Genomic DNA, 54,688 nt, shown 5'->3' on the forward strand with positions numbered 1-54,688 from the left:
CGCCATTGGCCTCCTCGAAGCGGCCGATCCGCCGGGCGACCGCGCCGGTGAACGCGCCCTTCTCGTGGCCGAACAGCTCGGATTCGAGCAGGGCCTCCGGAATCGCCGCGCAATTGACCGAGACGAAGGGCTTGCCGGCCCGGTGGGATTTCAGGTGGACGTGGCGGGCCAGCACCTCCTTGCCGGTGCCGCTCTCGCCGGTGATCAGCACCGAGGCCTCCGAGGGGGCGACCTGCTCGGCGAGCTTGACCACCCGCTCCATCGACGGGTCGCGCCAGACGAATGCGGCGCGGTCGGAGGCGACCGCCTCCAGCACCGCGGCGATCAGCTCGGGATCGGGCGGGAGCGGGATGTACTCCTTGGCGCCGGCCCGGATCGCCGCGACCGCGGTCTGCGCGTCGGCCGAGACCCCGCAGGCCACGACCGGGGTGCGGATGCGCTCGGCCTCAAGCGCGTCCACCAGCTCGCGCACCGCCAGCGACACGTCGATCATGATCAGATCGGCGCCCTTGGCGCGCAGGACGTTGAGGCCCTGCGGGATCGCATCCGCCTGCGTGACGGAGGCGCCGCGCCGCATCGCGATCTTGGAAGCGGTGATCAGCTCGCCGTTGAGCCGCCCGATCATCAGGAGCCGCATGGTTCGTCCCTCTCAAATGTCATGGCGTGAGGTGCAAGCCGCCTCGCGAGGCGGCGGTCTCCCGCGCAAAGTCCCAAAAAAATCACTCGCCCTTGACGATCTCGGTCATTGTCACGCCGAGCCGGTCCTCGACGAGGACGACCTCGCCGCGGGCAACGAGCCGGTTGTTGACGAACACGTCGATCGCCTCGCCGACCTTGCGGTCGAGTTCGAGCACGGCGCCGGGGGCGAGCCGGAGCAGGTCGCCGATCGGCATCCGGGAGGAGCCGAGCACCGCCGAGACCATCACGGGCACGTCGAACAGCTGCTCAAGGTCGGCGGCCGTCTTCGGGGTGGTGGGCGTGTCGCGGATCGAGCCCGCGGCGTAGTCGGGATCGGTGTCGCCGAGCTGGGGCAGGCTGAAATCGTCGGACATCCGGGCTCCTTAGGCGGTCGGGGGCAGGCCGAGGGCGTCGGCGACGGCGGCCTCGATGCGGGCGCGCTCGCGGACGATGCCGCCGTCGGCCCATTCGATGCGGGCATCGCCCGCCTGCATGTCGGGATCGCCCAGCACCACGAGACGGCCCTCGTAGCCGCGCTCGCGGGCGAGCTTCTTGACCAGGGCCTCGGCGTCCTCGACGAGGCCGTCATGCACGCGCACCACGAGATGGGGCACGCCGCGCAGGTGCTGGAGCGCCGTGCGGGCGGCCTCGCCGATGCTGGCGAGCGGGGCGGCGTCGAGGGCGTCGCCGGCGACCTTCCGGGCGATCAGGACCGCCACCTCGACCGCCTGCGCCTCGCGCTCGGCATCGTGCGCGTCGGCCCGGGCGAGGAGGGCGGCGGCGGCCTGGGACAGGTGGCTCAGCGCGTCCGCGAGCCGGCCCTGGATCTGGGCCTCGGCCTGGATCAGGCCCTCCTGCACGCCCCGGGCATGCGCTTCCACCTCCGCGTGGGTGGCCGCCTCGGCGGCGCGCTGGGCCGCCGCGCTCGGGCGTGGGCTGCGGAAGTCGGTCTCGAACAGGAACGGCTTCGCGGTCCGGGGCGACGAGGCGTTCAATAGACCAGCTCCTCCTCGGCGCTGTTCTTGGCGATCATGATCTCGCCCTTCTCGGCGAGGTCCTTGGCGATCTCGGTCATCTTCGTTTGCGCCTCATCGACCTCCTTGAGGCGGACCGGGCCCAGCGAGGCCATCTCGTCCGTGAGGTTCTTGGCGGCCCGGGTCGACATCTGCCTCATGAAGAAGGCCCGGGTCGGCTCGTTGGCGCCCTTGAGCGCCAGGCACAGGGTCGCGCCGTCGATCCGCTGCATCAGGGTCTGGACGCTGCCCGGATCGAGCTTGAGCAGATCCTCGAAGGTGAACATCAACTCGCGGATGCGCTTGGCCGCGCCGCGATTGGCCTGGTCGAGGGCGGCCAGGAACCGGCCTTCGGTCTGGCGGTCGAAGGCGTTGAACACGTCCGCCATCATCTCATGGGCGTCGCGGCGCTGCGTCTGGGCGATGGTCGAGACGAACTCGACCCGCAGGGTCTCCTCGATGTGGCGCAGGGCCTCCTTCTGCACCGTCTCCATGCGGAGCATCCGGTTCAGGACGTCGATGGCGAATTCCTCGGGGAGGATGGTGAGCACCTTGGCGGCGTAGTCGGCCCGCACCCGGGACAGCACCACCGCCACGGTCTGCGGGTACTCGTTGCGCAGGAACGAGGCCAGGATCTCCGGATCGACCTGGGCGATCGAGGCCCAGACGCGCTTGCCCGAGGCGCCCTTGATCTCGGCCATGATCAGGGAGACCTGATCGCTGGGGAAGATCTTCAGGAGCAGCGCCTCGGTGCGCTCGAAGTTCGACGAGATGCCGCCGCTGTTGCTGAGCTTCGTCACGAACTCGATGATCAGCCGCTCGACGGTGGCGACCTCCAGCGTGCCGAGCTGGACCATCGCGTGGCTGACCTTCTTGACCTCATCCTCCTCCAGCATCTGCCAGATCGGCGCGCCCTCGGCCTCGCCGAGCATGAGCAGGAGCGCGGCCGCGCGCTGCGCGCCGGGCATCGCCGCGAAGGCGTCGCCGCCCTCGGCCGTCAGGGAATTCGCCAGTCCTGCCGCCATCGTTCGTCCCCGATCCTCGACGCGCTACTCTTCCTGGATCCAACCGCGCAGCACCTCGACGGTCTCGGCCGGGCTGGCCCGGACCATGTCGACGACGCGCTGCACGGTGTCGGCCTGGATCTGGCCGTTGATCTTGGCGAACTCCATCAGCCGGGCGGTCGGGCTGTCGCGCTCGATCATCGTGACCGTGGCGCCCGCGGCCGCCGCGGCGGCGGCCTCGGCGAGGGTCGCGGGGGCGGCCAGGGCCGGCGGGGCCGGGACGGGCGCCAGCACCTGCCGCACCAGCGGCCGCACCACCGTGAGGAGGACGATCAGGGTCAGCAGCGCCAGCACGGAGAGCTCGGCCATGCGCAGCACGTCCTCCTTGGTCGGCGCCAGCAGCGACTGGATCAGGCTCGGCTCGCTGAATTCCGGCACGCTCGGCGGCTCGGCAAAGCGGAGGTTCACGACCTCGATCTGGTCGCCCCGGGCCTTGTCGAACCCAACCGCGCTGCGGACCAGGGCGGTGATCCGCTCGATCTCGGCCGGGGGCCGCGGGGTGTAGGTCTGCTTGCCGTCCGGGGCGGTGGCGTAGATCCCGTCGACCACAACGGCCACCGACAGGCGCTTGACCCGGCCGCCTTCCGCGATCTCGGTCTTGGTGACCTTCGAGATCTCGTAGTTGGTGGTCTCCTCGTTCTTGTTGGTCGCGTCCTTCGGGGCCGGGGGCTTGTCGCCGCCATTGGCGCCGGGCAGCTCGTTGCCGACTGTGACCTGGCCGTCGGCATTGCCGGTGACCGCCGATTCGGTCCGGGTCTGGGCCGAGCGCACGACCTTGCTCTCCGGGTCGAAGGTCTCGGAGCGGCTCTCGATCCGGTTGAGGTCCAGCTCGGCATTGACCTGCACCCGCGCCCGGCCCGGACCGACGATGCCGGCCACCACATCCTCGATCTGGCCGCGCAGGCGCCGCTCCATACCGAGCTGCCGGTCCTCGAGGGCGCTGGCGGCGTTGGAATCGGCGTCCTTGGCACCGTCGGCCAGCAGCCGGCCGCGCTCGTCGACGATCGAGACCCGCTCGGGCTTCAGGCCCTCCACGGCGGAGGCCGCGAGGTGCCGGATCGCCCGCACCTGCCCGGCATCGAGATCGCCCATCAGCTTCAGCACGATGGCGGCGCTCGGGGTCTCCCGGTCGCGCTCGAACAGGCGCCGCTCGGGCAGGACCAGGTGGACGCGGGCCGCCTGGACCCGGCCGATCGCCCGGATCGAGCGGGAAAGCTCCCCTTCCAGGGCGCGCAGGTGGTTCACGTTCTGCACGAAGTTGGTGGACGAGAACGCGTCGCCCTTGTCGAAGATCTCGTAGCCGACGCCGGCCTGGACCGGCAGGCCCTTGCCGGCGAGGTCCATGCGCAGGCGGGCGAGGTCGGCCCGGGGCGCCATGATGGTCTGGCCGGTATCGCCCTTCGATTCGTAGCGGATGCCGCGGCTGTCGAGCTCGCGGATCACGGCGGCCGAATCCTGCATCGACAGGTCGGAGAACAGCACGCCCATGTCGGGGCGCGAGACCCGCAGGATGATGAAGGCGAAAAAGCCGATGAGGGTCAGCGTCACCGCCGCCATGGCGGCGATCCGGGCCGGTCCGAGCTTCGTGACGAGATCGAGAACCGGCTTCACGGGAGGGTCGCTGCACTCTGACGCTGGCGGCGCCCGACGGCCCGCCCGGCAGAAATTGCCCAGCCCATGGTTAGCGGGGCGTTAATGCCGGGCACCGTAGCGACGCGAAAGATGGGCCCTGGAACGAGACGAAGCCGCATCCGGGAGGCGGACGCGGCTTCGGACGGCTTTTGTCGGGGAGATCGGGCCGCGCGACGCGTGAACCCGGCTCCCGACGGCTCAATGCCGGTAATGCTGGATCCGGGTCGTCCGCAGCCCGGCCAGGCCGTGCTGGTCGATCGAGAACTGCCAGCTCAGGAATTCCTCGGTGGTCAAGGTGTAGCGCTTGCACGCCTCCTCGAGACTGAGGAGGCCACCGCGCACGGCGGCAACGACCTCCGCCTTGCGCCGGATCACCCACCGGCGGGTGCTCGGCGGCGGAAGATCCGCGATGGTCAGAGGACTGCCGTCGGGCCCGATCACGTATTTGACTCTCGGGCGGCTGGGTTCGGTCATGATACGCTCTACACTCGACTGACCTGTCGAGCGTTGAAGGTACTTGCGCCCGCTTAAGAGATGTTGAAGCGGATCACTCGGATATGATTCGTCAGGTGCCACTTGTGGACAACCCTATGCTTTGGACGCTGCTGAGCGGGACTTTCTGAGAGCCGATCATCAGGACCGGCGCCGCGCCGCTGAGGTCCACCGAGTCCACCGTGCCGTTGAGCTGGGTGTCCACGGTGACGTTCGTTCCGGTCGCGTCCGAGGCCGAGACCTTGATCGCGTAGGTGCCGTCCGGCGCGGTCAGGCCCGCCGAAGTCTTGCCGTTCCAAGAATAGGTCTGGCTGCCGGCTGTGAGCGACGTGGTCTGTGTCGCCACGACGTTGTTCTTGGAATCGAGGATCGTCACCACCGCCTTGGAGGCCGCCCGGGCCGGCGTCAGCGTCCAGGAGGCCGAGCCGTTGGAGAGCTGCGAGCTGCTGCCATCGGCCGTGATGCTCTTGCCGATATAGCTCGTGGCGGAGGCCGAACTCGCCGATTTCGACGCGGTCAGGATGCTGTCGAGGCGATCATTGGACTTGAGCTGCTGCTCGACGCCCGCGAACTGGACCAACTGCTGCGTGAACTGGTTGGTGTCCATCGGGTCGAGAGGGTTCTGGTTCTTGAGCTGCGTGGTCAGCAGCGTCAGGAACTGCGTGAAGTTACCGGCGATCTCGCTGGCATTGCCGCTGACGCTCGACGCTGTGGATGACGTGTTGGTAACGCTGGATATGCCGGAGGTCATGCGGCTCGCTCCCGTGGCGCGTCGGGGCGGACAGCCGGGACGCGGGATGTTTCGATGTGGTCGCGCATCGCGCTAGATCCGGATGTCGAGGCCGCCGTAGCCGCGCAGCCAGCGCGTCGGGGCGGTCTCCTGGGGTGCCTCGGCCCGATCCTGCGCCCAGGCCGCCTGGCCGCCCCGGGGCGGCTCGCCCTGGCCGCCGCCGGCGCCGCCCTGGGCGTTGCCGTCGCTGCGCAGCGACAGGTTGAGCCCGCCCGCGGACGGATCGAGCCCGGCCTGCGACAGGGCCTGCTGCAACTGGTTGGCATCGCGCTGGAGCATGGCCAGCGTCTCGGGCCGTTCGACCACGAGATGGGTCGTCACCGTGCCGCGGGCCTTGTCGATCTCGAGCTTGACGTCGATCCGCCCGAGCTCGGCCGGATCGAGCCGGATCTGGAACTCGCTCGATCCTGCGAGCGAGCGCAGCCCGATGGTCATCGGCACCTGGCCGATCGGCACTGCCGGATTCACGGGGGCCTGCGCCGGGGTCGGGGTGGGCGCGGCGGCCTGCGTCGCGGCGGTCGTCGTCCCGGCTGCCTGCGGGGCGGCGAGGGCGGACAGGTCCGGATTGCCATGGGGCAGGGACGGGGCCGGCGCCTGAAGGCCCCCGGCCGCGCCCTGGCCGGTCCCCTGGCCGGCATCCGCCAGGGCGGCCAGAAAGTCCTGACCGGCGGACGCACCCGAGACCGCCTCTGGCGCCGCCGGATCGGCCGCACCGGCCTTCACGGCCTCCACCGGGCTGGCGCCCTGGCCCGAAGCCCGCAGCGTCGTGGGCGCCGCGCCCATCTTGGTCCCGGCGCCGGCGAGGCCCGGCTTGGTGCCGGCTGAACCCACACCGGCTGTGGCGGTGTCGGCCTGCGCCGTCGCTGACCCCGCCGAACCGGTCACGCCCAGATCCCCGCCCTCTCCACCGGCCGCAGCGCCGCCGGCCAGGACGGGAGCACCCTTGACCAGCTCGGCCAGCAGGGCCTGCAGCGTTCCCGGCACGGCCGGGCTTGTCGCCTGAGGTGCTGTCTGGGGCGGCACCTCGCTCGGCACCGCTTCGACCTGCGCGGTCTCGGTGGCGGCGGAATCCCCCGCTGTTGTGTCGGTCTTGGCAGAATCGGCGGCCGATGCGGCGTTCGGTGCGGGGGCGCCGGCCGCGTCGGAGGCCGGCTGTGCCGTCGGATTTGTGCCCCGGGTAGCCGCGGCAGAGGCGGAATCCGATGCTTTCGCCGGAGCCTGCGCATCGGTGCGGGTCATCGACGCGCCCGCCGACGTCGCGCTCTGAGCCTGCCCGTGGGGCTCAGGCGGCTTGGTAGAATCGCGGGCGACCGCCCGAGCGGCGGCGCGGGCCTTCGCGGTATCGGTGGCATCCCGCGCGCGTTCCGCGGCGGTGCGGGCCGCGTCGGCCTGGCTGCGCTGGGTTTCGTCTCGGGCGCGGGTCGCTGCCGCGTCGTCCCGGGCTCGGGCCGCGCTCAAAGCCGCGCCGAAGCGATCCTGCGACGAGTCGCCGGCCCGGGCGGCAACGCCCGCCGCATCCCAGCCTGATCGCGTGGTCGACGCCGTGCGGGCGGACGGAATCCACCCGGTGACATCCAACCGATCCGCTGCACCGCTCGCCATACTGGGCTCCTCTCGATGGGAGTTGAGCAAGGGCCAGGCCATTGGGGTGATCGAGTAAAGAGCTGATGAAGAAGAGTTTTTATCGCGTCGCTCTCGATTGCACGGGCTCGCCCGGGGCCGAAGCTGCCGCACGCCCGGCAGCATTTGCCGGGTGAAGGTCACACAATTGCTGGGTAAGGGCAGGCCACAGAGGCACCCGCGGCTCCCTCCCCCCTCTGCGGGGAAGGGCAGGGCGCGTGTCATACCCGCACCGAGCACGCGCAAACCGCCTCGCCGCCCGTCAAAAACCCCGCCCTGGAAAGCCGACCCGACTCCCGCTATAGACGGGCCGTGCAGCCGAGACGCCTTTCAGCCGGCGGCGGCGGACCCCTGCGATGAACGCCCTCGACCTTCCCAAGCCAGCCCACGAGACGCGCGTCGTCGTCGCCATGTCGGGCGGCGTCGATTCCTCCGTGGTCGCGGGGCTCCTGAAGCGGCAGGGCTTCGACGTGGTCGGCGTCACGCTCCAGCTCTACGACCACGGCGCCGCGACCCATCGCAAGGGCGCGTGCTGCGCCGGCCAGGACATCAACGACGCGCGGGCCGCGGCCGAGCATCTCGGCATCCCGCATTACGTCCTCGATTACGAGGACCGGTTCCGCGACGCCGTCATCGAGAAATTCGCCGAGAGCTACCTCGCCGGCGAGACGCCGATCCCCTGCGTCGAGTGCAATCGCACGGTGAAGTTCCGCGACCTCCTGGGTCTCGCCCGGGACCTCGACGCCGACGCCCTCGCCACCGGCCATTACGTGGCGAGCCGCGCCCTGCCGGGGGGCGGCCGGGCGCTGCACCGCGCCCTCGATCCGGCCCGGGACCAGAGCTATTTTCTGTACGCGACGACGGCCGAGCAGCTCGCCTTCCTGCGCTTTCCCCTGGGCGAGATGTCGAAGACCGAGACCCGGGCGCTGGCAAAGGATCTCGGCCTGTCGCTGGCCGAGAAGCCGGACAGCCAGGACATCTGCTTCGTGCCGCAGGGCCGCTATAGCGACGTGATCGCCCGCCTGCGGCCGGATGCGGCCCGGCCGGGCGAGATCGTCGACCTCTCGGGCCAGGTCCTCGGCCGCCACGAGGGCATCGTCCATTACACGGTCGGCCAGCGCCGGGGCCTCGGCCTGTCGGGCTCCGAGCCGCTCTACGTGGTGCGCCTGGAGCCGGACACCGCCCGGGTGGTGGTCGGCCCGCGCACGGCGCTGGCGACGACCCGGATCCGCCTCTCGGACCTGAACTGGCTGGGCGAGGAGCGGCCCGAGTCGGTGCGGGACCTGCCCGTGGCGGTCCGCGTCCGCTCGACCCGGCCGCCCCGGCCGGCGACGCTCACCATCGGGCCGGACGGCGCCGCCGAGGTGGTGCTGGCCGAGCCCGAGGACGGCGTGTCCCCAGGCCAGGCCTGCGCGATCTACGGCGACGACGGCCCCCGGGCCCGGGTGCTCGGCGGCGGCACCATCCGCAGGGTCGATGCGTTGTCGGCCCGGCCCCGCGAAGCCGCCTGATTTCAACCTCTGGATAGTCTGAACGATGCTGAGCGAGCCGCAGATGGCCGGGCCGAGTACGGCCCTGATGCGTAAGGCCTATGCCCGCTGGGCCCCCGTCTACGACGTGGTCTACGACAAGCTCACCGAGCCCGCGGCCCGCGCCGCCGTGGAGGCCGCGGCCGAGCACGGCCCGCGGATCCTGGAGGCCGGCGTCGGCACCGGGCTGGCGCTCGGCTACTACCCGAAGGCCAGCTTCGTCTGCGGGGTCGACCTCTCCGAGGACATGCTGAAGCGCGCCCGCGCCAAGGTGAAGCGCCGGAACCTGGCGCACGTGAAGGGCCTCCAGGTGATGGATGTCTGTCACCTCGGCTACGCCGATGCGAGCTTCGACGCGGTGGTGGCGCAGTTCCTGATCACCCTGGTGCCCGACCCCGAGGCGGCGATGTCCGAGTTCCTACGGGTGGTCCGGCCGGGCGGCGGCATCGTGCTCGCCAACCATTTCGGCCAGAGCGACGGCCCGCTCGCCCGGGTCGAGGAGGTCGTGGCGCCGCTCTGCACCAAGATCGGCTGGTCGTCAGACTTCAAGGCGACCCGGATCGAGGCCTGGGCCCGGCGCAACGGCGTCGAGGTTCTGGGCCTGAAGCCGACCTTCCCGGGCGGCTTCTTCAAGATCCTGCGGATGCGCAAGCCCGGGTGAGCGCGGCCGGATCCGCCCCCGTCCCCGAGGGCCTCTGGAAGCGGGTGCGGCGCTGGCTGCCGCTGGTGCTGCTCCTGTGCATCTCGGCCATCGTGCTGGTCTCGGGCGTCGCGCAGCTCCTGAGCCTCGACCGGCTGCTCGCCTCGCGGGCCTGGCTGCACGGTTTCGTCGAGGCCGGCTATGGCCGCGCCTTGGTGGCGGCCTACCTGGTCTATGTCGCGGCCGTCGTCGTCTCGGTGCCGGCCACGCTGATCCTGACCATGATCTGCGGCTTCCTGTTCGGGATCGTGCCGGGGGCGCTGACGGCGGTCTGCGCCGCCACCACCGGGGCGGCGATCGTGTTCGCCATCGGCAAGGGGCCGGGCGCCGACCTGCTGCGCCGGCTGGGTGGGACGCGGCTCGCGGCGTTCACGGACGGGTTCCGGCGCGACGCCTTCGGCTACATCGCGGTGATGCGGCTGCTGCCGCTGTTCCCGTTCTGGATGACCAACCTCGCCCCCGCCGCCTGCGGGGTGAAGATGCGGATCTTCGTGCTGGCGACCTTCCTGGGCCTCCTGCCGGGCGCTCTGGTCTACGCCACCACCGGCGCTGGGATCGACGACGTGGTCGCCGCCCACGAAACCGCCAAGGCCGCCTGCCTGGCCTCGGGCGCGCCGGGTTGCGACGACGCCCTGAGCCTGCGCGCGCTGATCACCCCCAAGATGGTGGCCGGGCTGGCGATGCTGGCGCTGTTCGCGCTGGGGAGCGTGTTTCTGAGCCGGCGCTTCCGCCGGGCCTGATCGGCCAGCGGATCCTTGTCGGCCATCATCCCCCCAGGAACAGGCCGGTTCTCCTTTAGAAACCCATCCAGTCACGCTGGATCGGGCGCAGTCGGGACAAGCCGTCGCGACACGCACTTACGGCTATTCGGCCCCGAGCCCGAGGCTCGAACGCCGTCCAGGGCGGCTCATTCCCCACCCTCCTCTCCCCCCAGCGACCATTCCAGCACCCGCGCCAGGTGGTCGTAAGCCCCGTACTGGCTGGCATATTGCGGGTAGGGGCGGGCTGTGTAGGCGGCCTCGCCGGTGAGGAAGCGGGCGATCAGACCTTTCAGGCGGGTGGCGTGCTCGGTCACGATCGCGTCGACGCTGCGCTCCTCGCCGCGCGGGGGTTTCACCGGGGCCGGGACGAACGGTTTTCTCCCGCCCGAGGCGTGGACGTAGAGCAGATCTGGCGTCGTCTTCACTAGCGGCAGGCCGTCGAAGGCGCCGTGCATCAGCATCGCCGCCTCCAGGGTGAGCTGCGGCGAGAATCCCGAAAAAATCATCTTGGCCGAGGGCGGCGTGCCGGTCTTGTAATCGACGATGCAGGCGCTGCCGTCTGGGCGCAGCTCGATCCGGTCGGCCCGGGCGCGCAGGGTGAAGCTCTCGCGGCCCAGGGGGATCACCCAGCGCCCGGACACCTCGGGGTGGATCCGCTTCAAAACCGGCCGGCGCTCCGCCTCCCAGGCGAGATAGGCCGCGGCCATGCGCTCGTAGCGCGGCCACCACTCGGCGTAGAGCTCCGGATAGGTGTCGGCGATCTCGCCGAAGGCGTTGGTGGCGATGGCGAAGAGGTGCTCCTCCGGCCGCCGGGGCAGGCCCTCCGGATGGAGTCGGGCGAATTCCGCGAAGATGTCGTGGACGAGCGAGCCGCGGGTGGCGACGCTCGGCACCGCGGCCAGCGGTTCCAGGGGATCGAGCCCGAGCACGTGGCGGGCGAAGATGCTGTAGGGGTCGCGCACCAGCGTCTCGATCTCGGTGACGCTGAGCGAACGCGGGAACAGGGCCGGGTCCGGCTTCGGCGCCGGGCGCTTCAGCCGCTTCTCCGGCGGGGCGGTGTCGAGGCGGGCGGCGAGGCCGGTGAAGCGCCGTCCGGCCACCAGCACCGCCTCCCAGCGGGCATCGCCGGACAGCGCGCGCAGGCGTTGGATCAGGCGCGACGGCACGGTCGGCGAGCCCTCGCGCTTGAGCGCCCGGGTGATCACCGCATCGCGGCAGCCCAGCGCCTGCACGAAGTCGTGCGCCATCTGGCCGATGCGCCGCTCGGGCGGGTTAAGGCCGACCCGCTCGCGCATCGGCCGGTTGAGGAAGGCGTCGGTTAGGGTCCGCACCGGCCAGACGCCCTCGTCGAGGCCGCCGAGCACCACCCGGTCGACCGAGAGCAGGCGCGCCTCCAGCAGGCCGAGGATGCGCAGGCGTGGATGCGGCGCCTCGCCGGAGCAGCCAACCAGGCGCTCCCGGGCGAGCGAGGTGAAGAAGGTCGCGTAATCGTCGAACCGCCCCGGCATCAGGCCGGGCTCGGCCATCTCCAGATCGTCGAACAGGGCGTCGAGGCAGGACAGGGAGCCGTCCTCGACCTCCTCGGACGCATCCTCCGGGCCGGCGATCAGCCAGTCGCAGGCGGCGCGGTGCCGGGCGGCGGTGGCGACGAGATCGCAATCGCCGGCCCCTTCGGGCCCCGGGAATTCCGCGAAAACTTGATCCAGCCGTTTGAGCAGATCTTCCGCGAGGTCCCAGTCGATGTCCTTCAGGCGGCGCTTGGCCCGGGGGCGGCGCTCCGGCGGGCCGACGCGCTCGGCCGCCAGCGCATTCCGCAGCCCCAAGAAACCCGGGGCCGGGACGGGGCCGCGCAGCAGCCCGATCTCCAGGGCGGCGGCGCCGCGCACCACGTCGGACCGGGGCAGGCCGAGGCGGACCATCGGGTGCGAGAGCAGCGCGATCAGCCGGGCCGGGATCGCGTCGGCCTGGTTGCGGGCGAGGTCGGCGGCTAGCTCCGCGGTGAGCCGGGCGAGGCGCCCAGCCGGGCTTCCGGCGAGCGCCAGCCCGGCCGAATCCTCGGCGACGATGCCCCAGCGCAGCAATTCCACCGCGACCCGGCCGGCGAGCCCACGATCCGGGGTGACCAGGGCCGCGGTGGCACCGGGCACCTGAAGGGTCTCGCGCAGGGCGAGCGCCGCAACCAGGGCCTCCTCGCGCTCGTCGGCGGCCTCGGCCAGCGAGAGCCCATCGAGGCCGCGCTCGGCGATCGCGTCCCGCATGTCCGGGTCGAGATCGGCCCAGGCATCGGTGGTGTCGGCCGGGCGCAGGGCCTGCGACAGCAGCATGGACCGGGCGATCTGGCCGGCATCGGGATCGCCCAAAGCCACGACATCCGCCCGCGACAGGGCGAGATTGTCCGGCCCGAGCAGCCGGTGCAGCACCGCCTGGGGATGCCCATGGGCGATCACCCGCGAGAACCCCTCGCCGGTGTCGATGCCGGACCAGCCGGCCTCGTCGAGGTCGAGATCGAGCCCGGGCAGGACCACGGCGCCCCGGGGCAGCTTCGCCACGGCCGCGATCAGCCGCGCGGTGGCGGGCACGGAGCCTAGCGAGCCGGCGACGATCACGGGATCCGTCGGCGCCGTCCGCGCCAAGCGCTGGCCCTCGGCGAGCACGAGGCCCCGGGCGCGGGCGACCGGATCGGACAGGCCGCGCTCGGCCAGGAGCTTGGGCCAGTTCTCGGCGGCGATCTTCACGAAATCCAGGGTCAGGCCGAAATAGCGCGAATACTCGGCCTCCACGGCGGCGCCGATCTCCGACCAGGGCAGGCCCTCGACGGTGAGCGCATCCATCAGCCGTTCGAGATCGCCCGCGAGCCCGACCGCGTCGGCCGGCGAGGACGGCACCAGGAACGGCACCTCGGCATCCAGCGGCAGCAGGGTCCGGTCCACGGTCTGCGCCCAGGCCTGGACCAGGCGCGCGAGGATCAGCCGCCGCTCCAGGGGCGGCATCGGCGTGCTGAGCGGATCGTTGTCCTCGAGCAGCGGCTCGGAGGCGAGGTCGAGCTCCGCCTCGTCGGCCTCGCCCAGGGGAATCATCCGGGGCAGGAGGGCGGCGTAGCCCGGCGCGCCCCGCTCATGCGCTCTCTGGCCGAGCCGGTCGGCCAGGATCGCGCCGAGCGCCCGCGCCGCCCGGCGGGTCGGCAGATAGATCGTCACCGCGGCGAGCGCCAGCGGATCCTCCGCCACCGGCCCGACCAGCCGGCCGGCCAGCAGCGCCTCGGCGAGCGCCGGCAGGAACGGGACGCCCCGGGTGATGGTGAAGACGGCCTGCCGCTCTGACATGGGGCGCCTTGTACGCGCGCGCGGCGGGCCGGGACAGGGGACTGCGACGACGGCGAGCGGCGACCCGCACCGTCATTGCGAGCGCAGCGAAGCAACCCATCGCGGCGCGATGTCCGAACGTGGCGTTTCCCTGGGTTGCTTCGCTGCGCTCGCAATGACGGGAGGAAACGGACGTCTACGCCCGCCGCGCCGCCGCTGCGGCGCCATACCCGGCCCGCCGCCCGAAGACGACGCCGGAGGTCAGGCCCGAGCCGCCGGGATAGCCGTTGAAGAACACGCCGCCGACCATCTCGCCGCAGGCGTAGAGGCCGGGGATCTCGCTGCCGTCCTCGCGCTTCACGCCGCCGCCCTCTCCGACCTCGACGCCGCCATACGTGAAGGTGATGCCGCCGGTGACCGGGTAGGCCTTGAACGGCCCGGTCTCGATCGCCTGGGCCCAGTTCGACTTCGGCAGGGGGAGCCCCTTGGTGCCCCGGCCGTCCTTCACGGTGGGATCGAACGGCACGGTGTCGTCCACGGCCGCGTTGAAATCCGCGATGGTGCGCTTGGCCGCCGCCCGGTCGATGCCGTCGAGCTTGTCCAGGAGCCCGTCGAGCGTGTCGGCCTCGACGAAATGGGCGTCGTGGAACCGGTACTCGCTGTAGAGCAGGTGATCGACCTTGACGTCGAAGATCTGCCAGGCGACGTGGCCGGGCTGCTCCATGATCGAGCGGCCGAACTGGGCGTAGGTGTAATTGCGGAAATTCTTGCCCTCGTCGACGAAGCGCTCGCCGTTGGCGTTGAGCATCAATCCCAAAAAGTAGCAGATCTTGCGGTAGTGCTTGCGCTCGCCGTGGGGCAGGTCGAGATTGCCGTAATCGGGGGTGTGCAGGTCCATCGGCGTGGCGTGGCAGCCGCCGTAGAAGCCGTGCGGCTTGGCGCCGAGCGCCAGCGCCATCTCCAGCCCGTCGCCGCGGTTGTGCGGCGTGCCGCGCACCCGGGCCTTGTCCCAGCCCGCGCCGATGAAGCGGGTGCGCAGTTCGGGGTTCGACTCGAAGCCGCCGCAAGCCAGGATCACGGCCTTGGCGCGGAACGCGCCCTGGGGCGTCTCCACGCCGACGACGCGGCCTGCCTCGACGATCAGCCCGGTGGCCGGGCAGCCGTAGCGGATCTCGCCCCCTGCCTTGGTGAAGGCCTCCAGCTCGGCCCGGGCGAGGCCGAAACCCTCGTCGTGGGTGGCCAACGTCAGGCCGCCCCAGAACACGAAGCGGCCGTCCTTCTCAAAGGATTGCCGTGCATAGATCGGCTCGAACTTCACGCCTTGGGTCGAGAGCCAGCGCAGGGCCGCGCCGCTCTCGTCGATCAGGATGCGCTGCTCGCGCGAGAGCGGCCGTCCGTCGTTGAAGCCGAGCAGGTCGGACTCGAAGGTCTGGGCCGTGTAGGCGCCGAAATCGGTGCGCGGCAGGCGCGGATCCTCCGGGTCGGCGAGCAGGGGGATCAGGTCGTCGTTGCCCTGGTAGACGAACCGCATGGCGCCGGCCGTGTAGGCGGTGTTGCCGCCGGCGAGATCCGGCTCGGCCTTCTCGATCATGAGCACCGAGGCGCCGCGCTCCAGGGCGGCGAGGCCCGCACTCATGGCGGCGTTGCCGGAGCCGACCACCACGACGTCCCACGCTGTCTCGTGCCGATCCTGCATCGCCGCCTCCGTCTTCGCGCTCGTTTCAATAATTGTATACGCTCGCATGCAATCGGTGACAAGTGTTCCGGGCGGCGGCGTTTCACGCTATGGCCGCGATCGAGGAGAGCCGGACATGAAGGCGAGCGAGTCGGAGCGCTCCAACGGGGCCGCCGCCTATGAGCGGCTGTTGCGGGCGATCGAGGAGGGGGAGCTCGCCCCCGGCAGCCGCCTGCGCGAGGCTGAGCTGGCCGAGCGGTTCGCGATCAGCCGCACGCCGGTGCGCGAGGCCCTGGGACGCCTGGAGGCGCAGGGCCTCGTCGCGCATGAGCCGCACCGGGGCGCCAGCGTGGCGCAGCTCGATTACGGGCAGGTCAGCGAGCTCTACGACATGCGCGAGGTTCTGGAGGGCACGGCGGCCCGGCTCGCCGCCATTCACGCCAGCGCGGTGGAGACCGAGATCCTGGAGGAGATGATCGCCCGCGACCGGACCCTGACCGGCGACGCGGCGGCGCTCGCGCGCAACAACCGTCTGTTCCACCGGCAGATCCACGCGGCGGCGCGCAACCGCTTCCTGCAGGGCACCCTGGAGACGATGCGCCTGTCGCTGGTGCTGCTGCCCGGCGCGACGACGCTCTCGGCTCCGGAACGGGCCGGCGAATCCCTCGACGAGCACGCCGCCATCATCGCGGCGATCCGCGCCCATGACGGCGACGGCGCCGAGGAGGCGGCGCGCGCCCATATCCGCGCCGCCTTCAAGGCGCGGATCCGGATCTGGCAGGGGGTGTAGCCCCCGCGCTCAGGCGTGGGCCGGAACCCGCGCGTCCCGCGGGCCGCCGCGGAACAGGGCGAGCGTCGCGATGATGCCGCAGGCGGCGGCCGCCATCAGCCAGTAGCTCGGCGAGGCCCGATCGCCGGTCTGGTCGATCAGGTAGGTCGAGACCATCGGGGTGGCGGTGCCGAACAGGGCCGTGGCGAGGCTGTAGGCCAGGGAGAAGCCGCTGGCCCGCACATGCGCCGGTACGACTTCCGACAGCGAGACGATCATCGCGCCGTTGTAGACCCCGAAGAAGAACGACAACCACAGCTCGACACCGAGCATCTTGCCGAAGGTCGGATCGGCCACGAGCCAGTGCAGGGCCGGGTAGGTGGTCAGCAGCGACAGGACCGAGATCGTCAGCAGCACCGGCTTGCGCCCCACCGCGTCCGAGATCGCGCCGCCCACGGGCAGCCAGATGAAGTTGGTGACCGCCACGCACAGGGTCACAATCAAGCTGTCGGTCTCGGTGAGCTTGAGGACGTTCTTGCCGAAGGTCGGGGTGTAGACGGTGATCATGTAAAAGGTCACCGTGGTCATGGTCGACAGCATCATGCCGAGCAGCACGATCCGCCAATTGGCGGCCACCGTGGTGAGGATCTCACGCGTGCTCGGGTGATGCGTCCGCCGGGCGAATTCCTGGGTCTCCTGCAAGGAGCGCCGGATGAAGAAGATGAACGGCACAATCAGGCAGCCGATGAAGAACGGGATCCGCCAGCCGAAATCGCCGATCTGCTGCTTGGTCAGGTAGGCGTTGAGCCCGTAGCCGATCACGGCCGCGGCCATGATCGCCACCTGCTGGCTGGCCGACTGGAACGCCGTGTAGAAACCCTTCCGGCCGGGGGTGGCGATCTCGAACAGGTAGATCGAGACGCCGCCAATCTCGACGCCGGCAGAGAAACCCTGGAGCAGGCGCCCGGCCAGCACGATCAGGGGCGCGGCGATGCCGATCGTCCCGTAGCTCGGGCAGAAGGCGATCAGCACCGTGCCGCTCGCCATGATCGCCAGGGTGACGATCAGCCCCTTCCGGCGCCCGATCCGGTCGATATAGGCGCCGAGCACGATCGCCCCGAGGGGCCGCATCAGCGCGCCGAGCCAGAAGGTCCCGAAGGTCAGGAGCAGCTCGGTGGTCTCGTTGCCCGAGGGGAAGAACGCCCGCGAGATGTAGCTGGCGTAGAACCCGAACAGGAAGAAGTCGAACATCTCCAGGAAGTTGCCGCTCGTCGAGCGGAGGATCGCCCCGATCCTGGATTGCAGGTTCGCCTCGACGGCCCCCGGATCACCGGCCATGGCGCAACACTCCCGGTTTCGCGCTCATGCGCCGATCCATTTCATCGCGATGATCGTCCCGGTCACCGTCAGGGCGCCGCCGATCCGCGTGGCGATCTGGGCGAACGGCATCAGGGCCATGCGGTTGGCGGCGGTGAGGATCGCCACGTCGCCGGTGCCGCCCTGGCCGCTGTGGCAGGCGTTCACGATCGCGGTCTCGATCGGGTACATCCCGAGCGCGCGGCCGACGAAGAAGCCGCTGATCATCAGCGTCGAGACGGTCGTCACGATGGTGATCAGGTTCACCAGGGTGAAGGCCGCCATCAGCTCGTTCCAGGGGGTCAGCGCCACCCCGATGGCGAAGAGCAGCGGGTAGGTCATTGAGACCTGGACGAACTTGTAGACCACGAAGCCGCCAGCCTGGAGGTGGGGCGACACGGCGCTGCCGAGCTTGGCGAACACCGCCAGGAACAGCATCGCCACCGGCGCCGGCAGGCCGACGAGGTGGTGGGCGATGACCCCGAGCAGGTAGAGGGTGATGGCCGTGAGCCCGGCCGCGCCGATCGTGGCGGCGTCGATCTGGCCCCGCGCCGCCTCGGAGCGCGCCTGCGCGTCGCTCGATTCCATGCCCTCGTGGCCGGGCTGGAGCCGGCCCTCGCCGGTGAGGTGCGGATAGCGCTTGCCGACGGCGTTGAGGGTGCCGGAGAAGATGATCGCGGTGAGCGAGCCGAGCATCACCGGCGGCAGCACCTGGGCGAAGACCACGCCCTGCTGCTGGCCGAGGATCGCCGCGTAGCCGATCGAGAGCGGGATCGCGCCCTCGCCGACGCCGCCGGCCATGATCGGCACGACGATGAAGAAGAAGGTCTTGTAGGGCCCGAGGCCCAGCGCCGTGCCGACCAGGGTGCCGACGATGGCCGCCGCCACCGAGCCGACGGCCAGCGGCGCGAAGATCTTGAGGAAGCCCTTGACCAGGACGTCGCGATCCATGCCGAGGATAGAGCCGACGATGATCGTGGCGATGTAGATGTAGAGGAAGTTGGTGAACTTCGTGAAATCGAAGATCGCCTTCTCCATCTGCGGCGGGATCAGCTTGTAATAGACCAGCGCCGAGGGGATGAAGGTCGCGAAGATCGCCCCCGCGCCGATGTTGCGCAGGATCGGGAGCCGCTTGCCGATCTCGGCGCAGGTGAACCCGCCCATCACCAGGACGGCGATCATGGTCGGGCCGTCCGGCTTGACCTCGCCCTCCTGGACCAGGACCACCAGCAGGATCGCCACGATGACGTAGAGCGGCAGCGGGATGATGCCGATCTTCATGTCGACTAGGCGCCACCAGCCCTCGGGCCAGAACCTGCCGGCGCGGCGCTCGACGATGGGCGTTTCGACGGGGGCCGGGACGGGGCTGGTCGAGGCGGTACTGGTCATCGGCTTCCTCCGGACTTCCGACCACGCGCGGGTCGTTCCGGCCTTCGCCGCGCGGCCCCGGCCGCCCCGACGGTCGCGACCTGGGCCGCGCGGTCGGCGGAGATAAAGTCGCTTCCGGCGTACCAGCGCCCGCGGAGGGCGGCAACGCGAACCGCGGAACAAAGCGCGCAACCTGTATTGGGGACAGGGATTAAAGCGGCTTCTCAGTCTCGGCGCGTGGACGCGCGACGCGAAACGGCCCGGCACAGGGCCGGGCCGAGGGGATCGTGCTGCACGGGGGCCGGCGCCGGGCATGAAGCCCCGGCTCCGGCCTGTCGGATCAGAAGTCGCGCTGCACGCGGAACCGGACGTGCGTCGTCGAATCCTGCGTCGCGGTGCGCGGCACGAAGGTGCCGGCGTTGATGGCGGCGATGCTCGCATAGGCGGTCGGGCTCTTGTCGCCATCGATCACCCGGCCGTTCTTGACGCCGATCTGGGTGTAGAACGCCTCGACGCCGATATCGAGATCGCTCACCGGCGACCAGATGAGGCTGCCGCCGACCGCTATCTGGTAGGTGTCGCGCAGCGCCTCGCTCAACTGGTAGAACCGGGTGCCGGGCACGCCGACGGAGTTGTTGCTGAACGAAGTGGCACCGTTCGAACTCAACAGGCCAAAGACCGCGCCCTGAGCGAGCCGAGCACTTCGGGAGAAGTCCAACTCACCGTAGGAGCCGAAGAAGGCCGAGCGCCATTCCGGCGACCAGTAATGCAGATATGACGCGACCGCCGAGAAGCCAGTTGAGGTCTGGAGCTGACCGGTGAACGGATTGATCGACGCATCGGCGAAGGGCTGATTGAATTTCTGGCCATCCCAGCCGTTATTCGCCTGCGCGTAGCAGCCGGCGATCATGCAGTAGCCGATATAGGTCTGCGCGCCGTTGCCGTAGGCACCCTGTAGGTAGAGGGTATCGCCCGGGGCAATGGACGGAAGGTTGAACTTCACGCCACCCTGCACGGCCCAGCCCTGGACCGAGTTGGTGTGCGGGATCCCGGTGAGCACGCCGAGGGTCCCCGCCGGAGTGCCTGCGCCCACGTTGCCGACGTTGATCTCGTGCGTGGCGGCCGAGAGCTGAGCCGAGCCCCAGGCCTGATCGACGCGCAGGGCGCCGACGAAGTCGGGCAGCCGCGAGCGCTGGATATTGTCGACGTAGCCGAAGCGGGACGGCAGGCCGTTGGCATAACCAACAAAAACAGGGCCGACCGCAGGGCTGCCTACCGGCGAGAAGACCGGCGAGCGGGTGAAGACCGGGTCTTCGACCGACAGGGTCGTCGAGAAGCCGTTGCCGAAGGTCGCCGTGTAGGCGAACAGGTTGGTCGACGAGTTGTCCGAGCCGGAGGTGGCGCCGTAGAACTCGAAATCGTGGGCGTAGAAGTCGTAGAACGACGACGCGCGGCCGGCGGTCAGGCCAGCGAACTGGATGAACGCCTTGTCGACGTTCACGTACTGCTCCGCGCGGCCCCGCTCATCGACGCCAGTGGCAGCATAGGCCTGGCCGATGCGCAGCATCGTGCCCGAATGGATGGTGCCGGTGCGGGAGGCGGCGTCGAGGCGCACGAAGGCGCGCAGGGTGCCGTAGGCGGTCTGCGTGCGGGCATCGAGATTGAAGCGCGCCAGCCCCCGAAACCCCGACGTGTCGCCGCCATTGCCGGCCTGGCGGCTGTAGGCGGTCTGGTAGGCCCCTTCGAACCGGGCGCGACCCGAGATGCGCAGGCAGGTATCGGTGCCGGGAATGTAGAAGAAGCCGGCGCCGAAGGCTGAGCAGACGCGGACATACTCGATCGGCGCCGCCTTCTTGACCGGCAGGTCGGCGGCCTGGGCAGCTCCGACCGCGGCGAATGCGGTGACGGATCCGAGTAAGAAACGATTCAATAAACTCATCAAGACCCCCAGATATTCGAAGCCGACAACGGAAACGCTTCCCGGCCTGCCCTGCCGAACGTGGGTATTGATTGTATTTTATTTGGTGTAGAAGATTTATCCGGGGATTTGTGCCCGCAATCCATCTTTCTCCGAACATCCTGCGATCAAGATCTTGAGCGATCAACGGTGATTCAATGAGTCGTCTTCGCATTTACGATCTTGTTGCTGTTCTGCAACGTCGCAAATGTTCGTTATTTTCGTTTATAAGCTTGAGTATTTGCAGAATGATCACTGAATTTGCCATCGCTGGCGGCGTTGTCATTGCCCTGATACACATCAGAGGCGTCAGGTCTTCTGATCGTAATGGGTTGGTGGGTGACGCGGCCGCCCTGCAGAACGGGTGGCCGCCAAGCCGTCACCAGTCAGCTCCATCGCCAGCTCTTTCATGGTGGGCGTCGATCGGGCCGCCATCCTGACGGGGCGGCAGCCCCGCAGGGTTCTCGTCGGCGAATCGCAACAGCCCCCGATCGCCGCCACCCGCAGGCCTATGCCGAGGCGCGGTGCCCGTGACGGAAGAAGGCCCGGCACTGAGCCGGTACCGGGACCAAGCCCCGGCACCGATAGGTCGGATCAGAAGTCGCGCTGGACGCGGAGGCGGATCTGCGAGACCGAGTCCTGCGTCGCGGTGCGCGGCACGAAGGTGCCGGCATTGATGGCGGCGACGTTGGTGTAGGCGGTCGGGCTCTTGTCCGAGTCGATGACCCGGCCGCTCTTCACGCCGACCTGGGTGTAGAAGCCTTCGACGCCGATATCGAGATCTCTGACCGGCGACCAGATCAGGCTCGCCCCGACCACGTACTGGTAGCTGTCGCGCAGCGCCTGGCTCAGCCGGTAGAACCGGGTTCCCGGCACGCCCACGGCATTGGCGCCGAACGCGACGGCGCCGTTCGGGCTCACGAGGCTGTAGGCCGCGCCCTGGGCCAGACGAGCGCCAGCCGAGAAGTCCTGCTCGCCGTAGGAGCCGAACAGAGTCGAGCGCCATTCTGGCGACCAGTAATGCAGGTACGAGGCGACCGCCGAAAAGCTGGTCGAGGTCTGCAACTGACCGGTAAACGGGTTGATCGACGCATCGGCAAAATATTGCGCGAATTTCTGCCCGCCAAATCCGGTATTGGCCTGCGCATAGCAGCCGGCTATCATGCAATAGCCGACATAATTCTGCGTTCCGTCGCCGTAGGCGCCCTGCAGGTAGAGGGCATCGCCCAGGGCGATGAACGGCGCGTTCACCTTCACGCCGCCCTGCACCGCCCAGCCCTGCACCGAATGGGTATGCGCAATACCGGTGATCACGCCGCCGGTGCCTTCCGCCGGGGCGGTACTCAGGTTGCCGACATTGATCTCGTGCGTGGCGGCTGAGAGTTGCGCGGTGCCCCAATCCTGCTCGACGCGCAGGGCGCCGACGAAGTCGGGCAGCCGCGAGCGCTGGATGCTGTCGATGGTCCCGTAGAGGGACGGCAGACCGTCGGCATAGCCGACGAAGACGGGACCGACCGGGGTCGTGGCTGTGGTCGCGTACGGCGCGAAGACCGGCGTGCGGCGGTAGACCGGATCTTCGAGCGATAGAGTCGTCGAAAAGCCATTGCCGATGGTGGCCGTGTAGGCGAGCAGGTTGGTCGACGACGTATCCGAGCCGGAGGTGGCGCCGTATATCTCGAAATCGTGGGCGTAGAAGTCGAAGTAAGACGCCGCACGACCGGCGGTAAGGCCGCCGAACTGGATGAACGCCTTGTCGACATTCACATGTTGCTGCGCGCGGCCGGCCTCGTCGACCCCGGTAGCGGCGTAAGAATGGCCGATGCGCAGTTGGGTGCCGGAATGGATGAGGCCGGTTCGGGAACCTGCATCCAGGCGCACCAGGGCGCGCAGGGTTCCGTACTCGGTCCGGGTGCGAGCATCGAAATTGAAGCGCAACAGCCCCCGATAGCCTGACGTGTCGCCGGTGCCGGTCTGGCGCGAGTAATTCGTCTGGTAATTGCCCTCGAACCGGGTCCGCCCGGAGATGCGCAGGCAGGTATCGGTCCCGGGAATGTAGAAGAAGGCGACGCCGTGCGTGGTGCAGACGCGGACATATTCGACCGGCTCGGCCTTCTTCACCGGCAGGTCGGCCGCGTGCGCCGCGCCGATTGTGGCGAAGGCAGCGGTGGAACCAAGCAGCAGGAAACGATTCGATAGACTCATCAATGCCCCCAAATGTTTGAAGCCGACAACGGCAACCCTTCTCGGCTTCCCCCATCTGTCGAATTGTTTTCTCTCATCCTGCGTTATTGCAGAATATTTATTCCAAATATGGTGTAAATGACCCGTATTTGGATGATTATCCTGTGTTTCAGTTCTTTGGCGGGCAACAGGCATTCTTGGAATTTTCTGCTCATCTGTGATTTTGTTGCACATAAGCAACAATAAAATATCGATCATTACGAAATAAATATACAAATACACGATCGATTGATCATTGATTTCGAAGAATTCTATCGCATTACTATCGTTCTTTGAGACCGACTGACGCGTCTAATTGTCTAATCATGATGGCGCGCGCATCCCATGAGCGGTGGGCGCCGGCCATTGAGCCCCTCGACGGTGTCGTCGTTCCAACCGGGCTTCCGCTGCGTGCGCTGGCTCGATACCCGGTCATCGCGCCGCTGGCCGGGGCTGGGCGTCAATTCGAAACCCGCAACAAAAAAGCCCGGCGCGGGGCCGGGCCTTGGACGTCGAAATGCACAAGGACTGGTGCCCGGCGTGAGGCCCGGCACCGATAGGGCGGATCAGAAGTCGCGCTGGATGCGGAGGCGGACCTGCGAGACCGCATCCTGCGTCGCGGTGCGCGGCAGGAAGGTGCCGGCGTTGATGCCGGCGACGCTGGCGTAGGCGGTCGGGCTCTTGTCGAGGTCGATCGCTCGCCCTTTCCTCAGGCCGATCTGGGTGTAGTAGCCCTCGATGCCGATATCGAGGTCCTTCACCGGCGACCAGATCAGGCTCGCGCCGGCGACCAACTGGTAGGTGTCGCGCAGCGCTTGGCTCAACTGGTAGAACCGAGTCCCCGGCACGCCCACGGCGTTGCTGCTGAAGGTGTTGGTGCCGTTCGGGTTCAGAAGGTTGAAGGCTGCGCCCTGGGCAAGGCGGGCGCTCCGGGAAAAGCTCTGCTCGCCATAGGACCCGAAGACGGCTGAGCGCCATTCCGGCGACCAGTAATGCAGGTACGAGGCGACCGCGGTAACGCTGTCCGAGATCTGCAACTGGCCGGTGAACGGGTTGATCGTGGCGTCGGAAAAGTACTGGTTGAATTTCTGGCCCTGGATCGTGGCAGCGTTCGGGGACGCCGAGCCGCTGAACGTGGAATAGCCGGTGTAGAACTGGGCGCCGTCGCCGTAGGCGCCCTGCAGGTACAGGGCGTCGCCCGGCGCGACGAACGGCGCATTGACCTTCAGGCCGCCCTGCACCGCCCAGCCCTGGACGCTGTTGGTATGCGCGACGCTGAAATGCGCGCCGGTACCGAGCGCGATGGTGCCGACGTTCAACTCATGCGTGGCAGCCGAAAGCTGGGCCGAGCCCCAGGCCTGATCGACCCGCAGGACGCCGACGAAGTCCGGCAGACGTTCTCGCTGGATGGTGTCGATGGTGCCGAAGCTCGACGGGACACCCCTGGTGTAGCCGGTGAAGACGGGGCTGATGGGAGCAGCGCCGCCCGACGGCGCGAAGATCGGCGTGCGACGGAAGACCGGATCTTCGACCGACAGGGTCGCCGACAGGCCGTTGCCGAAGGTCGCCGTGTAGGCGAACAGGTTGGTGGAGGCGACATCCGACCCCGCAGTGGCACTCGAGAGTTCGAAATCGTGGGCGTAGAAGTCGAAGAACGAGGAGGCACGGCCGGCGGTCAGGCCGGCGAACTGGATGAACGCCTTCTCGACGTTCACGACCTGCTGCGCGCGGCCTGTCTCGTCGATGCCGGTGGCGGCATAGGCGAGGCCGATGCGTTCCTAGGTGCCGGACCGGCCGACGCCGGAAGCGCCGGCGCGGCTGCCCGCATCGAGCCGCACGAAGGCGCGCAGGGTGCCGTAGGCGGTCTGCGTGCGCGCATCCAGGTTGAAGCGCAGCAATCCGCGATAGCCCGAGTCGTCGCCGCTATTCGTGCCGGCTTGCCGGGTATAGGCGGTGATGTAGCCGCCCTCGAACCGGGCGCGACCGGAGACCCGCAGGCAGGTGTCGGTGCCGGGAATGTAGAAGAAGCCGGCGCCGTAGGCCGAGCAGACGCGGACGTACTCGACCGGCGCGGCCTTCTTGACCGGCAGGTCAGCGGCATGGGCGGCGCCGATTGCCGCGAAGGCGGCGGCTGAGCCGAGCAAAGAGCGCTGCAATTGCTTCATCAACGGCCTCAATATTTTAAAAAATTCGGAATATATTCTAGTTATACCCTGCGTGCCTCATAATATTCTTCCGCGCGTGGACCGAAGGCGGCGGAAGATCGGGGGCGACTGGTCGGCCCAAGGACGCCCGCAACAAAAATGGCCCGGCGCGGAACCGGGCCTGGGAAGTCGAAATGCACGGGGACAGGTGCCGGGACCGAAGCCTCGGCACCGATGGAGCGGATCAGAAGTCGCGCTGGACGCGGAAGCGGATCTGCGAGACCGAGTCCTGCGTCGCAGTGCGCGGCACGAAGGTGCCGTTGTTGATGGAAGCGACCGCGTTGTACGCGCCCGGGTTCTTGTCGGCGTCGATCACCCGGCCACTCTTCAGGCCGATCTGAGTGTAAAAGCCCTCGACGCCGATATCGAGGTCCTTCACCGGCGACCAGATCAGGCTCGCACCAGCGACGAACTGGTAAGTGTCGCGCAGGGCCTGGCTCAGCTGATAGAACCGGGTGCCCGGCACGCCGACGGCGTTTGGTCCGGAGATGAGGCTCGATCCCGCAGCGGCGTAAGCTGCGCCCTGAGCGAAACGGGCGCCACGGCCGAAGCTCTGCTCACCGTAGGAGCCGAAGAAGGCCGAACGCCATTCCGGCGACCAGTAGTGCAGGTACGACGCCACCGCCGTGAAGCTCTGCGAGGTCTGCAACTGACCCGTGACGGGGTTAATCGTCGCGTCCGAGAAGAACTGGCTGAACTTCTGGCCCTGGATCGTAGACGGGTTCTGCGCATAGGAGCCGCTAAACGCCGAGTAGCCGGTGTAGAGCTGCGCGCCCTCGCCATAAGCACCCTGAAGGTACAGAGCATCACCCGGCGCAACGAACGGGGTGTTCACCTTTAGGCCGCCCTGAACCGCCCAGCCCTGGACGCTGTTGGTGTGCGCCACGTTGACGTTTGCTCCAGCCGGCACGGCCGTCTGGATATTGCCGACGTTCAGCTCATGCGTGGCGGCCGAGATCTGCGCCGAGCCCCAAGCTTGGTCGAGACGAAGGGCGCCGACGAAGTCGGGCAGACGCTCGCGCTGGACGGTATCGATAGAGTTGACGAGGATCGGAGCGCCTCGGTTATAGGCGACGACGACGGGAGCGACCGGGGAATTATTCACCGAATACGGCGCGAAGATCGGCGTGCGGCGGAAGACCGGGTCTTCCACCGACAGGGTCGCGGACAGACCATTGCCGAAGGTCGCGGTGTAGGCGAACAGGTTGGTGGACGCGTTGTCCGAGCCCAGCGTATTGCCGGTGATCTCGAAATCGTGGGCGTAGAAATCGAAGAACGACGAGGCGCGACCGGCGGTCAGCCCGGCGAACTGGATGAACGCCTTGTCGACGTTCACCTGCTGAATATCGCGCCCGGCGCTGTCGACACCGGTACCGGCGAAGGCCTGGCCGATGCGCACCTGAGTGCCGGAGGTGCCGATGCCGGAATAGCCGGTGCGGGCGCCGGCATCGAGGCGCACGAAGGCGCGCAGCGTGCCGTAGGCGGTCTGGGTGCGGGCATCGAGGTTGATGCGCAGGCGGCCCTGGTAGCCCGACGTGTCACCAGCGTTGCTACCGGCCTGGCGCGAGTTGCTGGTCATGTAGCCGCCCTCGAACCGGGCGCGGCCCGAGATGCGCAGGCAGGTATCGGTGCCGGGGATGTAGAAGAAGCCGGCCCCGAAGGCGGAGCAGACGCGGACGTACTCGATCGGCGCCGCCTTCTTGACCGGCAAGTCTGCGGCATGGGCGGCTCCGACCGCCGCGAAGGCGGCGGCTGAGCCAAGCAGTGAGCTCTTCAAGAGCTTCATAGAAATCTCCAAAGCTTCGAGACCCGATAACAACAACGATCCCGGATTATCCGGTCATCGCAGCGTTTATTTTTGTTTTTATCTGCAATTTTAATGCAGACTTTAGAGATATCCCGCTTCCGAGATTCCTCTTTGCCGGTCCATATGGTGGATCCGCGTTTATCCCGGCAACATCGATTTCATATCTGTTCAGTGATTGCTTTATGTTGTTGCACACTCGCAACGCATTTAAATTTTTAAAAATATCAGTTTGCAAAACGACAGCAAAATCATTATTGATAAGATGGATATTTATTACGAAAGACCTGTGATGTGTATCAAAAAACTGGATAATTACATTCCTGCTCAGGAGCCATGCGCAGAGATGCCTCCGCGCATGGACCTGGCGCCTGCATTGGACCACAGAATCGCCTCGTGCATCTGCTAAGCCGGCAAGGTTCAGCACCTCATCGTCCGAACGCGACGGCCACGAAGGCCGCCGGCCGGCGCGCCCGCGCTGACGGTGATTCGAACGGATGGGAGAATCGCTTCGGGGAATGCGCGCATTCCGGCTGCCGCGGCAGCGGGCCCGAGCGTTGGTCGCGCTGCCGCGCGCGTCCGAATTCCGCCTCGACGAGGCCGGCGCCCCGGCCGGACGACTGACCGACCCTTGGTGTGGGCGCAGGGCGGGAACAGCGCGCGGGCCGCTACCGCATGCCGCCGGACTCAGCGCCCAAGGTCTCTGGCCCGGGCAATGGCCGCCTTGGGCTCGGCGCGGCATCGGGATATCGTTGGTCGGCGGCCAGGACAGCGTGAGGAGCGGACAGACGGTCCGCAGCAGCCTGTCCGGTGGAGCGAGACGGCGCCCGACACGGGTCGAGATACGCGCGAGGCCGCGCCATCGCTTCGCGGCGCCGGTCGGGCCTGGGCGATGCCCCGGCCGAGGCGGGCCACGAAGAGACTAGGCGGAAGGGCTGCGAGCGGTGCCGGGGGACGCGAGATCCCGCCTCTCCGGGCTGACCGCAACGAAAAAGGCCCAGCCGAGGGCTGGGCCTTAAGATCCGTTGAGCACGGGGAGCGGCGCCGGGATCGTTCCCCCGGTGCCGCCTTCGCGGCTTAGAAGTCGCGCTGGACGCGCATGCGGAATGAGGAGTTCGAGTCTTGCGTCGTGGTACGCGGCACAAAGGTGCCGTTGTTGATACCGGCGACGTTCGCGTAGGCGGTCGGGCTCTTGTCCTTGTCGATCACACGCCCGTTCTTGACGCCGATCTGGGTGTAGAAGCCCTCGACACCGATATCGAGGTCCTTCACCGGCGACCAGATCAAGCTCGCACCGACAACGTACTGGTAGGTGTCGCGCAAGGCTTCGCTAAGGTTGTAGAAGGTCGTGCCAGGCGTACCGACGGCGTTCGTGCTGAAGGCGTTCGTGCCGCCCGGGTTGGCCAACGCGAACGCCGCGCCTTGGGCAGCGCGCTGGCTGTTCGAGAAATTCATCTCGCCGTACGACCCGAACACGGCCGAGCGCCACTCAGGCGACCAGTAGTGCAGATATGAGGCAACGACGCTGAAGCTCGTCGACATTTCCATCTGGCCCGTGAACGGGTTGACGGTCGCGTCGTTGAAGAACTGGTTGAACTTCTGGCCCTGGATCGTTGCCGCGTTCTGCGAGTACGAGCCGCTGTACGACGAGTAGCCGGTGTAGAGCTGTGAGCCGACGCCGTAGGCGCCTTGCAGGTAGAGAGCATCGCCCGGGGCGATGAACGGCGTATTGATCTTCAGGCCGCCCTGCACCGCGTAGCCATACGCGTTGCTGGTGTGCGGGATGCTGATGTTGGAGCCGGTGCCGGTGCCGGCACCGTTGGCGACGTTGCCGACGTTCAACTCGTGCACAGCAGCCGAGACCTGGGCGGAGCCCCAGGCCTGGTCGAGGCGGAGAGCGCCGACGAAGTCGGGAAGACGCTCGCGCTGGATCACGTCGACAAAGCTGTAACGGGTCGGCACACCGTTCGTGTAGCCAATGAACACCGGAGCGGGCGAGTTCGTCTGGGCGAAATTCGCGATCGATGCGTTGTTCGTGATACCCGCCGGGTTGTTCGACGGCGAGTAGATCGGGCTGCGGCGGAAGACCGGGTCTTCGACCGAGAGCGTGGCTGACAGGCCGTTGCCGAGGGTGGCGGTGTAGGCGAGCAGGTTGGTGGAGGCGATGTCCGAACCCGCGGTGGCGGCGGCGAACTCGAAATCGTGGGCGTAGAAGTCGAAGAACGACGAGGCGCGACCGGCGGTCAGCCCGGCGAACTGGATGAACGCCTTGTCGACGTTCACGAACTGCTGGTCGCGGCCGAAGCTATCGATGCCGAGGCCCGGGTAGGCCTGGCCGATACGCTGCTGGGTGCCGGAGGTGCCGACGCCGGAATATCCAGTGCGAGCGCCGGCATCGAGACGGACGAAGGCGCGCAGGGTGCCGTAAGCGGTCTGGGTGCGGGCATCGAGATTGATGCGCATGCGGCCCTGGAAGCCCGAGGTGTCGCCGACGTTGGAGCCGTTTTGACGCGAGTAGCTGGTCTGGTACCCGCCCTCGAACCGGGCGCGGCCGGAGAGACGCAGGCAGGTGTCGGTGCCGGGAATATAGAAGAAGCCGGCGCCGTAGGCCGAGCAGACGCGGACGTACTCGATCGGGACCGCCTTCTTGACCGGCAGGTCGGCGGCGTGGGCGGCTCCGATCGCGACGAACGCGGTGGCGGAACCGAGCAGCGAGCTCTTCAAGAGCTTCATAGACATCTCCAAAGCTTCGAGACCCAATGATGCGGACACGCCCGGTTTTCCGGATCTAGCCGCACGTTTTGTAGGTTTGGCCTGCGTCTTGAGCGGCAGGCTCCTGCGGGCTCTCGCTTGGCGATGCCCCCGTGCACGATCACCATGTGCGAACGGGTTTCGGCGAGCAATCAGAATTCGGCTCGGATAAATTGGTTCCTGTGCGATGTTGCCGCCCGGCAACAATATCAGAACGCCTTAGCCGGCAACAGCTTGCCGGATGTAATGGTATGCATTTCGAGGCGGCAGAGGTGCCGCCGAACCAGGCACAGCCGGCGTCGCGGCGACGGCTGGAAGGGTCGGCGGCCCCGGCCCTGCGGCCAGGGCCGGGGATTATTGATCATCGGCTCGTCCGGGTCCCGGAAACGACGTTTCGGAGCGAAACGAACACGCCCGCGAGGCCACCTCACATCGGCGGCGTCAGGCCGTCCTTGCCGACCGCGACGCGGCGGGCCGTGACCGTGCCGTCCGCGCCGCGCGCGGCGACCACGAACGCCTTGGCGCCGGCGGAGATCGCAGCCGCATCCGCGGGCTCGAAGGTGACCACCGGGGCCTGCGGCGGGACCAGGATCTGGATCGACTGGCCCTTGCCGTAATCCACCGTGAGGGTGCGCTCGGCGCCGCTGCCACTCGCCTTGACGGTGCCGTTGGTCATCGCGCTCTTCACCCGTGGGGCGTCCGGCGCAGTCGCGGGGGCGGCGGCCTTCACGGTGCCGTTGGTCATCGTGCTCTTCACCGCCGAGCCGCCGGTGCGATCGGGGATCACGTCCCAGTCGTAATGGCCCTCGCCGGTGCCCCGCATCGATTCGGGAAACAGCACGACCTCAAGAGCCACTGGCGGTTCGCCCTTGGTGGCGGTGCCGATGAACACGCCGTCCTTGATCTGGTCGAGCTGGGCCGGGATCACCCAGGAGACCTTGGCGTCGGGCGCGAGCATCACCCGCTCGCTCTTGCCGTCCAGGGTCTTGAGGGTGAAGCCGCCACCCTCGACGGCCTCGATCGTGCCGCGCAGGCGCTCGGGAGGCGCGGCGGCCTGCGCACCGGTGGCGAGGGTCAGCAGGCTCGCCAGGGCGAGTATGGGGAATCGTACCATGTCGGGTCCTCTCGCCGCCGAAACGCGGGCGGCGGACAGGACCTGGGACTCAGGCCGGCCGTGTCAGCCCCGGCCGGCCTGCGATATCGTGACCGGCAGCGGGGCTGTCACTGAAACGGCGCCGCTCAGGCCGGGAGCGCCAGCAGGGCGAGGCCGGCCGCCGCGACGCCGGCACCGAGGGCCGGGGCAGCGCGCGTCGCACCGAGCCGCGAGGCGGCCATCCCGAGGCCGATCCCTGCCGCGTGCAGGAGCGCGGTGGCGGCCAGGAAGCCGAGGCCGAAGGACAGGCCCGAGGCGGTCTCCGGCATCTCGATGCCGTGGGCGTAGCCGTGGAACACGGCGAACACCCCGACCAGGCTGGCGAGCAGCGCCACAGGCGCCCGCAGGCCGATGATCGCGGCAAGGCCGAAGACCACGATGGAGAGCGCGATCCCGGTCTCGGCATAGGGCAAGGCCACGCCCGCCATGCCGAGCCCCGCCCCGACGCTCATCAGCGCCAGGAACGACAGGGGCAGCGCCCAGAGGGCCCGCCCGCCGCGCAGAGCGGCCAGCAGGCCGACCGCGACCATCGCCAGCACGTGGTCAGCGCCCATCAGCGGGTGCAGGAAACCGGCCTCCGCGCCGAGCGCGGCGCCATGACCGGGATGGGCCAGAGCCGCCTGCGGCAGCAGCGCGAGCGCGGCGGGAAGGGCGGACAGGGGAGCGGCGAGGAAGCGCTTCATCGGTGATCCTTCAAGGTCTGCCTCCGATGTAGCGCCGATCCCCCGGCTCTGCGAGGGCTGGCCGCCCGGAGCGCTGTCCCGTCCGGGCTCAGAGCGTCATCGCCGCGTGGACGGCGCTCGGCTCCAGCGGTTCCAGGAAAGCGGCGCCGATGCCGTGCTCGAAATGGCGGACGACCCGGGCCGCCCGGCTGCCGACCCGGATCGTCTCACCGATCCCCACCGCCCGGTCGATCAGCAGGCCGATGCCGGAGGCCGAGACGTTGAGGACGTGCCCTGAAAAGGACAGCCCGCATTCGAGGGTGATCTCGACGGTCTTCTGCGCCGGCACGATGCGGTGGTGACCGCGGATCGGCTCCGGACGGAAGTTTTGGGCGCGCGCCAAGGTCACGAACTGTCTCGCCAGCCCGTTGAGAGTCGCGCGACCGCCGCGGACCCCGACGACGAAGTCCTGGCCGGCGACCTGGGTGATCCGCACCTCCAGCTGCCCGATATGGCGGATGCTGCAGGTCAGGTCCTCTCCCGCCGCCAGCCGGGCCGACGACCGGAGCCGGATGCCCTCCGCCGTGACGTCGGCGGTCACTGCGTAGAAATCCTGCCTGCGCGGGTTCCAGCACAGAGCCGGCAACACGACGACGTGTCGTGGGCCCGCTTGGCCGGTCATCGGTGCATTATCGCAGTTTGATCCATCGCGCGGCTTCTGCGGGGCCGAAGCCTGCGAAGAGCTTCCGGATTTCGATAAAAACGCGCCGTTTGTCGGCCGCTATCCCGTGCTGATTTCGATCTTCAACCCCTGGGCGCATCCAGGCCTCCGCAGCGGTAGCATACCGATACAGCCGGAACTCCGGCTTCCCGCGCGCGTAACGGTCTCGCCTTCGGGCGCCCTGCGCGGGAGGAGCCGAGCCGTGGAGGTGATCCACAAAGACCCGCCGATGCCCGAGGAGATCGCCGCGGGCTTCTACCCAGCCTTCGAGGACGGCTGGCGCAAGGCCGAGATCGCCGGCCGCTTCGGGATGCTGGCCTTTGTGGCGATCTGTGCGCTCGGCCTCCTCGGGCACGGGCCGTTCAGCGAGCGCACCCGAACCAACGCCGACGACTCGATCACCATCCGGTACGAGCCGGTGGTCCGGTTCGGCGCCCCGACGATCCTGCGGCTCGATACCCGCGTGCCCCCGGGGGGCGACAAAGTGGCGGTGACCATCGCCAAGAACCTCGTCGACCTGTTCGGCCTGGAGAGCATCACGCCCCGCCCCGAGACCTGGCAGATCGCGGGCGCCAACATCCGGCTGGTCTTCCCGGTGCAGACGGGCGAGACCCGCGCGCTGATCCGCTTCACCGGATCGCCGAGCTTCCACGGCGGCGTCGACCTTACGGCCCATCTCGACGCCGGCGAGACCCTGTCCTGGTCGCAATACGCGGTGCCGTAGCCATGAACACCGTCGTCAAGGCCGCGGCGGCCTACCTCATCGTCCTGTTCGTGATCCGGCTGATCGGGCGGCGCACGGCGAGCCAGCAGGCGCCGATCGATATGGTCGTGCTGTTCCTGTTCGGCGGCCTCAGCGTCAGCGCCGTGCTCGGCGACGACCATTCCTTCACCGGGGCCATGAGCGCGCTGCTCACGGTGGGACTGATGCACGTCGCCGTCTCCTGGCTGAAGCTCCGCTTCGTCTGGTTCGAGCGGATCGTCGACGGCACGCCGATCGTCGTCTATCGCGACGGGGTCTGGGACGAGGCGCGCATGCGGCAGCTGCGCATGCAGCAAGCCGACATCCGCACCGCCGCCCGCCAGCAGGGCCTGGACGACCTCGACAAGGTCGCGGTCGGCATCGTCGAACGCGACGGAAAGGTCTCGATCATCGAGAAGGCGTGAAGGGATCGGCAGGGCCAACCGTCAGCCGCGACATGGGTGCTCGACGCCGCCGGCCATCTGAATACAAGATACCAACATGCGCTGCCGCCGGGGCGGCGTGGCCGGATCGTTGCACCGCCCCCCCATCGTCGCGCGGCGCAGACATCGACGCGATCGCACAGGACAGGATTTCCCGTGAGAGATTTCTCCGCACCCGGGCGCTCCCCGGTCTATGCCGCGAACGCCGCCGTCGCGACCTCGCACCCGCTGGCGACCCTGACGGCCATCGAGATCCTGCGCGCGGGCGGCAACGCCGTCGATGCCGGCATCGCGGCGGTGGCGGTGCAATGCGTGGTCGATCCGCTGATGACCGGCATCGGCGGCGACTGCTTCTCGCTCTACGCGCCGGCGGGTGCCTCCGTGCCGATCGCGCTGGACGGCTCGGGCCGGGCCCCGGCCGCGGCTACGCCCGACTGGTACGCCGAGCACGGCGTCGCCATCACGCCGACTTCGCCGCACGCGGTCACGGTGCCGGGGGCGGTGGGCGCCTGGGACCTGCTGGTCCGCCAGCACGGCACCCGTCCCTTGAGCGAGCTGCTCCAGCCGGCCATCGGCTATGCTGAGAACGGCTTCGTGATTCAGCAGCGCGTCGGCTGGGACTGGCAGCGCTGCGTCCCCCGGGTCGCGGGCGATCCCCACGCCGCCGCGACCTACCTGGTCGGCGGTGAAGCCCCGGCGATCGGCAGCGTCTTCCGCCTGCCGAAGCTCGCGGCGACGCTCCGGCGCATCGCCGAGGAGGGTCCGCGCGGCTTCTATGAAGGGCCGGTGGCCGACGACATGGTCCGGCGCCTCAACGAACTCGGCGGCCTGCACACCGCCGAAGATTTCGCCGCCGCGCGTCCGGACGTGGTCACGCCGGTCTCCACCCGCTACCGCGGCTACGACGTCTACGAGTGCCCGCCCGCCGGTCAGGGGCTGGCCACCCTGATGATGCTGAACGTGCTCTCCCATTATGATGTGGGTGCGCTGTCGGACCTCGACCGGCTCCACCTGTTCGCCGAGACCTGCAAGCAGGCCTATCACCACCGCGACGTGCTATTCGGCGACGCCGACCTCGCCCGGGTGCCGGTGGAGCACCTGCTCTCGGACGCCTGGAAGGCCGCCGCCCATGGGGCGATCGACATGAGCCGGGCGCGGCCGCCCAAAATCTATCCCGAGATCGCTCGGGAGGTCGCGGAAGGGCGCGCCCACAAGGACACGGTCTATCTCTGCGTGGTCGATCGGGACGGCAACGCGCTGTCGCTGATCAACTCGGTGTTCCAGGGCTTCGGCTCGGGGATCCTGGCGCCGGAGAGCGGCGTGCTGCTGCACAACCGCGGCCTGTCTTTCCGCACGGAGGCCGGGCACCCGAACAGCATCGGGCCGGGCAAGCGGCCGATGCACACGATCATCCCGGGCATGCTGATGAAGAACGGCCAAGCGGTCGCGCCCTTCGGTGTGATGGGCGGCCATTACCAGGCCATGGGCCATGTCGAACTGCTGTCGGGCCTCCTCGACCGGGGCCTCGACGTGCAGGAAGCGCTCGATGCCCCGCGCAGCTTCGCCTATGGCGGCAGCCTGGAACTGGAGGGCGGCATCCCCGACGCCGCAATGGCCGGCCTGATCGAACGCGGCCACCCGGCGATCCGGGCGCCGCTGCCGCTCGGCGGCGGCCAGATCATCTGGATCGACCGCGCAGCCGGCACGCTGGTGGCCGGCTCTGACCCGCGCAAGGACGGGGCGGCTTTGGGGTATTGAGGGGCAAGGGGGCCGCCTTCGCGGCGACCGGACCAAAGGTGTCCGACGCAAAGAGGAGCCCCTCTCCCGTGCGGACTGGCGGATTCACGCATCATGTTCGGTCGTAAGCGCCGGAAACACCACGCGTTTTACCTTCCCCCTTGCGGGGAGGGGGGCAGGGGTGGGGGTGGTGCAGGAGGCACCGTCACGCGCAATCCTGAGCGACCCCCACCTCCGACTCTTCCCCGCAAGGGGGAGGAGCGCGCGTCGCGCCTTCCACCAGCCGATGTGTGAACATCGTAGCCCGTGCGGGAGGGGGCCTGGATAAGGGGTGCGACCTCGCTGGAAAGACCGGATCCCCCAACTCAACCCTCGCCCCGCAAGCGGGGCGAGGAGATGATTGCCCGCACGCCTCAGCGAACGCGCAGGCCTTTGCACAGCCGGCCCGAACCCACTCCATCAATCCGCAAGCTGCGCGGCCCGCGGGTCCCCCTTCAGGCCCGCATCCGCACATAAGTCCCCGGCGCCGGGCCGAGTGATGGGAGCGCGTCGCCGCCGGGCTTGCGGGCCGGGACGCGCTCGGGGGCCTGGGCTTCGATCCATTGAAACCAGTAAGGCCACCACGAGCCCTTGGTCTCGGCCGCTGCCGCGATCCAGTCCTTCAACTCGCCCTTGACCGGACCGCCGGTCCAGTAGCCGTATTTCGGCTTGTAGGGCGGGTTGACCACCCCGGCGATGTGGCCGGAGCCGGCCAGCACGTAATCGACCTTGCCGCCGAAGGTCTTGGAACCCTCGAACACTGAGATCGCCGGAGCGATGTGGTCCTCTCGGGTGGCGAGATTGAAGATCGGGACCTGAACTTTCTTCAGGTCGAGCCGGACGTTGCCGAGCACCATCCGGCCCTGGGCCAGGCTGTTCTCGAGATAGCAATTGCGCAGGTAGAACGAGTGATTGGCCGCCGGCATCCGGGTGGCGTCGGAATTCCAGTACAGAAGGTCGAACGCCGAGGGCGGCTTGCCCTTGATGTAGTTGTTGACGACGTAGGACCAGATCATGTCGTTCGGCCGCAGCATGTTGAAGGCGTTGGCCATGCGGCTCCCCTCCAAGTAGCCCCGCTCGGCCATCCGCGCCTCGACCTGACGGATCTGCTCCTCATCGGCGAAGACCTTGAGGTCGCCCGCATGGGTGAAATCGACCTGTGTGGTCAGCAGGGTCGCGCTCTTGATCCGGCGGTTGCCGGTGGCGGCCTGCATGGCGAGCGTCACCGCGAGCAGGGTCCCTCCGACGCAATAGCCGGCCGCATGCACCTCGGTCTCGCCGGTGGCGACGCCGATCGCGTCGATCGCCGCCTCAATGCCCTCGCGCATGTAGGACTCGAAATCCTTGTCGGCGTGGCGGGCATCCGGGTTCACCCAGGAGATGCAGAACACCGTCAGCCCCTGATCGACCATCCACTTCAGGAAGCTCTTCTGGGGATTGAGGTCGAGGATGTAGAACTTGTTGATCCAGGGCGGCACCATCAGGAACGGCCGCTTGAGTACGGTCTCGGTGGTGGGCGCGTACTGGATCAGCTCGATCAGGTCGTTGCGGAACACCACCTCACCGGGGGTCACGGCGATGTTGCGCCCGACCTCGAATCCGCTCGGATCGGTCTGGCGGACCCGCAGCTGCCCGCCGCCGGCCGCCAGATCCTCCTCGTACATCTTCAGGCCGCGGACGAGATTGGCGCCGCTCTCCTGCAGGGTGTGGCGGATCAGCTCCGGGTTGGTCGGCAGGAAGTTCGACGGCGACAGCATGCTGGTGAGCTGGCGCAGGTAGAACTGCGCCTTGTGGTGGGTGTGCTCGTCGATGCCCTGGGCTTCGTCGACGAGACTCTCGGCCCAGCGGGTCGCGATCAGGTAGCCCTGCTTGATGAAGTCGAAATACGGGTTGGTCGACCACTCGGAATCGCTGAAGCGCCCGTCCCGGGGCTCGGGCACCGCCACCGGGTCGGCCGGCTGGCCCTGGAGCCGCATGTAGGTGGTGCCCCACAGGGTCAGGAAGGCCTGGGACAGCTTCGCCTGCGCCTCGGCGCTTCGGTTCGGGTCCGCCAGCCACGATTCGGCGATCTGCCCGAGGGTCTTGACCGCCTCGTTAATTTCACCGGAGGGAGCGCCGGCCTGGGCCTCGGGCGTGAGCATGCGGGCGGCGCTGCGTCCCAGCGCTTCCACGAACTGCCCGGCATTGCGCGACAGGGCCTCGATATCCGGCATCGGCGGGGTGATGCCGTCCGGCAGGGCGCCGTTCGCCAGGGATGTCCGAGCGGCAGCCTGGTCCGGCGCCTGCGTCCGCGGGCTCGTCACGCGTGCCTCCCTGTGTATGTTTCGGCTCGACTGATCATGAGCCTCGTTTCCGACAAATTAGGGAGCGAGCGAGAGGTTGCACCAGCCCGGTTGCGCAGGTCGTCGAAACATCCGGGCGTTCTTCTCATACCTTTGTGTCCAGGCCTTTGTGCCCATGCGCCGCGCCTTTTTGAAGCCTGACCTGCTCGCCGCCCGGCTCTTCGGTGGCCGGGGACCGGCGCCGGCCATCGCCGCAACGGTCCTGGGCCTGCTCGCGGCGCCGCTCGCCGCCTGCTCGGGGGATGCGGTGCGCACGCTCGCCACCGATGCCGGCTACGGCCCCCGGGTCGTGGCCGCTCCGGATTTCGTGACCGAATCGCGCAGCAAGGAGGCGCCGGCCTTCATGCCGGTGGGAGTCGATGCGCCGAAGCGCCCGGTCCGGGCCAAGTCGTCCGAGGGTCAGAAGGCGCTGGAGGCCGAACTCGAAGGCGCCCGCGGCCGCAACGAGTCCCGCGGGCGCGCCGCCGAGAGCGCCGGCCGGGGAGCGGCCGCGGCGATCAAGCCCGCACCGGCGGCGCAATAACGCGCCCGGTCCGACCCGGATTTTTGAGGGTCGGCGGCGGCGCGCAACTCTGCTAGAGCGATTCGTTCGCGCGCCCGCCATGAACGAGAGACGCCAGATTCGGGACGCGCCGATGGACACGCCGATGACCGATTTCCACCGCATCAAGCGCCTGCCGCCCTACGTGTTCGAGCAGGTCAACCGGATCAAGGCAACCGCCCGAGCTCAGGGCGCCGACATCATCGATCTCGGCATGGGCAACCCGGACCTCGACGCCCCCAAGCACGTCATCGCCAAGCTGTGCGAGACGGCCGGGCGCCCGCGGACCGACCGCTATTCTGCCTCCAAGGGCATCGCCGGGCTGCGCAAGGCCCAGGCCGGCTACTACCAGCGCCGCTTCGGCGTGAGCCTCAACCCCGACACCCAGGTGGTAGCGACGTTGGGCTCGAAGGAGGGCTTCGCCAACATGGCCCAGGCGATCACCGCTCCGGGCGATGTCGTGCTGGTGCCGAACCCGAGCTATCCGATCCACGCCTTCGGCTTCCTGATGGCCGGCGGCGTGATCCGCTCCGTCCCGGCCGAGCCGACCCCGGCCATGTTCCCGGCCCTCGAGCGGGCCATGCGCCACTCGATCCCCAAGCCGGTCGCCCTGGTGGTCTGCTACCCCTCGAACCCGACCGCCTACGTGGCCGATCTCGACTTCTACCGGGACCTCGTCGCCTTCGCGAAGCAGCACGAGCTGATCCTGCTCTCGGATCTCGCCTACGCGGAGGTCTATTTCGACGGCAAGCCGCCGCCCTCGGTCCTGCAGGTCCCGGGCGCGATCGACTGCACGGTGGAGTTCACCTCCCTGTCGAAGACCTATTCCATGGCCGGCTGGCGCATGGGCTTCGCGGTGGGCAACGAGCGCCTGCTGGCGGCGCTCTCCCGGGTGAAGTCGTATCTCGATTACGGCGCCTTCACGCCGATCCAGGTCGCCGCCACCGCGGCCCTCAACGGCCCGGACGATTGCATCGACGAGATGCGGGCGACCTACCGCAAGCGCCGCGACGCGCTGGTGGAATCCTTCGGCAAGGCCGGCTGGACCATCCCGGCGCCGGCGGCCTCGATGTTCGCTTGGGTGCCGATCCCGGACCGCTACCGGGAGATGGGCAGCCTCGAATTCTCGAAGCTGCTGCTCGAGAAGTCCGACGTCGCCGTGGCGCCTGGCATCGGCTTCGGCGAGTTCGGCGACGAGTATGTCCGCATCGCCCTCGTCGAGAACGAGCAGCGGATCCGGCAGGCCGCGCGCAACATTCGCCGGTTCTTCGACGGCGGCGACAAGACTCTGCACAACGTCGTGCCGATGGCCCGGGCCGTCTGAGGCTGCTCCGATTGTTGCCGGCGGGCGACAGGCGCCGTCAAAGGCGCCGCCGTCCCCCGCCGGCGCTTGTCAGAGCGGATCGCGATGCGCAGGGTCGGGGACGGGGGTCCTCCCGCGTCCCGAGAGTTGCATGCGCCGCCTGAACCTCATCGCCGCCCTGCTGCTCGCCGCCGCGGCCTCGGCCTGCGCGCCGAACCCGATCATCGCTCGGGATCCGGTGCCGGCGCCGGGCCCGACGGATGTCTACGCGTGCGATTCCAAGCCGTTGCCGGTCAACGCCTTCATCTCGGATTGCCGGCCGGTGCCGGCGAGCCCGCAGGTCGTTCTGCGCGCCCGCGGCTGAGCAGATTCCGGTAACCGGTCGATCCGCATGCGCCGGACAGGCCGTCCGCAATAAGCTAGAGTGTTGGCCTGATGCCGGCCCGGCCGGCCCCGTGACGGAGCATTGCGTGAGCACCAAGACCCTGATCGCCGCCGGACTGCTCGGTCTCGTCGCCCAGGCTGCCGCCGCCGAGCCGGCCTTCCCGCCGGGAGTCCCGCAGCCGCGCGCCTACGTGTTCACCGCCCCCAATGGCCCGACGGTGCTGCAGGCCGAGGGCTGCTGCCAGGTGGTGGTGCCGCCGGGCCGCCCCGATCTCGCCGTGCCGCCCGTCCCGGTGGCCCAGGTCATGAACGGCGGCGGCTTCGGCTATACCGGCTTCGACTATTACAACGACCAGATCACCGAGGGTCGCTTCGGCGCGCAGCGGCGCCCGAAGGAGTTCGTGATCGCTCCGTCCTACATCGTGCCGCCGCGCTACTGAGCCGAACGCGGGGCCTCAATCCTTGTGCGGATCGTGGCCCCAGTTCATCAGCGACATCCGCCACGGCGAGTCGGGGTCCTTCTTGGCCTCGCCGCCCTGCTTGAGATGGCGGTGCACGTAGCCCACGACCTTGCGCATGGCGGCGTAGTCGTCGTCGGTCAGGTCCGCCTTCTTCTTGTCCTTGATCGCCAGGATGCGCCGGCCCATCGCGTGGCCCGTGGATTCGTCGCCGTCCTTCTTCTGGCCGACCGTTTTGCTGGCCTCGCCGTCGAGGTGCTTGCGCAACGCCGCCGGCGTCATGTTGACGGCCTCGTTGAAATCACTCCACGTCGCCGCGTGATCGTCGTCCGCCATCCGGGCTGCCTCCGCGTTCCTGCCTGATCGTCCCGGACAACGCAACGGCCGCCGACCGGCTCGCGCCCCACCCTGCGGTCGGGCGCCGCACGCATCCCGCGGTGACGGCCCATCCGGCGTTTACAGGGCGGCATCCGGCGGGTATCACCCCGGCCCAACCGATCATCCTCTTTCCCGAAAAACCAAATGCGCGCCGAGATCGAGCAAGCCTCGGATGCCGCCAAGCAGTCTATAGGGCTGCTGAGGAGGCATCTTTGACTGGGATACCGTCGATAAACGCCTCGCGGAGCTGAACGCAGCGTCCGAGAACCCGGACCTGTGGAACGACGCCGAGGCCGCGCAGAAGGTCATGCGCGAGCGCCAGCAGCTCGACGAGGCGGTCTCCGCCATCCGTAAGCTGGAGCGCGATCTTGAAGACGGCGCGACGCTGATCGAGCTCGGCGAGATGGAGGGCGATGCGGCCTCGATCCGCGAGGGCGAGGCCGCGATCCTGGCCGTCGAGAAGGAGGCCGCGAGCCGGCAGGTCGAGACCTTGCTTTCCGGCGAGGCCGACGGGTTCGACACCTATCTGGAAGTCCATGCCGGGGCCGGCGGCACCGAGAGCCAGGACTGGGCCAACATGCTCCAGCGCATGTACGCTCGCTGGGCCGAGCGCCGGAAGTACAAGGTCGAGGTCGTCGAGATGACCGACGGCGAAGAGGCGGGGATCAAGGGCGCCACGCTCCTGATCAAGGGCCACAACGCCTATGGCTGGCTCAAGACCGAGTCCGGCGTGCACCGGCTGGTGCGGATCTCGCCCTACGATTCCAGCGCCCGGCGGCACACCAGCTTCGCCAGCGTCTGGGTCTATCCGGTGATCGACGACCGGATCGAGATCGAGATCAAGGAATCCGACTGCCGGATCGACACCTACCGGTCCTCCGGCGCCGGCGGCCAGCACGTCAACACCACCGACTCGGCGGTGCGCATCACCCACAACCCGACCGGGATCGTGGTGGCGTGTCAGCAGGAGCGCTCCCAGCACAAGAACCGCGCCACGGCGTGGAACATGCTGCGCGCCCGGCTCTATGAGGCCGAGCTGAAGAAGCGCGAAGAGAAGGCCAGCGCCGAAGCCGCGGCCAAGACCGATATCGGCTGGGGTCACCAGATCCGATCCTACGTGCTCCAGCCCTATCAGCTGGTGAAGGACCTGCGCACCGGCACCCAATCCACCGACCCGGACGAGGTCCTCGACGGCGCTCTCGACCCGTTCATGGAGGCCTCGCTTGCCCAGCGGGTCTATGGCGGCGCGGAGGAAGTCGAGGACATCGACTGATTTTTTAGTCAGTCGGGACGGCTGCCGCATCCCCGCCCGTCGCCCCGCCGCCTCTATGGGCTACGGCGTGTACGGAAGGATTCTGTTGCGCCCATGAGCACGTCGGCGAGCCTGGCTGCGAAGGTTTGCCGGCCGCGGGCGATGACGTTGGGACCGACCGGTTGGCTTGCCGGCGACGTTCCGGCCGCCGTGGCGGGCGACGATCCAGGAGAACCAGGCGAGGGAGCCGGGCGAATAGGGATAGCGCAGGCGCGCCGTGACGCCTTCGCGGGCTCGGCCGTGGGCGGCCACGGCGTCCGTCCGATCCCATTCTTGCGCAAGCGGGCTTCGCAGCGAGCGGCCCGAGCGCCTGTTCGGGTTCGTTGGAACGGCGGCCCAAGACCCACGCTCTCCCGCGGGCTTGGTGCCCCTCAGGGCTATCGGTTTCTCGCTTGCCTCCGCGCCCGGATGCTTACCCGGGGACGGTAAAGGCAAGTCACGATGGCCGCGATGACCTCCCCGCCACTCCGGCTCCGTCTGAGGTTCTCGCGCGGCAGCCTGGGCGGTCTGAACATCGCGGACCCCGCGCGGCCGGCCGATCTCCCCTCAATATTTCCGCACCAGCGGCGCCGGGGCGGCCGGAGGCGGGGCTCCGAAGACGTAGCGGAAGCCCACCGAGACGATGTCGGCGCTGGAATCGACCACGCCCGCGAAGGCGATGTTGCTGACGTTGTAGTCGCGCCCGATGCCCGCGAGGATGCGCGAGCGGTCGAGGAAAAAGTGTGAGTAGGCCAGATTCAGGGTCAGGCGCTCGTTCCAGCGGTAGCTTGCGCCCACGGAGGCGATGTAGCGGTCGCCGTCGGGCAGGCGCACGGAGCGGTTGCGGAAGTCGATCGGCGAGGATTCGTAGGCGAAGCCGGTCCGCAGGGTCAGGTTGGGCGCCGCGTCGTATTCGGCGCCGATCGAGTAGGTGTAGCCGTCCTTGTAGTTCAGCGGCAGGTTGCTGACCGGCAGGCCCAGGCGGTTCGACACGATCCCGACCGTTCCGAGCCGGGACCACTGATCCCATTCGAAGCCGAGATCGACCCGAGCGACCGGCGAGATCGCCTGGACGAGGCCGACGCTGAGCTTGTCCGGGGTGTTGAGCTTCGCGTGCACCTGCCCGGCCAGCGGCGCCAGCGCCACCAGCGGCACGCCGATCGACCCGTCGATGTCGTGGTGGACGGAGGAGCGGTAGCCGATGCCGATCACCGTGCCGTCGCGAGGTGTCAGGGTGGCGCCCGCCGTGAAGCCGACGCCCCAGGATTCGCCCTTGAGGAACGAGCTCGGATACAGGGTCGGCGAGAGGCCGGGGATCGGCAGCGCCTGCCGCAGGGTCAGCCGGAAATATTCGATGTTCGGGCCGGCGGCGAGCGACAGCCATTCGTTGACCTTGAACCCGATCACCGGGTTGAAGGCCAGCGTGAAGATCCGGGAGGAACGCCCGTAGACCTCGCCGGCCCAGACCTGGTTCGGCTTGGTCACGAGGCCGAAGGGCGCGCCCGTCGAGAGCCCGAGCCAGAGGCGATCGTTGAGCTGGTAGGAGGTCGCCCCCGCGGGCACCACGGCGCCCTGGCCGATATCGCCGGAGCCGCCCAGGGCCGCAAAGCCCGGATTGGTGCCGGGCACGACGGGCCGGATCTCGGAGGAGAGGCCGATATAGGTGAGGTTCTGCTCCGCGACGAAGCCCGGGTTCATGGTGATGGTCGCGGGGTTCCAGAATATCGACGAGACGCCGCCGGAGCCGGCGGCCGCGCCCGCGAAGGAGAGGCCCTGGGCCTGGGTGCTCTGCTCCCGGATGCCGAACGCTCCGGCCCTGGCCTCGCCGGCGCCGAACGCCGCCACAGAAGCCGCGAGCACCATCGCGCGCATTGTCCCGCCCATCTGCTCCCCCCGAACCGGTTGGTTTGCCTTCGGCGCCCTGATTCGACCTTGCGTACTGGTCCGGCACCGTTGCCGGTATGGTGCAGGTTTCAGGCAGTCCATCGCAACGACGATTTCAGTTTTGAACCGAACACCGGGTGCTGCTCAGGCGCAGATCATCGGGTAGTATTTCTCTGCATCACCACCGCGAAAGCTGATCTTTCGCGATACGTTCCGCTCTTTTCCGATCTTCGCCGGAGCTGAACAATAAATCATCTCGTGCACAAATATGCACTTTCCCGCCTGGATGTTGCCAAGTTGTGACACCCCGAGATGAGGCTCGACCGGCTGGAGGCGCTTGCACCCGCGGGGATGCGCAGCCATGGTCCCGGCGTCCGGCGGAGACCGGTTCCAGGGAAGGATGAGGAGTCGCGGCGATGAAGCTCTTCCGGCACGGCCCGAGCGGCGACGAGAAGCCCGGCCTCGTGGATGCGCAGGGGGGCCTGCGCGACCTCTCGAGCCTCGTGCGCGACATTGCCGGGCCGGCGCTGGCGCCCGAATCCCTCGCTCGGCTCCGCGCCCTCGATCCCGAGACGCTGCCGAAGCTCCCGTCGGATACGCGGCTCGGCCCCTGCGTCGGCGGCACCCGCAACGTCATCGCCATCGGGCTCAACTTCGCCGACCACGCCGCCGAGACCGGCTCGCCGATCCCGGCCGAGCCGATCATCTTCAACAAGGCGCCGTCCAGCCTGTGCGGGCCGAACGACACGGTGATCATCCCCAAGGGCTCGGCCAAGACCGACTGGGAGGTGGAGCTCGCCGTGGTGATCGGCCGTCGGGCGAGCTACGTCCACGCCAACGAGGCGCTGAATTACGTGGCGGGCGCCTGCATCTGCAACGACGTCTCCGAGCGCGAGTGGCAGCTCGAGCGCGGTCCAACCTGGACCAAGGGCAAGAGCGCGCCGACCTTCGGGCCGCTCGGCCCCTGGCTGGTGACGCTGGACGAGATCCCCGATCTCAAGAACCTCGCCATGAGCCTCGATGTGAACGGCGAGCGCCGCCAGACCGGCTCGACCGCGACCATGATCTTCGACGTGCCCCAGCTCGTCGCCTACGCCTCGCACTTCATGCTGCTGGAGCCCGGCGACGTGATCACCACCGGCACCCCGCCCGGCGTCGGCCTGGGCATGAAGCCGCCGCGCTACCTGAAGGCCGGCGACGAGATGGTCCTGCGCATCGAGCGCCTGGGCGAGCAGCGCCAGACAGTGATCGCCTTCGACGACTGGACCGCTAAGGTCTCGGCGGGTGAGCCGACGCATTGAAGCCGCTGCGCCGCCTCGCCCCTCGGGGCGGCGTTCCGCCAAGCGCTTGATTTTGGCCACCGATCTCACTCAAGAAGTCATCATGAGCCAAGCCGCCGACCCGCACGCCCCCGTTTTCCGCCACGATTGGAGCGTCGCGGAAATCCGCGCGATCCACGACCTGCCATTGCTCGACCTCGTGTATCGGGCCGCGGCCGTGCATCGGGCGCACAACGACCCGAGCGACGTCCAGCGCGCGAGCCTGCTCTCGATCAAGACGGGCGCCTGCCCGGAGGATTGCGGCTACTGCTCGCAATCGGCGCACCACAAGGGCACTGGCCTGCCGCGCCAGCGCCTGATGCCGGTGGAGACGGTGCTGGCCGAAGCCGCCGCCGCCAAGGCCAACGGCGCGACCCGCTTCTGCATGGGCGCCGCCTGGCGCAGCCCGCGGGACGGCGCGGAGTTCGACTCCGTGCTCGACATGGTGCGGGGCGTGCGCGGGCTCGGGATGGAGGCCTGCGTCACCCTCGGCATGCTGACCACCAGCCAAGCCGAGCGCTTGGCCGAGGCTGGGCTCACCGCCTACAACCACAACCTCGATACCGGGCCGGACTATTACGACAAGATCGTCTCGACCCGGACCTACGAGGACCGGCTGAACACCCTGGACCGGGTCCGCGAGGCCGGGATCGGTGTCTGCTGCGGCGGCATCATCGGCCTCGGCGAGGGGGTTGGCGACCGCGTCGCGATGCTGCAGGTGCTGGCCAACCACGCGCCGCACCCGGAGAGCGTGCCGATCAACGCCCTGGCCGCCGTCCCCGGTACGCCGCTCGGCGACACGGCCACGCCGGTCGATCCGTTCGACATGGTGCGGATGTGCGCTACCGCCCGCATCGTCATGCCCAAGGCCCGGGTGCGCCTCAGCGCCGGGCGCAAGGCGCTGAGCCGGGAGGCGCAGGCCCTGTGCTTCCTCGCCGGGGCCAATTCGATCTTCTACGGCGAGCGCCTACTGACCACCGCCAACAACGAGGCGGATTCCGACGCCGCCCTGCTGCAGGATCTCGGCATCCGCGTCGCCGAGCCGGTGCTCGCCGCGGCGGAATAGCGGTTCACGCCTCCGCCAGCACGATCCGGAACCGGGCCCCGCCTTCGCCCGGGTCGAGGGTGAGGCTGCCGCCGTTGATCGCGATCAGCTCGGCCGCGATCGGAAGGCCCAAACCGGTCCCCCCTGAGCGCGTCGAGCCCTGGAACGGCGAGAACAGGTTCTCCCGGGCCCGCTCCGGCAGGCCGGGGCCATTGTCGGTCACCAAGATGGTCACCCGGCCCGGTTCGTCGCGGCTCGCTGCGACTCGCACCTCGGCGTCCGGCACCCCGGCCCCGTCGAGCGCCTGGACGGCGTTGCGGACGAGGTTGGCCAGCGCCCGGGAAAGCTGCTCCGGATCGGCCTGAACGCGGCATTCGCCGGCCTCGACGACGACGCGCACGGCATGCGACGCGAGCGCAGCGAGATCCGGCAATTCGGCGAAGAGCGGCGCCAGCGGCGTGGCACTTAACTTCGGCGCCCGTTCGGAGACCCGCCCGTAAGCCAGGCTCGCTTCGCAGAATCGGATCGCCCGGGCGATGGCCGCCACCAGCCGCGGCGCCACCCGCTGGACCATCGGGTCGGCGGTGTCCTCCAGGCGATCGCCCAGGAGTTGCGCGCCGGTCAGCAGGTTGCGCAGCTCGTGGCTGACCTTGCTGACCGCGAGCCCCAGCTCGGCGAGGCGCCGCTTCTGGCGGAGCTGTTCGGCCAGGATCCGCTGCATCCGGCCCAGCGCTAGTTCCGCCTGGCCGATCTCGTCGCGGCGGCGGGACGGCGCGATGATCCGGCCGGCATCCTCCGGATTCTCGGCGAAGGCGGTGATGCTGGTGGCGAGCCGCCGCACCGGGCGCACGATCAGCACCTGCAGCACCACGAAGACCAGCCCGGCCGCGGAGGCCGCGATGATCAGCGACGAGACCAGCAGCCGCAGGGCGTAGTCGATCATGGCGGCCCGCAGCGGCGCCTCGTCGAGCAGGATCTCGACCCGGTCGAAGCCGATGCCGCCCTCTCCGATCACCCGGATCGGGTCGCGGACCGGCGCCACCAGGGTCCGCCACGCGCCCCGGATGGTCGACAGGGCGGTGACGTCGCGCAGGTCGACGGTGTCGGAGACCGTCTCGGGCACCGGCTCGATGGCGAGCAGCCGCTGGGCGCCGCCGCCGCGCACCGCGATCGCCCGGGCGTTGACCCCGGCGAGCAGCCGGCTCTCCAGCGCCTCTGAGACCGGCTCGCCGGTGCGGCCGTCGAGCACCAGGGCGGCGACCTGCGCGGCCGCGACCCGGTCCGACATCCACTCGATCCGGTAATTGGCCACTGCCGGCACGTAGGTCAGCACCTCGGCCACCACCACGAAGGCGACGGTGACAAGGAACAGCCGCCCGGACAGGCCGAGCCGCGTCGGCCGCCGCTCCGGCAGCTCGCGCGACGCAGCTGCGGCCGGGGCCGCGACCGTATCGGATTCGACGGCCACGCCCATCACGCTCCGAGCCGGCATCGCGGACTGGGATCGGCGGGGCGGAGATCGTGAAAGCTCGAGCCGTTTCCGGCCTTCGCGCAGGACATGGTCGTGGCGCCATCGGTTCGAAGGCGAGACGACAGGGGCCGTCCCGCGCGCACTATACGAGCACGAGCGCGCCGGAGTTGCATGTACCTTAGAGCACCTCGAAATTCGTCCCCGGCCGGAAGTGCTGAGCGGGCTGAGACCCATGCCGTCCTTGCGCGCGCGGCGCAGTAAGACAGGACGCGCCGCGTCCCAGGATAGCGCCATCCTTGGGTGTGAATCCGATCCGCGTGGGCATTGGGTGGCTGCTTTCGACCGAGACCGTGTGAGGACACGGTTTTTGCTGACGCCGGTCGCACACGAGAGGTTGGATTACAGATCGAAACGACAGCCCTCAGGCCCGGATGACCGCGATCAGTGGATCGACTCCGAAGATCTGGATCATCCGCTTCATGTAGGCCAGAACGTGGAGGCTCATCTCGGTCCTGACCTTGGCCAAGGTCCGGGGCATGACGAGGGTCGCTCCCATTTCCTTCGGCGGGCCTCGAAGGAGGGCTCCAGAGATCGCAGCGCTATCTGAAGGGCTCCTTCGAGGGCGTCGCTGCGCGACGCTACCTCAGGACGAGGGGGTTGGTGTGATGAGCGGCGAGGTCCCAAAACATCAGAAAAACGCCTGCAACCCCGTCTGCGCCCGGCCCAAAATCAGCGCGTGGACGTCGTGGGTGCCCTCGTAGGTGTTGACCGTCTCGAGGTTCTGGGCGTGGCGCATCACGTGGTACTCGCCCATGATGCCGTTGCCGCCGTGCATGTCCCGGGCGGTGCGGGCGATGTCGAGGGCCTTGCCGCAATTGTTGCGCTTGATCAACGAGATCATCTCAGGCGCCATCTTGCCCTCGTCCATCAGCCGGCCGACCCGCAGGGAGGCCTGGAGGCCGAGGGTGATCTCCGTCTGCATGTCGGCGAGCTTCTTCTGGACCAACTGCGTCTGGGCCAGCGGCCGGCCGAACTGCTTGCGCTCCAGGGTGTAGGTGCGCGCCCGGTGCCAGCAATCCTCCGCCGCGCCCATGGCGCCCCAGGAGATGCCGTAGCGCGCCCGGTTGAGGCAGCCGAACGGTCCCTTCAGCCCGGAGACGTTGGGGAGCAGCGCGTCCTCGCCGACCTCGACGCCCTCCATGACGATCTCGCCGGTGGTGGAGGCGCGCAGGGAAAGCTTGCCCTTCAAGGTCGGGGCGGAGAGGCCCTTCATGCCCTTCTCGAGGAGGAAGCCGCGGATCGCGCCCTCATGCGCGTCGGACTTCGCCCAGACCACGAACACGTCCGCGAAGGGAGCGTTCGAGATCCACATCTTGGCGCCCGAGATCCGGTAGCCGCCGTCGATCTTCTCGGCCTTGGTCTTCATGCCGGCGGGATCGGAGCCGGCATCCGGCTCGGTGAGGCCGAAGCAGCCGATCCACTCGCCCGAGGCGAGCTTCGGCAGGAATTTCTTGCGCTGTTCCTCCGAGCCGTAGGCATGGATCGGGTACATGACGAGGGAGGATTGCACGCTCATCATCGAGCGGTAGCCGGAATCCACCGCCTCGACGGCGCGGGCCACCAGCCCGTAGGCGACGTAGGAGGCGCCGGCGCAGCCGTATTCCTCCGGCAGGGTCACGCCGAGCAGGCCCAATTCGCCCATCTTCCGGAACAGGCCGGGATCAGTTTTCTCCTCGGCATAGGCTTCGACGATGCCGGGCAGGAGCTGCTCCTGCGCAAAACTCTGGGCCACGTCGCGGATCGCCCGCTCGTCCTCGGTGAGCTGGTCCTCCAGCAGGAACGGGTCTTCCCAGACGAAGCGCGCCGAGGCCGGGGCCGACGGGGAGGCGCTGCCCGGGGGGCGCATCGGAGCGTTCATGGCATTTCCTCGCCTGCAGGGTGTGGCGGGCTTCGGCCCCGCGCTTGGCGCTACCCTAGACCCGCGCGCCGCGCCGTCCAACGCGCGCGGTGACGCTGAGCCCGGAGCGTCACGCCCGACCGAGCAGCATCAGCCACAGGAGCGTCGTCACCGGCGCCAGCAGAGTCGAGACCAGCACCGAGGCCGCGACCATCCCGGTCTCGGTCCGGTAGCGCACCGCCAGCAGATAAGCGTTGATCCCCACCGGCATGGCGGCAAACAGAGTGGCGACGCCCGCGTAAGCCGTCGGCATCTTGAAGACGTGGAAGGCGAGCACCCAGACCGCCAGCGGGTGCAGCAGGTTCTTCAGGCACGCGATCACCAGGGCGCCCTTGAGATCGAACAGCACCCGGTAGCGCTTGAGGCCGGCGCCCAGCGCCACCAGCGCGCAGGTCGAGGCGGTGCCGGCAAACGCGTCGATCAGGGATTTGGGGATCCCGCTCGGGGTGATGCCCGTGCCCTTCATCGCCATGCCGATCAGCAGGGACACGAAGATCGGGTTCTTCAGCAGCACCAGGGCGAGGCCGCGGATCCGGGCCAGGACCGGCAGGCCGGAATCCGATTCGATCAGGAAGGTGGCGCAGCCCATCATCAGCGGCAGGTGGACCGCGAGCAGCATGAACAGCGGGAAGGCGCCGTCCTCGCCATAGGCCTGGAGGATCATCGGCACGCCGACGAACACGGTGTTCGATTGGCTGGCGGCGAAGCCGTGCAGGATCGCCCCGCGCCGCTCGATCCCGGCGCGGCGCCGGGCGATCAGCGTGCCCACGAACCAGGACAGGCCAGCGCCGCCGAAATACGAGATCCAGTAGCTCCAGGCGACCTCGCCACTCATCCCGGGCCGGGTCAGCGTGGCGATGATCAAAGCCGGCACCGCGACCGCGAAGACGTATTCGGAGAGGCCGTCGCTGACCTTGTCGGACAAGAGCCCCGCGAGCGCCGCGCCCCAGCCGATCAGGACGATCCCGAAGATCGGGGCGATGATGGCGAGGGCGTTCACGAAACCGGCGGGGCTCTGGGCGGGGCAGCCCGCGCATAGCATGCCGACGCCGGCTTTTGCGCCCACGGGACGGATCCGGAGGCGGGTTTCCGGCCTACTTGTTCTCCAGAACCTCCATCGGGTTGGTGCGCTGGCTGGCGGGCGGCTCCTTGGTCAGGTTGGCGCCCCCCTCCCGCTGCGCCTTGACGTCCTTCGGTGAACCCGGGCCGCCGACCGCCGCGCCGCCCTGGCCGGACTGGGTCGGCACGGAGCCGGAGGCCAGTTCCAGGCAGGTCACCATCTCGACATAGGACGGGTAGCCGCCGGCCTTGAACTGGCTCTCGCACTGGCGCTTGGCCGCGGAGGTGTAGGTGCCCCAGTGGCTCTCGGCCTCGCGCTTGGCCTCCCGCTCGGAGCGCAGGCAGCCGTCGTAATTGGCCTGGTCGCTGATCGAGGTGTTGGCGACCTGCGCCGACTTGCAGGTCGTCTCCACGTCGAGTTTCGGCACCGTGTCGGCTCGGGCGGAACCGGACGCGAGGGCCAGAAGCGCGAGCGCGCCGGCGACGGTGGCGCAGGAATGGGCGGTCCGGTAGGCGGTCATGGACGGAAGGCTCGCAGTCGAGGGCGGTATTCGCCGGCGGATTTGCCGGCACAACGCGCAAACACGGCCTTCGGCACCACGCGCGGAACAATCAATCGCCGTGCGCGCCGCGCAGTGCCTGATCCAAGTCGCCGAACAGGTCGTCGGTGTCCTCGATTCCGGTGGAGAGGCGCAGCAGGTCCGGCGGGCAGGGGCTGCCCGGACCCTCCACGGAGGCCCGGTGCTCGATCAGGCTCTCGACGCCGCCGAGCGAGGTCGCCCGCTTCCACAGCCGCACCCGTGCCGCGGTGGCGATCGCCCCGGCCTCGCCGCCCGCCACCCGGATCGACAGCATGAAGCCGAAGCCGCCCCGCATCTGCCGGCGCGCCACCGCGTGGCCGGGATCGTCGGCTAGGCCCGGATAGAGCACATGGGTCACATGCGGATGCCCGTTCAGGCGCTCGGCGAGCCGCAGGGCGCCGGCCGATTGCGCCGCCGCCCGCAGGTGCAGGGTCCGGAGCGAGCGCATCAGCAGATAGGCCTCGAACGGCCCCAGAATCCCGCCGCTGCCGGCGCGGATGCCCCGGATCCGCTCCCAGAACGCGTCCGCCTTGGCGCCGGCGAGCACGCCGGCCACCACGTCGGAATGGCCGTTCAGGATCTTGGTGCCGGAATGCATCACGATATCGGCGCCGAGTGCGAGCGGCCGGGTATGGACCGGCGAGGCCGCGGTCGAATCCACCGCCAGCCGGGCGCCTGCCGCGTGGGCGATCTCGGCGGCGGCCGCGATGTCAGTGACCGTCCAGAGGGGGTTGCCGGGGGTCTCGATCCAGACGAGCTTGGTCCGGCCAGGCTCGATCGCGGCGCGCAGGGCCTCGGTGTCGTCGGTATCGACGAAGGTCAGGGTCAGCCCGCGCCGGGGCGCCTCCTCGCGCAGCCAGCGCTTGAGCGCCCAGTACATCACGGTGCCGGCGACGACGTGGTCGCCGGGCTCCAGGGCGCCGAAGACGGCGGTGGCCGCCGCCATCCCAGAGCCGAACAGCAGGGCGCCGGCCTCGGCGCCCTCCAGCATCGCCAGGACGCTCTCCGCCTCGCGGACCGTGGCGTTGTCTGGCCGGGCGTAGCAGTAGCCCGACGCGTAGCCGTTGTCGGGATCGCGGATGAAGGTGGTGGAGACGTGGAGCGGCATCACCACCGCGCGGGTCTCGGGCTCGATCCGGCCCATGGCTTGCGCGGCCAGGCTGCGGCGGGAGAAGCCTCCCGGCGTGCCGGTATCCGGATCCCGTTGCGGCGCGTTAGGGTCTGACATCTGGCGATTCCAACGGATGGAGACAGGCGCGTGCCACGGCGCTTGAGCCCCTGCAACCTGTGCCTTGACCGTCCATCCTCTTTGCCGAAAGCCGGCACTACCTTTCACGACGATGCTTGAGCGGAGAACGAACCGACATGCCTGCCGCGCTTCACGTTCCCGAGCGTCCGGCCCTGCCGCGCTGGCTGCGGCTCGCCGCCGCGATCGTGCCGGTGGCGGTCACCGCGGCGATCGGCTCCGCGGCGACCCAGGCCGAGATCCCGGGCTGGTATGCGGGCCTGACCAAGCCGTCCTTCAACCCGCCGAACTGGGTCTTCCCGGTGGCCTGGACCGTGCTCTACACGATGATCGCCGTCTCGCTCTGGCGGCTGCTCGGCGCCATGCCGCGCACCGGGCCGAGCCGCGAGGGCTGGTGGCTCGCGCTCATCGCCTTCTTGGTCCAGATCGCCCTCAACGCCGCCTGGACGCCGGTCTTCTTCACCGCCCACGCGATCGGCACCGGGCTGATCGTGGTGGCGATGCTGCTGGTCATGGTGCTGTGGACGATCCGCCTATCCTGGCGATTCGACCGGATCGCGGCCTGGCTGCTCGTGCCCTACGCCGCCTGGGTCGCCTTCGCGACGCTGCTCAACGCTGCGATCTTGCGGTTGAATTGAGGGGGCATCAGAGGCGGCTCAATGCAGGCCCTTGGTCAGCGCGACGATCGCGCCGACAACCACGATCGTCTGGAAGCCGATCGCCGACAGCACCCACTTCAGGATCTCGTATTTCGTGTCGGCGATCTCGGTTTTGAGATCTGAACGCACGAGGGTAATTTCGGATTTAAGATCCGATCTCAAAAGGGCGGATTCCGCGTTGAGGTCGGACCGAAGCAACGCGGTCTCCGTACCAAGTGCTGATTTCAGGAGGTCGAGTTCCGTCTTGAGATCGACCTTCGTCACCAGCGTCGACAGATCGGCTTCATGGGCGTCGCGCAGCACGCCGGTCATGGCCTCAGCCTGGACGTCCGAAAAACCGGCCGCCTGAAGCTTCCGTGCGATTGCCAGCGTGTCGAGAGAGACGAGGCTCATGGAATCGACGATAGCACGCAGGTCGCGCGTTTGCAGTCGATTCGCTGTCGACCTCTCGCGTCGTCGTCAGCTTCCACCACTCGTCGTCTCGTCGCCCGCCGGCTTGCCGTCGTCCCGGGCGCGGTGGAGCATGAAGATCGCCAGCACCATCGTGAGGATCAGGCCGGCCAGCACGCCGAGCTCGATCATCGAGGCGTTGAACAGGGCCTGCTTCTCCGGCGACCAATCCTTAGCGTGGGTGATCTCCGAGGATTGCAGGGTGATCACCAGCACCCGCCGGATCGAGGCGATCAGGCCGACGATCAGGAACGGCTCGCAGGTCAGCTTGCCCGACCGCATCGAGACCCGCACCGTGTGCAAAATCTCGATCAGCATCAGCAGGAACAGCAGCCGGTCGATCACCTCCAGGATCTTCTCGGCGCCCCCGAGTGCCCGCAGCGCGTCCCAGGTCAACCCGGCGGCGTCGATCAGCGCGACGAAGGCCGTGATCGCCAGGAGGATGCCGAGCGCCGCGTAGATCGCGTGCTCGGTATGCAGGAAGATCCCGCTGGCGATGCGCGTCAGGCGCCCCTGCTCCTCGTCGTCCCTGTCGGCCATCGCGCTGCATCCCCCGGTGAAGCCGTGATGAACTTAGAACGTCGCTCCGAGTCCAGTATCCGGAGCAATGCTCAAAGCTTTATAGGCGGGCTGTTTTCTTTCGTAATTCGGTCATTTGCCGTCTCTGCGGTCCTTCAGGGCCTGTTGAGCCGGTCTTTCCCATCCTCGACCTCATCCTGAGGTGGCGTCGCGCAGCGATGCCCTCGAAGGAGCCCTCCCGGGATCGCGAGCAGACTGGAGGGCTCCTGCGAGGCCCGCTGGCGCGGTCGCCTCAGCGACTGTGTTGGGCGTCAAGCGGTTTGCCATGGTTTCTGATCCCGGATCATGGCGTTGAGGATGGTGAGGAGCTTTCGGGCGACGGCGACGACGGCGACGATCTTGGGCTTGCCGGCGGCGACCAGCCGGTCGCGGAACAGCTTGAGCACCGGGTTGTGCCGGCAGGCAGTCAGCGCCGCCAGGAACAGCGCCGTGCGCACGCTCTTGCGCCCGCCGGCCACCATGGCGCGGCCCTTCCACTTGCCGGACTCGCGCACGAACGGGGCGAGGCCGGCCAGCGCGGCGATCTGCCGGGCCGTGAGCCGGCCGAGTTCGGGCATCT

Annotated in this window: 46 protein-coding genes and 1 pseudogene (1 of these 47 running past the window's edge); 15 read left to right on the forward strand and 32 right to left on the reverse strand. The window is 68.6% G+C overall.

The genetic code is table 11. The features are described from left to right. From flbD to BM228_RS01960, 8 genes are all read right to left on the reverse strand, one after another. Positions 1-637, reverse strand: partial view of a sigma-54-dependent transcriptional regulator FlbD gene (gene flbD, locus BM228_RS01925; RefSeq protein WP_092036615.1) — the 5' end (the start) only. The gene continues 725 nt to the left of window position 1, outside the view; 637 of the gene's 1,362 nt are visible here — the first part of the coding sequence; its start codon is at positions 635-637; its stop codon lies beyond the left edge, outside the window. An 82-nt stretch (positions 638-719) separates the two neighbouring features. After that, the gene (fliN, locus tag BM228_RS01930) at positions 720-1,052 is read right to left on the reverse strand and encodes a flagellar motor switch protein FliN (protein ID WP_058194015.1); all 333 of its coding nucleotides are present in this window, start codon (positions 1,050-1,052) and stop codon (positions 720-722) included. Between the two features lie 9 nt (positions 1,053-1,061). Next, positions 1,062-1,673, reverse strand: coding sequence for a FliH/SctL family protein (locus tag BM228_RS01935; protein WP_092036617.1), 612 nt, complete (start codon positions 1,671-1,673; stop codon positions 1,062-1,064). Further along, complete coding sequence (locus BM228_RS01940) at positions 1,670-2,716, reverse strand: flagellar motor switch protein FliG (protein ID WP_092036619.1); 1,047 nt, start codon at positions 2,714-2,716, stop codon at positions 1,670-1,672. The genes BM228_RS01935 and BM228_RS01940 overlap by 4 nt, the downstream gene beginning before the upstream one ends. A 24-nt stretch (positions 2,717-2,740) precedes the next feature. Continuing rightward, the gene (gene fliF, locus BM228_RS01945; RefSeq protein WP_092036621.1) at positions 2,741-4,366 is read right to left on the reverse strand and encodes a flagellar basal-body MS-ring/collar protein FliF; all 1,626 of its coding nucleotides are present in this window, start codon (positions 4,364-4,366) and stop codon (positions 2,741-2,743) included. Positions 4,367-4,585: 219 nt separating this feature from the next. Then, entirely contained in the window at positions 4,586-4,861 is a 276-nt protein-coding gene (gene sciP / locus BM228_RS01950) for a CtrA inhibitor SciP (protein WP_007569077.1), read from the reverse strand. 91 nt (positions 4,862-4,952) lie between these two features. Then, positions 4,953-5,630: a flagellar hook assembly protein FlgD gene (locus BM228_RS01955; RefSeq protein ID WP_092036623.1), complete on the reverse strand. Its 678-nt coding sequence runs from the start codon at positions 5,628-5,630 to the stop codon at positions 4,953-4,955. Between the two features lie 72 nt (positions 5,631-5,702). Next, a complete protein-coding gene (locus BM228_RS01960) occupies positions 5,703-7,271 on the reverse strand; it encodes a flagellar hook-length control protein FliK (protein ID WP_092036625.1) in 1,569 nt (522 codons plus the stop codon). Positions 7,272-7,645: 374 nt separating this feature from the next. Here BM228_RS01960 and mnmA point away from each other — a divergent pair, with 374 nt between their 5' ends. The 3 genes from mnmA to BM228_RS01975 are packed head-to-tail and all read left to right on the forward strand — an operon-like array spanning position 7,646 to position 10,258. Beyond that, a complete protein-coding gene (gene mnmA / locus BM228_RS01965) occupies positions 7,646-8,800 on the forward strand; it encodes a tRNA 2-thiouridine(34) synthase MnmA (RefSeq protein WP_092036627.1) in 1,155 nt (384 codons plus the stop codon). 25 nt (positions 8,801-8,825) lie between these two features. Continuing rightward, entirely contained in the window at positions 8,826-9,479 is a 654-nt protein-coding gene (locus BM228_RS01970) for a class I SAM-dependent methyltransferase (protein WP_092036629.1), read from the forward strand. Continuing rightward, positions 9,476-10,258, forward strand: a complete 783-nt coding sequence (locus BM228_RS01975; protein WP_092036631.1) for a TVP38/TMEM64 family protein — start codon at positions 9,476-9,478, stop codon at positions 10,256-10,258. Before BM228_RS01970 ends, BM228_RS01975 begins: the two co-directional genes overlap by 4 nt. 167 nt (positions 10,259-10,425) lie before the next feature. On the opposite strand, the gene addB is transcribed toward BM228_RS01975, so the two are convergent. Next, a complete protein-coding gene (gene addB / locus BM228_RS01980) occupies positions 10,426-13,602 on the reverse strand; it encodes a double-strand break repair protein AddB (RefSeq protein ID WP_092036633.1) in 3,177 nt (1,058 codons plus the stop codon). Positions 13,603-13,777: 175 nt separating this feature from the next. Further along, positions 13,778-15,277 carry an FAD-dependent tricarballylate dehydrogenase TcuA gene (gene tcuA, locus BM228_RS01985; protein WP_092036635.1) on the reverse strand — a complete coding sequence of 500 codons (1,500 nt, stop codon included), beginning with the start codon at positions 15,275-15,277 and terminating at the stop codon, positions 13,778-13,780. A 115-nt stretch (positions 15,278-15,392) separates the two neighbouring features. Here tcuA and BM228_RS01990 point away from each other — a divergent pair, with 115 nt between their 5' ends. Further along, the gene (locus BM228_RS01990) at positions 15,393-16,046 is read left to right on the forward strand and encodes a GntR family transcriptional regulator (RefSeq protein WP_092036637.1); all 654 of its coding nucleotides are present in this window, start codon (positions 15,393-15,395) and stop codon (positions 16,044-16,046) included. Positions 16,047-16,055: 9 nt separating this feature from the next. On the opposite strand, the gene tcuC is transcribed toward BM228_RS01990, so the two are convergent. The 11 genes and pseudogenes from tcuC to BM228_RS02040 all read right to left on the reverse strand — a co-directional run bounded on the left by tcuC (position 16,056) and on the right by BM228_RS02040 (position 32,182). Beyond that, positions 16,056-17,363, reverse strand: coding sequence for an MFS transporter (gene tcuC, locus BM228_RS01995; RefSeq protein ID WP_092036639.1), 1,308 nt, complete (start codon positions 17,361-17,363; stop codon positions 16,056-16,058). A gap of 24 nt (positions 17,364-17,387) precedes the next feature. Next, a complete protein-coding gene (locus BM228_RS02000; RefSeq protein ID WP_092036641.1) occupies positions 17,388-18,770 on the reverse strand; it encodes a 2-hydroxycarboxylate transporter family protein in 1,383 nt (460 codons plus the stop codon). A gap of 319 nt (positions 18,771-19,089) precedes the next feature. Then, positions 19,090-20,688, reverse strand: coding sequence for a porin (locus tag BM228_RS02005; protein WP_092036643.1), 1,599 nt, complete (start codon positions 20,686-20,688; stop codon positions 19,090-19,092). A gap of 612 nt (positions 20,689-21,300) precedes the next feature. Then, positions 21,301-22,908: a porin gene (locus tag BM228_RS02010; protein ID WP_092036645.1), complete on the reverse strand. Its 1,608-nt coding sequence runs from the start codon at positions 22,906-22,908 to the stop codon at positions 21,301-21,303. A 584-nt stretch (positions 22,909-23,492) separates the two neighbouring features. Beyond that, a pseudogene (locus BM228_RS02015) lies at positions 23,493-25,091 on the reverse strand (porin). A gap of 223 nt (positions 25,092-25,314) precedes the next feature. Further along, on the reverse strand, positions 25,315-26,916 hold the full coding sequence (locus BM228_RS02020) for a porin (protein ID WP_092036647.1): 1,602 nt from the start codon (positions 26,914-26,916) through the stop codon (positions 25,315-25,317). A gap of 46 nt (positions 26,917-26,962) precedes the next feature. Then, entirely contained in the window at positions 26,963-27,361 is a 399-nt protein-coding gene (locus tag BM228_RS33545) for a hypothetical protein (protein WP_139234031.1), read from the reverse strand. Between the two features lie 650 nt (positions 27,362-28,011). Next, on the reverse strand, positions 28,012-29,667 hold the full coding sequence (locus tag BM228_RS02025; RefSeq protein WP_092036649.1) for a porin: 1,656 nt from the start codon (positions 29,665-29,667) through the stop codon (positions 28,012-28,014). A gap of 445 nt (positions 29,668-30,112) precedes the next feature. Next, positions 30,113-30,799, reverse strand: coding sequence for a metal ABC transporter permease (locus tag BM228_RS02030; protein WP_092036651.1), 687 nt, complete (start codon positions 30,797-30,799; stop codon positions 30,113-30,115). Positions 30,800-30,924: 125 nt separating this feature from the next. After that, positions 30,925-31,521 carry a HupE/UreJ family protein gene (locus BM228_RS02035; protein WP_092036654.1) on the reverse strand — a complete coding sequence of 199 codons (597 nt, stop codon included), beginning with the start codon at positions 31,519-31,521 and terminating at the stop codon, positions 30,925-30,927. Positions 31,522-31,609: 88 nt separating this feature from the next. Beyond that, entirely contained in the window at positions 31,610-32,182 is a 573-nt protein-coding gene (locus BM228_RS02040; RefSeq protein WP_092036656.1) for a pilus assembly protein PilZ, read from the reverse strand. Positions 32,183-32,423: 241 nt separating this feature from the next. Here BM228_RS02040 and BM228_RS02045 point away from each other — a divergent pair, with 241 nt between their 5' ends. The 3 genes from BM228_RS02045 (at position 32,424) to BM228_RS02055 (ending at position 35,164) form a co-directional block, all read left to right on the forward strand. Beyond that, positions 32,424-32,945 carry a hypothetical protein gene (locus BM228_RS02045; RefSeq protein WP_092036658.1) on the forward strand — a complete coding sequence of 174 codons (522 nt, stop codon included), beginning with the start codon at positions 32,424-32,426 and terminating at the stop codon, positions 32,943-32,945. A 2-nt stretch (positions 32,946-32,947) separates the two neighbouring features. After that, positions 32,948-33,388, forward strand: coding sequence for a DUF421 domain-containing protein (locus BM228_RS02050; RefSeq protein WP_058193992.1), 441 nt, complete (start codon positions 32,948-32,950; stop codon positions 33,386-33,388). Between the two features lie 174 nt (positions 33,389-33,562). Then, entirely contained in the window at positions 33,563-35,164 is a 1,602-nt protein-coding gene (locus BM228_RS02055; RefSeq protein WP_092036660.1) for a gamma-glutamyltransferase family protein, read from the forward strand. A gap of 473 nt (positions 35,165-35,637) precedes the next feature. Here BM228_RS02055 and BM228_RS02060 read toward each other — a convergent pair whose 3' ends face one another. Further along, complete coding sequence (locus tag BM228_RS02060) at positions 35,638-37,395, reverse strand: PHA/PHB synthase family protein (protein ID WP_092036777.1); 1,758 nt, start codon at positions 37,393-37,395, stop codon at positions 35,638-35,640. Between the two features lie 244 nt (positions 37,396-37,639). On the opposite strand from BM228_RS02060, the gene BM228_RS02065 reads away from it, so the two are divergent. The 4 genes from BM228_RS02065 (at position 37,640) to BM228_RS02080 (ending at position 40,192) form a co-directional block, all read left to right on the forward strand. Further along, complete coding sequence (locus BM228_RS02065) at positions 37,640-38,047, forward strand: hypothetical protein (RefSeq protein WP_092036662.1); 408 nt, start codon at positions 37,640-37,642, stop codon at positions 38,045-38,047. Positions 38,048-38,171: 124 nt separating this feature from the next. Then, the gene (locus BM228_RS02070; RefSeq protein WP_092036779.1) at positions 38,172-39,389 is read left to right on the forward strand and encodes an LL-diaminopimelate aminotransferase; all 1,218 of its coding nucleotides are present in this window, start codon (positions 38,172-38,174) and stop codon (positions 39,387-39,389) included. Positions 39,390-39,519: 130 nt separating this feature from the next. Further along, positions 39,520-39,732 (forward strand): hypothetical protein, encoded by a 213-nt coding sequence (locus tag BM228_RS02075; RefSeq protein WP_092036664.1) that lies wholly within the window; start codon positions 39,520-39,522, stop codon positions 39,730-39,732. Positions 39,733-39,838: 106 nt separating this feature from the next. Continuing rightward, positions 39,839-40,192 (forward strand): hypothetical protein, encoded by a 354-nt coding sequence (locus tag BM228_RS02080; RefSeq protein WP_092036666.1) that lies wholly within the window; start codon positions 39,839-39,841, stop codon positions 40,190-40,192. Positions 40,193-40,207: 15 nt separating this feature from the next. Here the strand turns inward: BM228_RS02080 and BM228_RS02085 are convergent, their stop codons facing one another. After that, entirely contained in the window at positions 40,208-40,546 is a 339-nt protein-coding gene (locus BM228_RS02085; protein ID WP_092036668.1) for a DUF3140 domain-containing protein, read from the reverse strand. A gap of 186 nt (positions 40,547-40,732) precedes the next feature. On the opposite strand from BM228_RS02085, the gene prfB reads away from it, so the two are divergent. Further along, a protein-coding gene (gene prfB / locus BM228_RS02090; RefSeq protein WP_139234032.1) for a peptide chain release factor 2 occupies positions 40,733-41,861 on the forward strand; the annotation gives its coding sequence in 2 pieces (ribosomal slippage) (positions 40,733-40,801 and positions 40,803-41,861; 1,128 coding nt in all). Between the two features lie 585 nt (positions 41,862-42,446). Here the strand turns inward: prfB and BM228_RS02095 are convergent. Further along, entirely contained in the window at positions 42,447-43,763 is a 1,317-nt protein-coding gene (locus BM228_RS02095; protein WP_167367632.1) for an OmpP1/FadL family transporter, read from the reverse strand. A 416-nt stretch (positions 43,764-44,179) separates the two neighbouring features. Here BM228_RS02095 and BM228_RS02100 point away from each other — a divergent pair, with 416 nt between their 5' ends. After that, a complete protein-coding gene (locus tag BM228_RS02100) occupies positions 44,180-45,064 on the forward strand; it encodes a fumarylacetoacetate hydrolase family protein (protein WP_092036671.1) in 885 nt (294 codons plus the stop codon). An 82-nt stretch (positions 45,065-45,146) separates the two neighbouring features. Then, positions 45,147-46,148 carry a biotin synthase BioB gene (gene bioB / locus BM228_RS02105; RefSeq protein WP_092036672.1) on the forward strand — a complete coding sequence of 334 codons (1,002 nt, stop codon included), beginning with the start codon at positions 45,147-45,149 and terminating at the stop codon, positions 46,146-46,148. A 4-nt stretch (positions 46,149-46,152) separates the two neighbouring features. On the opposite strand, the gene BM228_RS02110 is transcribed toward bioB, so the two are convergent. The 5 genes from BM228_RS02110 to BM228_RS02130 form a co-directional block, all read right to left on the reverse strand. Beyond that, positions 46,153-47,619, reverse strand: a complete 1,467-nt coding sequence (locus BM228_RS02110; RefSeq protein ID WP_092036673.1) for a sensor histidine kinase — start codon at positions 47,617-47,619, stop codon at positions 46,153-46,155. Between the two features lie 667 nt (positions 47,620-48,286). Beyond that, complete coding sequence (locus BM228_RS02115) at positions 48,287-49,516, reverse strand: acyl-CoA dehydrogenase (RefSeq protein ID WP_092036675.1); 1,230 nt, start codon at positions 49,514-49,516, stop codon at positions 48,287-48,289. A 109-nt stretch (positions 49,517-49,625) separates the two neighbouring features. After that, positions 49,626-50,555, reverse strand: a complete 930-nt coding sequence (locus tag BM228_RS02120) for an AEC family transporter (RefSeq protein WP_092036781.1) — start codon at positions 50,553-50,555, stop codon at positions 49,626-49,628. Between the two features lie 94 nt (positions 50,556-50,649). Continuing rightward, positions 50,650-51,135, reverse strand: a complete 486-nt coding sequence (locus BM228_RS02125) for a hypothetical protein (protein ID WP_092036677.1) — start codon at positions 51,133-51,135, stop codon at positions 50,650-50,652. A 91-nt stretch (positions 51,136-51,226) separates the two neighbouring features. After that, complete coding sequence (locus tag BM228_RS02130) at positions 51,227-52,423, reverse strand: trans-sulfuration enzyme family protein (protein WP_092036679.1); 1,197 nt, start codon at positions 52,421-52,423, stop codon at positions 51,227-51,229. 137 nt (positions 52,424-52,560) lie between these two features. Between BM228_RS02130 and BM228_RS02135 the strand changes: the two genes are divergently transcribed. Then, positions 52,561-53,079, forward strand: a complete 519-nt coding sequence (locus BM228_RS02135; protein ID WP_092036681.1) for a TspO/MBR family protein — start codon at positions 52,561-52,563, stop codon at positions 53,077-53,079. Positions 53,080-53,097: 18 nt separating this feature from the next. Here BM228_RS02135 and BM228_RS02140 read toward each other — a convergent pair whose 3' ends face one another. From BM228_RS02140 to BM228_RS02150, 3 genes are all read right to left on the reverse strand, one after another. Continuing rightward, positions 53,098-53,412, reverse strand: coding sequence for a CCDC90 family protein (locus BM228_RS02140; protein ID WP_244536986.1), 315 nt, complete (start codon positions 53,410-53,412; stop codon positions 53,098-53,100). A gap of 147 nt (positions 53,413-53,559) precedes the next feature. After that, positions 53,560-54,090, reverse strand: a complete 531-nt coding sequence (locus tag BM228_RS02145) for a phosphate-starvation-inducible PsiE family protein (protein WP_092036685.1) — start codon at positions 54,088-54,090, stop codon at positions 53,560-53,562. 290 nt (positions 54,091-54,380) lie between these two features. Then, positions 54,381-54,688: transposase (locus tag BM228_RS02150; RefSeq protein WP_139234033.1), on the reverse strand; the 308-nt coding region annotated here is incomplete at its 5' end.

The organism is Methylobacterium pseudosasicola, from assembly GCF_900114535.1.
Classification (GTDB): domain Bacteria; phylum Pseudomonadota; class Alphaproteobacteria; order Rhizobiales; family Beijerinckiaceae; genus Methylobacterium; species Methylobacterium pseudosasicola.

Bases quoted from the DNA above. Each gene is read 5' to 3' on its own strand.
- BM228_RS02115 (WP_092036675.1), bottom strand. From the start codon at position 49,516: ATGAACGCTCCGATGCGCCCCCCGGGCAGCGCCTCCCCGTCGGCCCCG.
- BM228_RS02070 (WP_092036779.1), top strand. From the start codon at position 38,172: ATGACCGATTTCCACCGCATCAAGCGCCTGCCGCCCTACGTGTTCGAG.
- BM228_RS02085 (WP_092036668.1), bottom strand. From the start codon at position 40,546: ATGGCGGACGACGATCACGCGGCGACGTGGAGTGATTTCAACGAGGCC.
- BM228_RS02005 (WP_092036643.1), bottom strand. From the start codon at position 20,688: ATGAGTTTATTGAATCGTTTCTTACTCGGATCCGTCACCGCATTCGCC.
- BM228_RS02025 (WP_092036649.1), bottom strand. From the start codon at position 29,667: ATGAAGCTCTTGAAGAGCTCGCTGCTCGGTTCCGCCACCGCGTTCGTC.
- BM228_RS02075 (WP_092036664.1), top strand. From the start codon at position 39,520: ATGCGCCGCCTGAACCTCATCGCCGCCCTGCTGCTCGCCGCCGCGGCC.
- BM228_RS02125 (WP_092036677.1), bottom strand. From the start codon at position 51,135: ATGACCGCCTACCGGACCGCCCATTCCTGCGCCACCGTCGCCGGCGCG.
- tcuA (WP_092036635.1), bottom strand. From the start codon at position 15,277: ATGCAGGATCGGCACGAGACAGCGTGGGACGTCGTGGTGGTCGGCTCC.
- BM228_RS02140 (WP_244536986.1), bottom strand. From the start codon at position 53,412: ATGACCGGCGTGCTGCGCGACGCCCATGAAGCCGATCTGTCGACGCTG.
- BM228_RS01960 (WP_092036625.1), bottom strand. From the start codon at position 7,271: ATGGCGAGCGGTGCAGCGGATCGGTTGGATGTCACCGGGTGGATTCCG.
- mnmA (WP_092036627.1), top strand. From the start codon at position 7,646: ATGAACGCCCTCGACCTTCCCAAGCCAGCCCACGAGACGCGCGTCGTC.
- tcuC (WP_092036639.1), bottom strand. From the start codon at position 17,363: ATGGCCGGTGATCCGGGGGCCGTCGAGGCGAACCTGCAATCCAGGATC.
- BM228_RS01990 (WP_092036637.1), top strand. From the start codon at position 15,393: ATGAAGGCGAGCGAGTCGGAGCGCTCCAACGGGGCCGCCGCCTATGAG.
- BM228_RS01940 (WP_092036619.1), bottom strand. From the start codon at position 2,716: ATGGCGGCAGGACTGGCGAATTCCCTGACGGCCGAGGGCGGCGACGCC.
- BM228_RS02100 (WP_092036671.1), top strand. From the start codon at position 44,180: ATGAAGCTCTTCCGGCACGGCCCGAGCGGCGACGAGAAGCCCGGCCTC.
- fliN (WP_058194015.1), bottom strand. From the start codon at position 1,052: ATGTCCGACGATTTCAGCCTGCCCCAGCTCGGCGACACCGATCCCGAC.
- BM228_RS02110 (WP_092036673.1), bottom strand. From the start codon at position 47,619: ATGCCGGCTCGGAGCGTGATGGGCGTGGCCGTCGAATCCGATACGGTC.
- addB (WP_092036633.1), bottom strand. From the start codon at position 13,602: ATGTCAGAGCGGCAGGCCGTCTTCACCATCACCCGGGGCGTCCCGTTC.
- BM228_RS02030 (WP_092036651.1), bottom strand. From the start codon at position 30,799: ATGGTACGATTCCCCATACTCGCCCTGGCGAGCCTGCTGACCCTCGCC.
- BM228_RS02000 (WP_092036641.1), bottom strand. From the start codon at position 18,770: ATGACCAGTACCGCCTCGACCAGCCCCGTCCCGGCCCCCGTCGAAACG.
- sciP (WP_007569077.1), bottom strand. From the start codon at position 4,861: ATGACCGAACCCAGCCGCCCGAGAGTCAAATACGTGATCGGGCCCGAC.
- BM228_RS02035 (WP_092036654.1), bottom strand. From the start codon at position 31,521: ATGAAGCGCTTCCTCGCCGCTCCCCTGTCCGCCCTTCCCGCCGCGCTC.
- BM228_RS02020 (WP_092036647.1), bottom strand. From the start codon at position 26,916: ATGAAGCTCTTGAAGAGCTCACTGCTTGGCTCAGCCGCCGCCTTCGCG.
- BM228_RS02040 (WP_092036656.1), bottom strand. From the start codon at position 32,182: ATGACCGGCCAAGCGGGCCCACGACACGTCGTCGTGTTGCCGGCTCTG.
- BM228_RS02065 (WP_092036662.1), top strand. From the start codon at position 37,640: ATGCGCCGCGCCTTTTTGAAGCCTGACCTGCTCGCCGCCCGGCTCTTC.
- BM228_RS02050 (WP_058193992.1), top strand. From the start codon at position 32,948: ATGAACACCGTCGTCAAGGCCGCGGCGGCCTACCTCATCGTCCTGTTC.
- BM228_RS02135 (WP_092036681.1), top strand. From the start codon at position 52,561: ATGCCTGCCGCGCTTCACGTTCCCGAGCGTCCGGCCCTGCCGCGCTGG.
- BM228_RS01970 (WP_092036629.1), top strand. From the start codon at position 8,826: ATGCTGAGCGAGCCGCAGATGGCCGGGCCGAGTACGGCCCTGATGCGT.
- BM228_RS02060 (WP_092036777.1), bottom strand. From the start codon at position 37,395: ATGCCGGATATCGAGGCCCTGTCGCGCAATGCCGGGCAGTTCGTGGAA.
- BM228_RS01955 (WP_092036623.1), bottom strand. From the start codon at position 5,630: ATGACCTCCGGCATATCCAGCGTTACCAACACGTCATCCACAGCGTCG.
- BM228_RS02010 (WP_092036645.1), bottom strand. From the start codon at position 22,908: ATGAGTCTATCGAATCGTTTCCTGCTGCTTGGTTCCACCGCTGCCTTC.
- BM228_RS02095 (WP_167367632.1), bottom strand. From the start codon at position 43,763: ATGGGCGGGACAATGCGCGCGATGGTGCTCGCGGCTTCTGTGGCGGCG.
- bioB (WP_092036672.1), top strand. From the start codon at position 45,147: ATGAGCCAAGCCGCCGACCCGCACGCCCCCGTTTTCCGCCACGATTGG.
- BM228_RS02145 (WP_092036685.1), bottom strand. From the start codon at position 54,090: ATGGCCGACAGGGACGACGAGGAGCAGGGGCGCCTGACGCGCATCGCC.
- BM228_RS02130 (WP_092036679.1), bottom strand. From the start codon at position 52,423: ATGTCAGACCCTAACGCGCCGCAACGGGATCCGGATACCGGCACGCCG.